Origin of the sequence: Prauserella shujinwangii, from assembly GCF_003001955.1 — a bacterium.
GTDB lineage: Bacteria > Actinomycetota > Actinomycetes > Mycobacteriales > Pseudonocardiaceae > Qaidamihabitans > Qaidamihabitans shujinwangii.
Map to the genome: position 1 here is coordinate 338,103 of NZ_PVNH01000004.1, position 55,865 is coordinate 393,967.

Here is a 55,865-nt window from a genome sequence, read left to right on the forward strand (position 1 = left end):
GCGTGCGCTCAACGCACGCAAGGTGGCCTTCACTGCGTGCTCCCACGCGTGCCCCCCGCGTGCCGCCAAGGCCACTTTGGAAGGGAGTCTGGGTGGGGGTGCTTTTGCACATGTGTGCAGGGTGGCGGGCTTGTGTGCGCTTCCACGACCGTGCTACCAAGATAGTCACTGAAGTGCACACATGATGCACATATGTGCAGACGGAAGGTGTCGTGGGATGAGCTACGTCGATCGGCTGCGGGCGCGGGAACGGGAACGGGGCCGCCCCATCCGCGTGGGCCTCGTCGGTGCGGGCCAGATGGGCACCGGCTTCGTCGTCCAGGCCGGCCGCATCCCGGGAATGGTGGTCGCGGCCGTCGCGGACGTCGTGCCGGAACGCGGCCTCGCCGCGCTCGGCGCGGCGGGCGGCACCGACGGTGTCACCGGGGAGGACCCCAGTGAGCTCGCCGCCGCCATCGAGGCGGGCAGGCCGGTCGTCACCACCTCGGCCGCGACCCTCGCCGCGCTGCCGGTCGACGTGCTCGTCGACGCCACCGGCGTGCCGGAGGTCGGCGCCCAGGTGGCGTTCGCCGGGCTGCTCGCGGGCAAGGACGTGGCCACGCTCAACGTCGAGTGCGACGTCACCGTGGGGCTGGTGCTCGCCAACCTCGCCCGCCGGACGGGCCGGGTCTACACGGTGTGCCGCGGCGACGAGCCCGCCGAGTGCAAGGCGCTCGTCGACCACGTGCGGGACATCGGCTTCGAGGTCGTGTGCGCGGGCAAGGGCAAGAACAACCCGCTCGACCCCGCGGCCACCCCCGCCACGGTCGCCGACGAGGCCGCCGCGAAGGGCATGAACCCGCACATGCTCGCCAGCTTCGTCGACGGCTCGAAGACGATGATCGAGATGGCCGCCCTCGCCAACGGAGCAGGCCTCGCCGTGCCCTCCCGGGGAATGACCGGGCCGCACTGCACGGTCGAGGCGCTGGCGGAGACGTTCCGGCCCGCCGTCGACGGCGGCGTGCTGCCGTCGACGGGCGTGGTCGACTACTGCACCGGCCCGGTCGCGCCGGGTGTGTTCGTCATCGGCCGCAGTGAGAACCCCGTCGTGGTCGAGGAGATGGCCTACCTCGGCATGGGCAAGGGTCCCTACTACGCCTTCTACCGGCCCTACCATCTCGCCAGCGTGGAGGCGCCGCTCTCCGTCGCGGAGGCGGTGCTCGACCGGACGCCCAGCCTGGCGCCGCTGGCGTGGAACGCGGAGGTGCTCGCCGTCGCCAAGCGGGACCTCCGCGCGGGCGAGCGGGTGGACGGCATCGGCGGCGAGACCGTGTACGGGATCACCGAGAGCGCCGAGTACGCGCGGGCGGGCGACCACGTCCCGCTCGGGCTCGCCCCCGGCGCGCGGGTGCTGCGCGACGTACCCGAGGGCACCGCGCTGACCCGCGCCGACGTCGCGCTCGACGAGACCACCACCATCGCCGCCCTGCGCAGGCTCCAGGACCGCCTGCTGTCCGTGCCGGAGGTGAGCGGCGCGTGGACCTGACCAAGGACGCCGCCACGGCGCGGCACGCGCTTCGGACGATGTGGACGATCCGCCGCTTCGAGGAGGCCGTGGACGACCTGTTCGCCCGCGGGCTCATGCACGGCACGATGCACCTGTCGATCGGCCAGGAGGCGGTACCGGTCGGCGCCTGCCTCGCCCTGCGCGACGGCGACTACATCACCTCCACCCACCGCGGCCACGGGCACTGCATCGCCAAGGGCGCCCGGCTGGACGCGATGATGGCCGAACTGCTCGCCAAGGAGACCGGCTACTGCCGGGGCCGGGGCGGGTCCATGCACATCGCCGACGTCGCCACCGGCAACCTCGGCGCCAACGGCATCGTCGCGGGCGGCGTGCCGATCGCCACCGGCGCGGCGCTCTCCGTGCGCCTGCGCGGCGGTGACGCGGTGGCGGTCAGCTTCTTCGGCGACGGCGCGGTCAACGAGGGCGCCTGGCACGAGGGCGTGAACCTCGCGGCCGTGTGGCGGCTGCCCGTGGTGTTCGTCTGCGAGAACAACCAGTACGGCATGTCGATGCCCGCCACGCGGGCGGCCAGGGTGGACCGGCTCGCCGAGCGGGCCGCCGCCTACGGCATGCCCGGCGTGACCGTGGACGGCAACGATCCGCAGGCCGTGCACGACGCCGTCGCCGACGCCGTGCACCGCGCGCGGGCGGGACAGGGCCCCGCGCTCGTCGAGGCGCTCACCTACCGCTGGAAGGGACACTCGAAGAGCGACAAGAACCTCTACCGCACGCGCGACGAGATCGACGCCTGGCGCGAGCGCGACCCCATCGCCCGCTTCGAGCGCGCGGTGGCGGGCACGCTGTCCGAGCCGGAGATCGCCGACTGCCGCGAGCAGGCCGTCGCGGCGGTCCGCGCCGCCGTGCGCAGCGCCCACGCCGCGCCGGACGCCGACGCCGGTTCCCTCACCGACGCCGTCTACGCGGAGGGGGCCGCATGACCACCGCACCGGCGGCCCCCGGCACCCGCACGCTGACCTACGCGGACGCCGTGCGCGAGGCGCTCGCGCAGGCCATGACCGCCGACGAGCGGGTGTTCCTGCTGGGGGAGGACATCGGCACCTACGGCGGGGCGTTCGGCGTCACCGGCGACCTGGTCCACCGGTTCGGCGAGGAGCGGGTCCGCGACACCCCGATCAGCGAGCTCGGCATCGTGGGCGCCGCGGTCGGTGCCGCGCTGACCGGGATGCGGCCGGTCGTGGAGATCCAGTTCTCGGACTTCACCGCGCAGGCGATGGACCAGATCGTCAACCAGGCCGCCAAGATCCACTTCATGCTCGGCGGCGCCGCCACCGTGCCGCTCGTGCTGCGCGCGCCCGGCGGGTCCGGCACCGGGGCGGCGGCCCAGCACTCGCAGAGCCTGGAGGCGTGGTTCGCCCACGTACCCGGGCTGAAGGTGGTGATGCCGAGCACGCCCGCGGACGCCAAGGGCCTGCTGCTGGCGGCGATCGACGACCCCAACCCGGTGATCGTGCTCGAGCACAAGCTGCTCTACAAGGACAGCGGCCCGGTGCCGGAGGACGCCGCCCGCGTGCCGCTGGGCACCGCCGAGGTGCGACGTCCCGGAGCGGACCTCACCGTCGTGGCCACGGGCGTGATGGTGCCCCGCGCGCTGGCGGCCGCCGAACGGCTCGCCGGGGAGGGGATCAGTGCCGGGGTGGTGGATCCCCGCACGCTCCGGCCGCTGGACACCGAGACCATCCTGGACAGCGTCGTCGAGACGGGGCGGCTGCTGCTCGTCCAGGAGGCGCCGAAGACCTGCGGGTACGTCGCGGAGATCGCCGCGGCCGTCGCCGGGTCGCGGGCGTTCGGCCACCTGCGGGCGCCGGTGGGCAGGCTGTGCGGGCTCGACGTGCCGATCCCGTACGCGCCGCAACTCGAGCGTGCCGCCGTTCCCCAGGTGGAGGACATCGTCCGCGAGGCGAGGGACCTGGTGCGCCGATGGTGAGCAACCGGGTTCCGCTGGTCATGCCGAAGATGTCCATGACCATGACCGAGGGCGTCTTCCTCGCGTGGCGCAAGGCCGAGGGTGACCCGGTCCGCCAGGGCGAGGTGGTGTGCGAGGTGACCACCGACAAGGTCGACATGGAGGTGGAGGCCACCGTCGACGGCGTCCTCGCCGAACTCGTGGCCGCGCCCGAGGACGTGATCGCCGTCGGGGAGCCGATCGCGTACGTCGACTCCGAATCCGCCGGCCTGCTCGACGGCCTGCTGGACGGCCCCGCTCCGCCTGCCCCGGCCCCGTCACCGGAGCGGGAGCCGGAACAGGCCAGGGCCGCACCGCCGGAGCCCGCGGCGGCCGTACCTGAGCCGGGCCGGGTCGCGGCGGTGCCCGCCGCCCGCCTGCTGGCCGCCGAACGCGGCATCGACCTCGCCACCGTGCGGCCCACCGGCCCGTGGCAGACGATCCGGGTGTCCGATGTGGAGGGGCAGCGGCGCGGGAACGGGCGCGGCGTCGTCGCGCGGCTGGCCGAGGCGAGCGTGCGGATCCCGCAGGTCGTGGTGTACCGCGACCTCGACCTGGAGACCGCCGCCGCGCGGCGGGCGGGCCGCCCGTGGACGGCCGAGTTCCTCCGGGCGTTCGCGGCCGCGCTGCGCGGGCACCCCGAACTGAACGTGGCGTGGACGGACGGCACGGTCCGCGGGCACGAGCGCGTCGGGGTCGCGCTCGCGGTGGACACCCCGCGCGGGCCGAGGACTCCCGTGCTCACCGACCCCGACCTGCGGAGCCCGGACGCGCTCGCCGCCCTCGTCGCCGACGTCGCGCGGCGGGCGCACGCGGGCAGGCTCTCCCTCGCCGAGCTGTCGGCGCCCGCGGCCGCGACCGTGTCCGACCTCGGTGCCCTCGGCGTCCGTGCCTTCCAGGCGCTGCTGACCCCGCCGCAGGCCGCCGCGCTGGCCGTGGGCGCCGTCGAACCGGTGGTGGTGCCCGTGCCCGGGGGCATCGGCACCCGGCTGCGCTGCACCGTCGGCCTGACCGTCGACCACCGCATCGCCGACGGTGCCGCCGCCGCGCGGCTGCTCGGCACAGTGCAGCGGGTTCTCGACGCGGGAACCGTATGATCGCGCGGGTGGTGGACAGGAGATCGCGGCGGCGGGGACGCGCCGCGCGGACGCCGTACGCCGCCGGGGTGGTCCTCGCCAGCGGGGCGGGCACGCGGGTGGGCGCCGCGATGAACAAGGTCTACCTTCCGCTCGCCGGGCGGCGGCTCGTCTCCTGGTCGCTCGACGCGTTCGCCAGGGTGCCCGAGATCGGCGCGCTGGTGCTGGTCGCCCGCCCGCAGGACGCCGACCTCGTCGGCTGGGTGCTCGACCGGGAGGTGGAGGCGGAGGTCGAGGTCGTGCTCGGCGGGGAGACCCGGCAGGAGTCCGAGCTGAAGGCCCTGCGCCACCTGTCCGGCCGCATCGACGACGGCACGGTCGACGCCGTCCTGCTGCACGACGCCGCGCGGCCGCTGGTCAGCCCGTCGCTGATCGCGGGTGTGCTGCACTCGGCCCGGGAACACGGCGGCGCGATCCCCGGCCTGCCCGCCGAGGACATCGTCGCCGTCGGCCCCGGCGACCCCGCGTGCGGGACGTGGGCGCGGGAACCGATGATCCGGGCGCAGACACCGCAGGGCTTCCGGGCGGGCCCGCTGCTCGCCGCGTACGAGCAGGCGGTGCGGGAGGCCTTCCTCGGCACCGACACGGCGTCCTGCATGGAGCGGTTCTCCACGCTGCCGGTGCACTGGGTGCGCGGTGAGCAGCAGAACTTCAAGGTCACCTACCCGCACGACCTCGTGGTCGCGGAGCAGGTGCTCGCGGCGGCGGGCTACCAGACGTGAGGGCGGACATGATGGGGACTGTCGAGCACGCGACGCTGACCTGTCACCGGTGCGGCCGGGAAACCCGGCACGAGCTGGCCTACGCGGGCAGGCTGCTCGTCGTGACCACGTGCACCCGGTGCGGCAACGGCATCGGCCGCGACGTGCGCCGCCGCTACCTGGCCGACCTGCGGCAGCGGGTGGCGAGCAAGCCGGGCCGGATGCTGCGCCGGTTCCGCAGGCATCCGGTGGGCTTCACCACCTCCCTGCCGCGGACCACGGTGCTCAAGCCGTGGGAGCTGGTGGAGGAGATGCGGCTGGTGTGGAGCGCCGCCGCGGGCACCCGCGGGCGCGAGACCGGCGGGTGCCGCGGCGACCGGCACTGACCCGGGAAGGGGATCGGCCCGTCAGAGCACGGGGCTCTGCGTGTGCCTCGGGTCGTCCTCGACGATGCCGAGCAGCTCGGTGTCGATCGCGGTCATCAGGTCGGCGTCGAGCGTGACGCCCGCGGCCTTGACGTTCTCGTGCACCTGCTCGGGCCGGGACGCGCCGATGATCGCGGAGGCGACGTTCGGGTTCTGCAGCACCCAGGCGACGGCCAGCTGCGCGAGCGAGAGCCCGGCCTGGTCGGCCAGCGGCTGGAGCCGCTGCACCCGCTCCAGCACCTCGTCCCGCAGGAAGCGCTTGATGAAGTTCGCGCCACCCTTCTCGTCGGTCGCGCGCGAGCCCTCGGGCAGCGGCTCACCCGGCCGGTACTTGCCGGTGAGCACGCCCTGCGCGATCGGCGACCACACGATCTGGCTCAGGCCCTCCCGCTCGCAGGCGGGCACGACCTGCGCCTCGATGATCCGCCACAGCATGTTGTACTGCGGCTGGTTGGACACGAACGGGACGTTCAGCTCGCGGGCGAGCGCCGCACCCCGGGTGATCTGCTCGGCGTTCCACTCGGAGACGCCGATGTAGAGCACCTTGCCCTGCCGCACGAGGTCGGCGAACGCGAGCATGGTCTCCTCCAGCGGCACCGTGTGGTCGAACCGGTGCGCCTGGTAGAGGTCGATGTAGTCGGTCTGCAGCCGCTTCAGCGACGCGTGTGCCGACTCCATGATGTGCTTGCGGCCGAGGCCCTTGTCGTTCGGCCCGCCGGGACCGGTGGGCCAGAACACCTTGGTGAAGATCTCCAGGCTCTCCCTGCGCTGCCCGGCGAGCCCGCGGCCGAGGACCGACTCGGCCGCGGTGTTCGCGTACACGTCGGCGGTGTCGAAGGTCGTGATGCCGGCGTCGAGCGCCGCCTTGATGCAGGCGTGCGCCTGCTCCTCCTCCACCTGGGAGCCGTGGGTGAGCCAGTTGCCGTACGAGATCTCACTGACGGAAAGGCCGCTGCGGCCGAGACGACGAAACTCCATTCCCGCACCCTAACGTCAGATGCTTCGCCATGCTAACGACCTGGAGTGCGCTCCAGGTGGCACAGGACACGTCAGTCGATGGCCTGGCCCGGCTTCACGCGCGGCTTCGGCACCCGCAGCCTGCGGATCTGGCTGGCGCGCACGAAGGCGTACCAGCCGATCGAGAAGCCCTTGACCTCCTCGTTCGGGAACTTCTCCCGCACCTGCCGGGTGATGCGCCTGCCGTTGAGGAAGCCCTCCACCACCATGCCGAGCAGCAGCACGGTGGTCATCAGCGTCGCGTACTGCTGCACGGCGGGCACCGGGACCAGCAGCGACACGAACACCAGCACCGCCAGCGGCATGAACAGGCCGAGGATGTGCCGCCGGGAGTCCACGAGGTCCCGCACGTAGGCCTTGACCGGCCCGCGGTCGCGGGGGAGGAGGTATCGGTCGTCCCCCGCCATCATGCGCTCGCGCCGTTCCTTGGCCGCCGCGCGCCGCTCCTCCTTGCTCACCGGGTTCTGCTTGCGCAGCTCACGGTTGCGCCGGATCGCCTCCCGGGTGCTCCGGGGCGGCGGCGCGACCGGGCCGCGGCGCTTGCCCTCGGCCTCCCGGCGCTTCGGCGTCGCCCTGCCCTTGGCCGGCGTGTAACCGCGGGACGTGCGGCTCTCCCCGTTCGAATCGACCTCGACGGGCTCGGCCGTGGTGTCGGCCTCTTCGGTGGTGTTGCGGCGCAGGAACCTCACCGCACCAGGGTATTGCAGCGCTCACCACTGATGTTCAGCCGGTCGCAAGATGTGTCACCATGGTTGTCAGCGCCTCGGCGTGGGAACAGAACGGGTGCGGCTGGTGTTGACACTGGTCAGCACCGGCACCCGTGCACGAAACCGTGAGGGAGAGTCATGACGACCGCTGAGCAGACCGGCAACACCCAGGCCGACGCCGGCGAGGCCACACACGGCGTCACGTTGACCGACGCCGCGGCTGCCAAGGCGAAGGCACTGCTCGATCAAGAGGGCCGCGACGACATGCACCTGCGTATCGCCGTGCAGCCCGGTGGCTGCGCGGGTCTGCGGTACCAGCTGTTCTTCGACGAGCGCACGCTGGACGGCGACCTGTTCCGTGAGTTCAACGGGCTCCGGGTGGCCGTGGACCGGATGAGCGCGCCGTACGTCCAGGGCGCCGAGATCGACTTCGTCGACACCATCGAGAAGCAGGGCTTCACCATCGACAACCCGAACGCGGGCGGCTCCTGCGCCTGCGGCGACTCGTTCCACTGACCCGAAACGAGCATCAGGGGCCGTGATCGCCACCGATCACGGCCCCTGAGTCGTCTCCGGGGGCCTTCTCGCGCGTGGCCCCTCAGACGTACTCGTCGAGGTCGGCCACCTGGGCGTGACACGCCTCGTCGACCCGCCACGGGTGGGCAGGCTCCCGCGCGGTCCGCGGCCCGGGTGGCTGCGGGCGGGGGATGCCCGCGCAGTCGGCGATCAGTTCGGCCATGGTCTCGGGTTCGGTCACGGTGCGCACGGTCTCGAAAGTAGGCTCGTCGGCGTAGGCGCGACACCCTTACCGTTCGGTAGTCTCGGCCGGTGCGCCGGGACCACCCGGCCGGGGCACGACCAGCCTTTCGGTTCGCGCGCAGTCGAACTCCGATCCCAGGGAGACCCGGTGGCAGCCAGCGGACGCATCGCGGTGTGCGGCAGTATCGCGACCGACCATCTCATGCACTTTCCCGGCCGGTTCGCCGAGCAGTTCGTGCCTGAGCAGCTGCACCGCGTCTCGCTGAGCTTCCTCGCCGACGACCTGGTGGTCCGGCGCGGCGGCATCGGCGCCAACATCGCGTTCGGCCTCGGTGTGCTGGGGGCGGCTCCGGTGCTGGTGGGCGCCGTCGGCGAGGACTTCGCCGACTACCGGGCGTGGCTGGAGCGGCACGGGGTGGACACCTCCGGGGTGCACACCTCGGAGATCGCGCACACCGCCCGGTTCGTGTGCACCACCGACGACGACCTCTGCCAGATCGCGACCTTCTACGCGGGCGCGATGGCGGAGGCCCGCAACATCGAGCTCGCGCCCGTCGCGGCGCGGGCAGGTGGCCTCGACCTGGTCCTGATCGGCCCGGACGACCCCGAAGGCATGCTCCGGCACGCCGAGGAGTGCAGGCAGCGCGGCTACCGGTTCGCCGTGGATCCGTCCCAGCAGCTGGCCAGGATGGACGGCGCCGGTGTCCGCGCGTTCGTGGCGGGGGCATCGTACCTGTTCAGCAACGACTACGAGTGGGAGCTGCTGCTGCGCAAGACGGGCTGGTCGGAGGCGGACGTGCTGGCCGAGGTCGGCACCCGGATCACCACGCTCGGTGACAAGGGCGTCGAGATCGTCTCCGCGGACGGCTCGTCGTTGCAGGTCGGCGCGGTCCCCGAGACGACGAAGGCCGACCCGACCGGGGTCGGCGACGGGTTCCGGGCCGGGTTCCTCGCCGGCCTGCACTACGGGCTCGGCGTGGAGCGCTCCGCCCAGCTCGGCTCGCTGATCGCGGTGCTGGTCCTGGAGACCGTCGGGACGCAGGAGTGGACGTTCGAGCGCGAGGCCGCGCTCGACCGCTTCTCCGGCGCGTTCGGCCAGGCGGCGGCGGACGAGGTGGCCGCGGTCCTGCCCCGCTGACCGAGGCAGTGCGGGCAGTGCGGGCAGTGAATGGCACATCGCCTGCGCTGAACGCAGGCGATGTGCCCTTCACTGCCGTCGTCGCTCGCCGGGTGGGTCAGAGCTTGACCGGGTACTGGGGTTCCGGGATCTCGGGCTTGATGCGCTGCTCCACGAAGATGCCGTGCCACAGCATGAACACCAGCAGCGCCCACAGGCGCCTGCTGTGGTCGACGTGGCCGGCGCGGTGCTCGTCGAGCAGGCCCAGCACGGCCTGCTTGTCCAGCAGTTCCTCGGTCCGCGAGTCGTGGATGATGCCGCGTGCCCAGTCGTACATCTCGTCGCGCAGCCACAGCCGGATCGGCACGGGGAAGCCGAGCTTGCGCCGGTTCAGCACGTGGGCGGGCACGATCCCGTCCAGCGCGCGGCGCAGCGCGAACTTCGTGGTCTCCCGCGTGATCTTCTGGTCGAGCGGGATGCCCGCCGCCACGCGGAACACCTCCGGGTCGAGGAACGGCACCCGCAGCTCCAGCGAGTTGGCCATCGTCATCTTGTCGGCCTTGACCAGGATGTCGCCGCGCAGCCAGGTGAACAGGTCGACGTGCTGCATCCGCGCCACCGGGTCCCACGCCGCCGACGTCTCGTACCACGGCCCGGTCACGTCCTGGTGGCCGACGCCCTCGGTGAACGTCCGGAGCACGCCGCGCAGCTGGTCGTCGCGGAAGATCCGGGCGTTGCCGTAGTAGCGCTCCTCCAGCGGCAGCGCGCCGCGGCGCAGCAGGTCCTTGCCGCGGGTGCCCTCCGGGATCCGCGCCGAGAGCCTGCCGAGCAACCTGCGCACCCCGCCGGGCACCTTCTCGAACGGCGCCAGGGACAGCGGCTCCCGGTAGATCGTGTACCCGCCGAACAGCTCGTCGGAGCCCTCGCCGGAGAGCACGACCTTCACGTGCTTGCGGGCCTCGCGGGCGATGAACCACAGCGGCACCAGCGCCGGGTCGGCGACGGGGTCGTCCAGGTACCAGACGATGAGCGGAAGTGTGTCCATCATCTCGTCGGCGGACACCGTGCGCACCACGTGCTTGACGCCGATCGCCGCCGCGGACTCCGCGGCCACGTCGACCTCCGAGTAGCCCTCCCGCTCGAAGCCGGTGGTGAACGTGATCAGGTTCGGGTTGTGCTCCTTGGCCAGCGCGGCGATCGCGGTGGAGTCGATGCCGCCGGACAGGAACGCGCCCACGGTGACGTCCGCGCGCATGTGCTTGGCCACCGAGTCGCGCATGACCTCCGCGATCTCCTCGTGCAGCGCCGCCACCTGCGCCGGGCCGGACACGGGCCGCGCGCGGAACTCGGGCGCGAAGTACCGCTCGGTCTTCACGTCCCCGCCCGGCGCGACGGTGAACGACGTGCCCGACTCGATCCGCCGGATGCCCGCGTGCAGCGACTCTGGTTCCGGCACGTACTGCAGCACCAGATAGTGCTGCAGGGCGGTGCGGTCCAGCCGCTCGGCCACGCCCAGGGTCTCCGCCAGCTCCAGCAGGCTCTTCTTCTCGCTGGCGAAGGCCACGCCGCCGGGACCGGCCGAGTAGTAGAGCGGCTTGATGCCGAACGGGTCACGCGCCCCGAACACGACCTTGCGCTCGGAGTCCCAGATCAGGAACGCGAACATGCCGCGCAGCCTGCCCACGGCGGCCGGCCCGAGGTGGTGGTAGGCGGCGACGATCGCCTCGGTGTCGCCCGCTGTGTCGAACGTCGCACCGTGCTCGCCGGCCAGCTCCTCGCGCAGCTCGAGGTAGTTGTAGATCTCACCGTTGAAGTTGATGGTGTAGCGCCGGGGGTTCTCCGGAGGACCCCAGGTCAGCGGCTGGTGCGAGTGCTCGACGTCGATGATCGCGAGCCGGTTGAAGCCGTAGACCACCTCGGCCTCGGCCCAGGTGTCCGTCTCGTCGGGGCCGCGGTGCCGCTGGCAGCGCAGCGCCCGGCCGACCGCGTCCCGCGCCTTCTCCGCGTCGTTCTCGCTGGCACAGACCAGTCCAAGCAGGCCGCACACGCGTCTTCACACACCTCAGGTTGCTCGTGGCCGACGTTCGAAGCCGCAAGTATGCCCGTCGCGCCGGGGGCCCCCGGGTGCTGGGTCGGACACCCCTTGGACAGCAGAGCAGGACAACTCGGTTAGGCTCCGGCTGTCGGAAAGATCGGGCGAGGAGGCATCGCGCTGTGGGCGTTGCAGAGCGCACCCGGGCAACGCGGCCGTTGCGGGCCGTCAAGGTTGCCGCGCTCGCCGGGCTGGTCGCCGTCCTGGCGACGGGGTGCTCGGGCGAGGAAGTACTGCGGTTCGGCTGGCCGGAGGGTGTCACACCGGAAGCGGATCGCATGCGGGTGCTGTGGACCTGGTCGGTCATCGCGGCCCTGGTCGTCGGCGTCATCGTCTGGGGCCTGATCTTCTGGGCCGTCGCCTTCCACCGGAAGAAGAAGCACGAGACCGAGCCGCTGCCCCGCCAGTTCCAGTACAACGTGCCGCTGGAGCTGTTCACGGTTGTCGTGCCGGTGATCATGGTGTGCGTCCTGTTCTTCTTCACCGCCACCACCGAGAGCGTCGTACTCGACGAGCAGGAGGACCCCGACGTCACGGTCGACGTGACGGCCTTCCAGTGGAACTGGGAGTTCCAGTACCCGGACACGCGGACCGCGGACGGGGGGCCGGTGAGCACGGTCGGCAGCTCGACCGAGATCCCGCTGCTGGTGCTGCCCACCGACCGGGTGATCCAGTACAACCTGCGCTCGACCGACGTCATCCACTCGTTCTGGGTGCCCGAGTTCAACTTCAAGCGGGACGTCTTCCCGTACCCGGAGAAGAACAACCAGGACAACACCTTCCAGAACACGATCGACCAGGAAGGCTCGTTCGTCGGCCGGTGCGCCGAGCTGTGCGGCACCTACCACGCCATGATGAACTTCGAGGTGCGGGCGCTGTCCCCGGACAGGTACGACCGGTACATCGAGCTGCGCACGCGGGTGAACCCGGAGACCGGGGTGCCCTACTCCGCGTCCGAGGCGCTGGCGATCATGCAGGACGAGGGCTGCGGCGAGCTGTGCAGCCCGCGCGCCGTCACCACGGAGCCGTTCGCCACCAGCCGTACGCTGCGCACCGCCTCCGGCTAGCGCGGCGCACCCCGAGCGAATCCCCAGTGAGTCAGTGACAGTAGTGAGGACGGGTCCATGAAGGTCGAAGCCCGGGTTTTCGACATCGTCACGGTCTTTGCCTTCCTCGTAGCGGCGGTCTACGGGGTGATGACCGGGTACATGACCGAGGACGGCGTGGAGCCGATCGGCACGGTCGCGCTGTTGCTCACCGGTGGCCTGGCGCTCATCGTCGGCAGCTACTTCCGGTTCATCGCGCGCCGTATCGAGCCCAGGCCCGAGGACACCGAGGACGCCGAGATCAGCGACGGCGCCGGTGAGCTGGGCTTCTTCAGCCCCGGCAGCTACTGGCCGGTCGGTCTCGCCGCGTCGGCCGCGATCGCGGGTGTCGCGCTCGCGTTCTTCCAGATCTGGCTGCTGATCATGGCCGTCGTCGCCCTGCTGATCACCATCGGCGGCCTGGTCTTCGAGTACCACACCGGGCCTTCCCACCACTGACCGGACCGGGACGCGGAACCGGGCGTTCACCGGCGCCGGGGCGTCATGGCGGCGAGCAGCACCGCCACCATGCCGGCACCTTCGGCGACCGTGGGCCGGTGCCCGTACGCGAGGACGTCGACCACCACCGCGACCACGGGGTAGAGGTAGGACACCAGCGCCACCGTGCCGGTCGGCAGCCTGCCGATGCTGCTGTACATCAGCACGTACATCAGTGCCGTGTGGACCGTGCCCAGCAGCGCCAGCCAGAGCAGCCCGCCCGCCGAGGCGGGCAGCGGCGTGACCGCCAGCGCCGGGGCCAGCAGCACCGCGCCCAGTGACAGCTGCCCCGCGGCCAGCACGTGCGGCGGGACGTGCGCGAGCCGTTTCGCGACCAGGGACGCACCCGCGTAGAGGACGGCGGCGCCGAGTGCGAGAGCGATCCCGCCCAGCCGCACCGGCTCCCCTCCGGTGCCGTGCGCGCCCAGCGAGATCAACGCCACTCCGCCGAACGCCACCACCGCCCGCGCCAGGTGGCTCCGGGTGACCTTCTCCCGCAGCAGCACGGCGGCGAGACCGACGAGCAGCAGCGGCTGGGTGTGGTACACGACCGTGCTCACGGAGAGGGACGACAGCGCGTACGACGCGAACAGCAGCACCCAGTTGCCGACCAGCAGGACTCCACCCAGTGCGGCCAGCCCGAGCTCCCGCCTGGTCAGCGCGGCCGGCCGGGCCCGGCCCAGCCGCCCGCGGGCGAGGCCCCACAGCACCAGCAGGAGGCCGCCCACCAGGCAGCGGGCGAACGCCACCGCGGACGCCGCGGCTCCGCTCTCCACGACGACCGCGCCGATCGTGCCGGACAGCGCCATCGCCGCCGTCCACCGGGCCAGTGCCGCGCGGTCGACCGGTGCGGGGGAGCCCTCCGGGTGGACCGTGACCGGCGCGGTGGGCGTGGAGGGCGGTGGAGGCGTGGGCGTCATGAGCACAGCGTCCGCCGCGCGGACGGTCCCGACGAGTGGCAGAAGTGACACGGACCGCAAAAGATGTGACAGCATCACCGGATGCGGGTGGAACGGGTCGCGGTGGTCGTGGCCGACGAGGTGTCACCGTTCGAACTCGGCGTGGCGTGCGAGGTCTTCGGGACCGACCGCTCCGCGGACGGCATGCCCGGCTGGGAGTTCGCGGTGTGCTCGCCCGGCGGCGCACCGGTGCGGAGCTGGTCGGGTTTCGCCGTCGGCGGTCTGTCCACGCTGGACGTGGCGGGGGCGGCGGACCTGCTCGTGGTGCCGACGTGCGCGCCCCGTGGCGCGCCGCCGCCGGAGCCGGTGCTCGACGTGCTGCGCGCCGCGGCCGGGCGTGGCGCCTGGGTGGCCGGCTTCTGCGCGGGGGTGTTCTCGCTGGGGTACGCGGGCCTGCTCGACGGCAGGCGCTGCACGGTGCACTGGGTCTACGAGCGTGAGTTCCGGCGGCGTTTCCCGGCCGCGGCGGTCGACTCGCAGGCGCTGTACGCGGAGGACCGGGGCGTGTTCACGAGCGCGGGCACCGTCGCCGCGGTGGACCTCTGCCTGCATCTGGTGCGCAGGTTGCGCGGGGTCGCGGCGGCCACCGCGCTGGCGCGCCGGATGGTCGCGGCGCCGCACCGCGCGGGCGGGCAGGCGCAGTTCGTCGAGGCGCCCGTGCCCGCCTCCGCCGCGCCGGACGACGCCGTGGTGGCCGAGGTGCTCGAGTGGATCGAGCGGAGGCTGGACCAGCCGGTGAGCGTCGCGGAGCTCGCCAGGCGTGCCGGGCTGGGCCAGCGGACGTTCCTCCGCCGGTTCGCCGTCGCGACGGGGACCACGCCGCACCGGTGGCTCACCGAGCGCAGGCTGGACCGGGCCCAGGGCCTGCTGGAGGACGGCGCGCTCTCCGTGGAGGACATCGCGCGGACGTGCGGCTACGCGTCGGCGGCCGCGCTGCGGCACCAGTTCACGCGGCTGCGGGGAACGTCACCCAGCGCCTACCGGAGAGCCTTCGCGGGTACCTGACGGGGTTCAGCGGAACGTCGTCCAGCGGTCCAGCAGGCTGGCGGCGGCGCCGCTGTCGACGGCCGTCGTGGCCAGCCGGAGGCCGCCCCGCAGATCGGCCACCAGGTCGCCGGAGAAACCCGTGAACGCGGCCAGCGCCCCCGCCGCGTTGAGCAGCACGGCGTCCCGCACCGGGCCGGGAGCGCCCGCGACGAGGGAGCGCACGACCTCGGCGTTGGCCGCCGCGTCCCCGCCCCGCAGGTCGTCGGCGGTGCCGGGGGCCACGCCGAGCGCCGCCGGGTCGATCGTCTCCCGGCGCACCTCGCCGCCGGAGACGACCCACGCGGTCGTGGTGGTCGTGGTGGTGATCTCGTCGAGACCGTCGTCCCCGCGGACCAGCAGCACGCTCGCCCCGCGCCGCGCGAACACCTCCGCGAGGACCCGCGTCTTGTCCTGGTAGGCGCAGCCGATCAGGGCCGCACCGGGCTGCGCCGGGTTGGTGAGCGGGCCGAGCAGGTTGAACGTCGTCGGCACGCCCAGTTCCCGCCGGGGCGGGCCGGTGTGCCGGTACGCGGGGTGGAACGCGGGCGCGAAGCAGAAGCCGATGCCGACCTCCTCGACGCAGCGCCGCACGTCCTCGGGGGTCGATTCGATGGTGACGCCGAGCGCCTCCAGCACGTCGGCCGCGCCCGACTTCGACGAGGCGGCCCGGTTGCCGTGCTTGACCACCGGCGCCCCGGCGGCCGCGACCACGAGCGCGGTCATCGTCGAGATGTTGACCGAGCCGGACCGGTCGCCGCCGGTGCCGACGATGTCCACCGCGCGCAGGTCGCCGAGGTCGACGCGGCGCGCGTGCGCCAGCATCGCCTCCGCCATGCCCGCGATCTCGGCGGCCGTCTCGCCCTTGGCCCGCAGCGCGACGGCGAAGCCCGCGATCTGCGCCGGGGTGGCGGCCCCGGACATCACCTGGTCCATCGCCCAGGCGGTGTCCGCCTCCGAGAGGTCCGTGCCCGCGATGAGCTGCTGCAGCAGGGTCGGCCAGGTGTGGGTGTCCGCCATGTTCACCCGCCGACGACGGGCACGCGCCGCCTGCGCAGCACGTCGGCGACGGTCTCGGCCGCGGTCAGCGGGTCGAGCGGGTGCACCAGCACCGCGTCGGCCTGCGACCACGTCGCCAGCCACCGGTCGTCCTTGCGCCGGACCGCCACCACGATCGGCGGGCACTCGGTGATCTCGTTCTTGAGCTGCCTGCACAGGCCCATGCCGCCGGTCGGCTGGGCCTCGCCGTCGAGGATCGCGAGGTCGACCGTGCCCGCGTCCATCTCGGTGATGACCTCCGCCACGGTGGCGGCTTCCACGTAGGAGACACGGCCGATGTCGGTGGCGGGCCTGCGGCCCACCGCGTTGACGATCGACTCCCGTACCTCGGGCCGGTGGCTGAAAACCAGGATGCTCATCGCCTGCTCGGTCATGGTGACGCGTCCTCCGGGCCCTCGGTGGTGGTGGCTGGGTGCATGCTATCCGGCAACCACCGCCCTCACCCAGGGGGTTGCAGCGCGTCCCAGCCCAGCGCGTCCCCGCCGAGACGCTGCGCCAGCCCCGCCATCCGGGCGCGTTCCCGCGCGCAGAGCAGGGCGTCCAGCCGGTCCGCCCGCAGCGCGTGCACGCGGATCCGGTCGCCCTCCCGGCCCGCCTCCCGCACGTCCCAGCCGTCGGGCGCCAGCAGCGCGGTCGCCTCCGGGACGCGGTCCGCGGGCAGCAGCAGGTGGTGCCGCAGCACGGCGGGCCTGCCGGGGCTCCACGCGGACGCGCGCGCCAGCGCCGCCGAGTCCGCCTCGCCGACGGCGAAGGACTCCGCGACCACGGTCAGGCCGGGGTCGTCGAGGTCCGGCGTGACCTCCCCGCGCGGTCCCCGGCCCCGCCGGAACCGGTGCCACCAGCGGTTCCCTTCGCGCCGTCGTCGCTGCTCACGCATGTGATCACGCCCTTCCACGACTCACCGTAGGACCCGACCTGCGCCGCCCCTCCGGGGGAAGACATAATGCGACTCGTGACAACGGCAGCTCCCACCATCAGCCAGCGCGTGCACTCGCTGAACCGGCCCAACATGGTCAGCGTGGGCACGATCGTGTGGCTGTCCAGCGAGCTCATGTTCTTCGCTGGGCTGTTCGCGATGTTCTTCACGGTCAAGGCGCAGAACGACACGGGTGTCTGGCCCCCGATCCTGGAGTCGACCGGGGAGCCCATCCACCTGGACATCCCGTACGCGCTGCCGTTCACGATCATCCTGGTGGCGTCGTCGTTCACCTGCCAGTTCGGCGTGTTCGCGGCCGAGCGCGGTGACGTGTACGGCCTGCGCCGCTGGTACCTGATCACCCTGCTGATGGGCACGGTCTTCGTCGCGGGCCAGGGCTACGAGTACCTGAACCTCATCGCGGAGGGTGTGACGATTCCCTCAGGGGCCTACGGGACGGTGTTCTACCTCACCACCGGGTTCCACGGACTGCACGTCATCGGCGGTCTCGTCGCCTTCGTCTACCTGCTCATCCGGACCCGGCTGAGCAAGTTCACCCCGGCGCAGGCGACCTCGGCGATCGTCGTCTCCTACTACTGGCACTTCGTCGACATCGTGTGGATCGGCCTGTTCGCGGTGATCTACATCCTGCCGTGACCGGGAGACCGGTACCGCCGTCCGCCATCGGCCGAACTGACAGCAAGGGTTGCCGCAGAAGATGACCACCAGCAAGAACTCCGACACCGCCTCCGCGCGGCGGGCCGGTCGCCGCTCGAAGTTCCGGCGGCGGGTCGCCGGCCTGCTCGCTCTCGGGCTGGCGCTGCTGAGCGCAGGCGCCCTGTACGCCGTGTTCGCGCCGGAACCGCAGACCGCGCAGGCCCAGGTGGATCCCGCCCTGCTGCGCAAGGGCGAGCAGATCTACAACAACACGTGCATCACCTGCCACGGGGAGAACCTGCAGGGCGTCGAGGGACGCGGGCCCAGCCTCATCGGCATCGGCGAGGCGGCCGTGTACTTCCAGACCTCGACCGGCCGCATGCCGATGGTGCGCCAAGAGGCGCAGGCCCACCGCAAGCCCGTGAAGCTCACGCCCGAGGAGATCGACGCGCTGGGCGCCTACGTGCAGGCCCACGGCGGCGGCCCGCAGCGGCCGCCGGAGAGCGGTGAGGAGCTGATCGGCTCCAACCCCGCGCGCGGGGCCACGTTGTTCCGGCTCAACTGCGCCTCCTGCCACAACTTCACCGGCCAGGGCGGCGCGCTGTCCTCGGGCAAGTTCGCGCCGCACCTCGCGCCCGCCAACGAGGAGCAGCTCTACACCGCGATGCTCACCGGGCCGCAGAACATGCCGAAGTTCTCCGACCGGCAGCTCACCCCGGACGAGAAGAAGGACATCATCGCCTACGTCAAGTCCGTCTCGGACGGCAGCAACTCCCCGGGCGGCAACCCGCTCGGCGGGCTGGGGCCTGCTTCCGAGGGCGTCATCGCGTGGGTCGTGGGGATCGGCGCGCTGATCGGCGTCACCCTGTGGATTGGATCGAGGGCATAGGCACATGAGTAGCGGCAACGAGCCAGGAGCAACCCCGCCGCCCAGCGACGCGGAGCTCGAGAGGATGGACCGGGACGCGCTGGTCCGCCTCGGCACCAGCCTCGACGGGGTGGAGATCGTCAACTACCCCGAGCCGTGGCCGGTCAAGGGGACGCGCGCGGAGAAGCGCGCCGAGCGGGCTGTCGCCCTGTCGTTCCTCATCTCGGCGCTCGCCGGGGTGGGATTCGTGGTCGCGCTGATCTGGTGGCCGTGGCGGTACCAGCCGCCGTCCAACCAGGACGCGCACTTCCTGTACAGCCTGTACACCCCGCTGCTCGGCATCACCCTGGGTGTCTCGATCCTCGCGCTGGCGACGGGTGTGCTGCTGTACACCAAGCGGTTCATCCCCGACGAGCTCGCCATCCAGCAGCGCGACGACAACATGGGTCAGGGCTCGGCCGAGCTCCACCGCAAGACGATCCTCGCCCAGCTCGCCGACGCGGGGAACCGCAGCACGTTCGCCCGCCGGTCGGCGATCAAGCGGAGCCTCGGGCTGAGCGCGGGCATGCTCGGCCTCGGCACGGTGGCGCTGCCGGTCGCCTCCCTCATCAAGGACCCCTGGGACCAGACGGACACCAAGGAATCGCTCTGGCACACCGGCTGGCAGCAGCAGTTCCCCGGTGAGATCGTCTACCTGCGCCGCAACACCGGTATCCCGGACGAGATCTCGCTGGTGCGCCCCGAGGACCTGGACGCGGGCGGCATGGAGACCGTGTTCCCGTTCCGGGAGTCCGAGCGTGGCAACCACGAGGCACTGCTGCACGCGCTGCGCCGGGCGGACAACCCGGTCCTGCTGATCCGCCTGCGCCCCGAGGACGCCGATCGGGTCGTCAAGCGCCAGGGCCAGGAGGACTTCAACTTCGGCGACTACTACGCCTTCTCCAAGATCTGCACGCACGTCGGCTGCCCGGCGTCGCTGTACGAGCAGCGCACCAACCGGCTGCTGTGCCCGTGCCACCAGTCGCAGTTCGATGTCCTGCAGTACGCCAAGCCGGTCTTCGGGCCCGCCACGCGAGCCCTCCCTCAGCTGCCCATCACGGTGCATACTGACGGGTACTTGATCGCCCGGCACGACTTCATCGAGGCCATCGGTCCAGGTTTCTGGGAGCGCCCGTCATGAGTTCACTCACCACACCGACCAAGGGGTCCAGCTTCCTGGAGAAGCAGGCCGGTCGCGCCGCCACGGACATGGACCAGCGCTACCGCGTGGCGAAGGGCCTGCGGCACCAGCTGAACAAGGTCTTCCCGACCCACTGGTCCTTCCTGCTCGGTGAGATCGCGCTCTACAGCTTCATCATCCTGATCCTGTCGGGCGTCTACCTCACGCTGTTCTTCGACCCCTCGATGGAGGAGGTCATCTACACCGGGCCGTACGAGAACCTCAACGGCGTGCCCATGTCGCGGGCCTTCGAGAGCACGCTGGAGATCTCGTTCGAGGTGCGCGGCGGGTTGTTCGTCCGGCAGGTGCACCACTGGGCGGCGCTGATCTTCGTCGCGGCGATGTTCGTGCACATGTTCCGGGTGTTCTTCACCGGGGCGTTCCGCCGTCCCCGTGAGGCCAACTGGGTCATCGGCGCGCTGCTGCTGATCCTGGGCATGTTCGAGGGCTTCTTCGGCTACTCGCTGCCGGACGACCTGCTCTCCGGCACCGGTATCCGCGCGACGCTGTCGGGCATCACGCTGTCGGTCCCGGTCATCGGCACGTGGGCGCACTGGGCGCTGTTCGGCGGTGAGTTCCCCGGCATGGTCATCGTGCCGCGGATGTACGTCCTGCACGTGCTTCTCATCCCGGGCATCATGCTCGCGCTCGTCGCCGTGCACCTCGCGCTGGTGTGGTACCAGAAGCACACCCAGTTCCCGGGCGTGCGGCGCAAGGAGACCAACGTCGTCGGCGTGCGCATCATGCCGGTGTTCGCCCTCAAGGGCGGTGCGTTCTTCGCGCTCGTCACCGGCGTGATCGCCCTGATGTCGGGGTTGTTCCAGATCAACGCGGTGTGGAACCTCGGCCCGTACGTCGCGTCGATGGTGTCCGCGGGATCCCAGCCCGACTGGTATCTGGCGTGGGCCGATGGCATCCTCCGTATCTGGCCTGCCTGGGAGCTCTACCTAGGTGACTACACCGTGCCTCCGGTGTTCTTCGCCGGGGCGATCGGTATGGGTGTGCTGTTCACGGTGCTCATCGCGTACCCGTTCATCGAACGGAAGCTGTCGAAGGACACCGCGCACCACAACCTGCTGCAGCGACCCCGGGACGCACCGGTGCGGACCGGCCTCGGTGTCATGGCCATCACGTTCTTCATGGTCATCGAGGCGTCCGGGTTCAACGACATCATCGCGTTCGCGTTCGACATCTCGCTGAACGCGACCACGTGGGCAGGCCGGATCGGGGTGCTGTTGCTGCCCCCGCTGGCGTACTACATCACCTACCGGATCTGCCTCGGCCTGCAGCGGTCCGACCGCGAGGTGCTGGAACACGGTGTGGAGACCGGCATCATCAAGCGCCTCCCGCACGGCGAGTTCATCGAGCTGCACCAGCCGCTCGGCCCGGTCGACGACCACGGCCACGCGGTGCCGCTGGAGTACCAGGGCGCGCCGGTGCCGAAGAAGATGAACAAGCTGGGTTCGGCGGGCAAGCCGGTGCCGGGCACGCTCATCACGCCGGACCCGGCCGAGGAGGTCGCGGCGCTGGAGCGGGCAGGCGGCGCCGAGCATGACTACCCCGGCGGCCAGCTCGAGGCCCCGCAGCCCGAGGAGGCGCAGCCGGAGCACGCGGAACGCTGATTCCGCGCTCGCAGCCCGGAGGCAGTGAAGGCCACCCTGAGTGCGTTGAACGCAGTCGGGGTGGCCTTCACTGCGCGGCGCGGGTGCGGCTCGCTCAGTCGCCTTCCACCCCGATGGCGAACGCGGACTCGGTGTCGGCGCTGGAGTAGGAGCGGAACGCGATGTGGGTGTCGGTGTCGAGCACGCCGGGCACCTTGCCGATCCGCGCCGGGATCAGGTCCGCCAGCTCCTCGTGCGCGGCGACGCGCACGATCGCGATGAGATCGACGTCGCCCGCGCAGGAGTACACCTCGGACACGCCCTCGATGTCCGCGATCGCCTGCGCGGTCTCGGGGATGGTGTCCGCGGCGGCATGAATCAGGACGATCGCGGTGATCACCGGCTGGCCTCCTCGAAGCTGGTTCCGTACGACGTCGTGATCGTAGCCCGCGGCGCCGCTCAGCCCACGGTCTCCAGCGCCTCCAGCGCTTCCGCCGTCGCCACCCGGTCCAGCCACGGCCGCCAGCCGCCCGCCCCGCGCGCGGGTTCGGCCCAGGGCCGCGCCGTGCGGACCAGCCGCACCCCGGGCCGCACCAGCCAGCGCAGCAGGATGCCCACCTCCTCCGGGTTCGCGCCATGCAGCGGCCCCGCATCCGGAAGTACGGTCTCCGCCGACGCCACCAGCGCGTCCACCACCGGCATCGGGGGCACCCCGCGCCGCGCCACGCCCGCCGACGCGAGCCTGCCGTGCCGGATCACGGCGAACTCCCAGCCGCCGCTCCCGTCCGGGGCCGCGGCCACCAGTTCGGGGATCGCGGCCAGCGCGGCCAGCCGGTGCCCCCGCTCGACCGCGCGCACCAGCACGGCCAGTTGGTCGCGCCGTCGTGCCGCCTGCTCGAAGTGCTCGGCCTCGGCGAGGTCGTCCAGCTGCCGCTGGGCCAGCCGCAGCGCGGAGTCACCCCGGCCCGCCTGGAGCTCGGTGACCGTCGCCACCGAGGGCGCGTACTCGGCGGTCGTCTGCCTGCCCGCGCACGGCGCGCCGCACCGGCCCAGCTCCGCGAGCGCGCACGGCCGCGCGTCCGCGCCCTCCGCCGGGATCCGCAGCGTGCACGTGCGCAGCCCGGCCGCGCCCGCGAGGGTGTCCGCCGCCAGCTTCGCCGCCGCCTGCGAGCGGAACGGGCCCAGTGCGCCGTCCCGGGGCGCCCGCACCACCGACAGCCGGGGGAACGGCTCGTCGGTGAGCACCACCCACCACGCCTTGCGCGGGTTCTTCGAGCGGCGGTTGTAGGCGGGGCGGTGGGCTGCCAGCAGCCGCAGCTCGCGGACCTCGGCCTCGAGCGCGTGCGCGCACTCGAGCCCGTCCACCCGCTCGGCCAGCGCCACCATCTCCCGCATGCGGCCGCGGTGCTCCGACCCGGTGAAGTACTGCCGCGCCCGCCGCCGCAGGTTCCGCGCCGTGCCGACGTAGAGGACCTCGTCGTTCGGGCCCCGGAACAGGTAGACACCGGGCCGCTCGGGCAGGTGCGCCGCCAGCCCGCGCTTGCGGCGCTGCTGCGGCGTCACGTCCGGCAGGTAGTCGAGCAGTTCCTCCAGCGAGTGCACGCCGAGCGGTCCGACCCGTTCGAGGAGGGCGTGCAGCACGTCGACGGTGGCGCGGGCGTCGTCGAGCGCCCGGTGCGTCGGCTCGGTGCGGGCGCCAAGGAGCCGGGCGAGCGCCGAGAGCCGGAAGCTGTGCGTGTCCTGCCGGGCGAGCACGCGGCGGGCCAGCCGCAGCGTGCACACCACCGGTGTCCTCGGCCACGCGTAGCCGTGCGCCCGGCACGCCGCGCGCAGGTACCCGGTGTCGAACCCGGCGTTGTGCGCGACCAGCACCGAGCCCGCCGCGAACTCCAGGAACGCGGGCAGCACCCGCTCGACGCGCGGCGCGTCCGACACCATCGCGCCGGTGATGCCGGTGAGCGCCACGATCTGCGGCGGGATGGGCCCGCCGGGGTCGACCAGGGTCGCGAACTCGCCGAGCACCTCACCGCCCCTGACCTTCACCGCCCCGATCTCGGTGATGCCCTCCCCACCCGGCGGCGCCCCGGTCGTCTCCAGGTCGACGACGACGAACGTGGTGTCCCGCAACGGAGTGCCGAGTTCGTCGAACGCGAGCTGCGACGGCGAATCCATGATCGGCACAGTAGGTTCCGCCACCGACAATCTTCGCCCGCGGTTCACCGCCGCGTCGCCCGGTCGGTGCCTGTGCCCGCGAGGATCAGCGCCGCACGGTAACCCGGAACACGGTCGGAGGGTCCCATGTTACGTCGGGTGATGACACTCGCACTCGCGCTCGCCGGCATTCTGGCGAGCCTGGTCCCGGCGGCGTCGGCGGAGCACGGCGCGCGGGTACTGGCCACGCTGTCGTTCAACATCCACCACGCGGAGGGCACCGACGGCGTGCTCGACCTCGACCGGATCGCCGGGGTGATCCGCGCGTCGCGGGCGGACGTGGTGGCCCTGCAGGAGGTCGACCGGCACTACTCCGGCCGCAGCGAGTGGGTGGACCAGGCGGGCGAGCTGGCCCGGCGGCTGGACCTGCACGTGGTGTTCGGCGCCAACATCGACCGCGACCCGCCCGCCGAGGGCAGGCCGCGAGTCCAGTACGGCACCGCGATCCTGTCCCGCCACCCGATCGTCGACTGGGACAACACCTACCTGTACCGCTCGCCGGGACAGGAGCAGCGCGGTCTGCTGCATGCCGAGCTCGACGTGCACGGCGTCCCCGTGCACGTCTACAACACCCACCTCGCCGCCAGCTCCGCGCTCGACCGCCGCCACCAGACCGCGGAGATCGTCGAGCTGATCGGTGACACGCGCCGGGCGGTGCTGCTGGGCGACATCAACGCGCTGCCGGACGCGCCCGAGGTCGCCACGCTCTCCTCGGCGCTCACCGACGTCTGGCCGGTGTCCGGCCGGGGAGACGGCGCCACCTACCCGGCCGAGGACCCGGACCGGCGGATCGACTACGTGTTCACCGGGCCCGCGGTGCGGCCGCTGGTGAGCCGGGTGCAGCTGACCGACCCGGCCGCGTCCGACCACCTGCCGTTGTTCAGCAGGGTCCTGGTCAGCGCTCGCGGGTGAGCTGGGCGTCCCGAGGGGGACACGGCGCGGCCGGGGAACCTAAGCTGGACGGATGCTTCCCTCCGCGCACCCGGACCGGCCCGGCGACGAGTCGCCGGGCCCGGGTTCCGGCGTGCCCGGAACCAGCGCCGACGGCACCGACGGCACCGACGGCCAGGGCGGCTCGGGGGAGGACCGCGCGACCGACTGGACCGGCCTGCCCGAGCCCGTGCGCGAGCGCATCGCCGAGCTGGCCGCCTCCGCGCTGGGCAAGCTGCCGCCCGACGACGTGCCGCGCCAGCTGCGCCCGGTGGCCCGGTTCGCCCCGGCGAAACGGGCCAGGCTGGGTGCGCCCGCGCTGCTGACCGGGCTGCGCGACTCGGCGCGCTTCCGTACCGCGGTGCTGGAATGGCTGCGGGAACACCGCCAGGACGCACTCGACCCGAACGCGCCCGACTCGGTCGCGGCCGCCGCGGCGGCCGTGCTGCTCGGTGAGTCCAGCGCCTCGACGAGGGTTCGCCTGGTCGCCAGGAACGCGGAGGAGACCACCCTGCGTGCCGAGCGCGACGCGGCCGTGGCCAGGGCACGCAGGCTGGAAAGTGAGGTCGCCCGGCTGAAGGCGGAGCTGGAGGGCGCTCAGGACGCCGCCGAGCGGGCCAGGGGCGAACGCGAGGCCGAGCTGGAGCGGTTGCGCGGCAAGCTGCGCCAGCAGGGCGTCGTACTGCGCCAGGCGAGGGACGACGCCGCCGAGGCACGGGCCGAGGCCGAGCGGGCCCAGACCGAGCGCGACACGGAGCTGTCCGCCATGGCGGACAAGCTGGAGCGGGAACGGCAGCGGGCCGCGGCGGAGCGGGCCCGCGCCGAACGGGCCGTCGCCGACGCCGAGATCGCCCGGCAGTCGGCGCGGGAGGCCAGGGACGCCGACGAGGTGCGGCTCGCGCTGCTGCTGGACACGCTCGGCGGCGCGGTCGCCGGGCTGCGCCGCGAGCTCTCGGTCGGCGAGGCGGGGCAGGGCCGCCGCCGTCCGGCCGACGTGGTGCGCGGGGCCAGCACCGGCGGCGGCGCGGGCCAGGTGCGCGACGCCGCCGGGCTGGACCGGCTGCTGGCACTGCCGAACGTGCACCTCGTCGTCGACGGCTACAACGTCACCAAGACCGGCTACCCCGAGCTGACCCTGGCCGACCAGCGTGAGCGGCTCGCGAGCCAGCTGTCCGCGCTCGCCGCCCGCACCGGCGCGGAGATCACCGCCGTGTTCGACGGGGCCGCCGTCACGTCGGTGCCGACGGCCGCGCCCCGCGGGGTACGGGTGCTGTTCTCCGATCCCGGAGTGCAGGCCGACGACGTCATCCGGGCGCTCGTCGACGCCGAACCGGGCGGGCGGCCGCTGATCGTGGCCACCTCGGACCGCGCGGTCGCCGAGTCCGTCCGGTCCGCGGGCGCGCACCCGGTGGCCTCGGCCGTGCTGCTCACCCGGTTGGGGCGCGTCTAGCCCGTCACGAACGCCGCACCACGTCGTTGTTACTCACGGGTCGGCGATGTGGAGGTGCGGATGCGGCTCGCCGGTGTGCTGGCGCCGTTGCTGGTGGCCGGGCTCGTCACGGCGCCGGCGGCGGGTGCGCGGCAGGACCCTCCCGCCGATCCGGGCGTTCCCCGGGTCGAGTCGGGTGTCGTCCCTGGCGCCGCCGTGCCGGACCCGCGGCCCGGCGAGGCGTTCGCGGATCCCGAGGTGGCCGCGCTCCAGCGCACGGCCGAGCAGGTGCAGCGGGAGCTGGGCGAGCTGGCCGGGCGGATCACGGCGGCCGAGCGGGACGTGCGCACCGCGACGGCCCGGCTGGACCGGGCCAGGGCGGAGCGGCGCAGGGCCGACGCCGAGGTCGCCGCGCAGCAGACCGAGATCGACGAGTTCTCCCGTTCGGTGTTCACGGCGATGCACCGGCCCGACGAGTTCCAGCTGCTGGTGACCGCGTCCAGCGCGCGGGAACTGCTCGACGGCACCTCGCTGATCAACCAGCTGCGGGCCCGGCAGGACCAGCGGCTCGGCGGCGCGCTGGAGCGGCAGCGCGAGGCGGTCGCGGCGGTGGAGGCCGCCGAACGCGCCGAACGGGCCGCCGCCGACCGGAAGGCCCGCCTCGACCGGCTGCGCGGCGACGCGACCAACCGCGCCGACGCCGTCTCGGCCGAGTTGCGCGACCCCATCCGGGCGGCCAACGACGCCGTCGTGGCGCAGCAGCGGGCGCAGCGCGACCGGAACGCGGAGACCGCCGCCAACTGGCGGGACTACCTCGGGCGGCTCGCCGACGCGGGCATCACCCCGCCCCCGGCGGCGGCCCTGCGCGACCCGGCGGGCTTCCCGCCCGGGCTGTGGCCGCTGCCCGGGGCGGACGGTCTCGACCAGGCGGGCGTGGCACAGACCGGCACGGGCGAGGACCGCCTGCTGGTGCTGCCCGAGGAGACGATCACGGCGGTGTCGGCGGCCGTGGACGCGCTCGGCAGGCCGTACGTGCCGGGGGAGGGCGGCACCGGTCCGGTGGCGTACTCGTGCGACGGCCTCGTGCACACCGTGTACGACCGGGCCGGGCTGACCGTGCCCCGCACCGCCGCGCGGCAGCTGGCCACGGGCAGGCCGGTGCGGCAGGCCGACGCGCGGCCTGGCGACCTCGTGTTCGCCGGCCCCGAGCGGTACGGCGTGCAGTCGGTGGGCATCGTGCTCGACGACGCGACGATGCTCGTGGCCGACGCCCGGCTGGCCGGCGTGGTGGTGGCCGACCTGCCCGCGGGCGACAGCGCGCTCGGCTTCGTGCGGCCCGCGCTGGGGCAGGGCCCCGCGCGGGAGGTGCCCCGGCGAGCCGCCGGTGAGCTGCGCTGGCGGTGCGGCGGGGTGGAGGTGCCGCCGCGGAAGGCGGCGTCCGGGCAGGCCGCGGGCGCCTGGGGCGGCTACCCGAACGGGCTCATCCCCACGGCGGCGCTGTGCCCGATCGGCATCGGCTCCCATTTCCTGCGCTGCGACGCCGCGCAGGCCTACGCCGCGCTCTCGCGGGCCTACGCGGCCGCGTTCGGCGCCCCGCTCTGCGTCACCGACTCCTACCGCACGTTCGGCGCGCAGGTGGACCTGTACCGCCGCAAGCCGGCGCTGGCCGCCGTGCCCGGCACCAGCAACCACGGCTGGGGCCTGGCGCTGGACCTGTGCGGCGGCGCGCAGTCGTTCGGCACGCCGCAGTACCGCTGGCTCGCGGCCAACGCGGGCGCGTTCGGCTGGGTCAACCCCGGCTGGGCGCAGCCCGGCCGGGGCCGGGAGGAGCCGTGGCACTGGGAGTTCGCCGGCACCACCTGATCCGCGAGTCCCCGTCCAGCGCCGCGAGTTCTGCGTTCCCGCACGTGAGGCCCGTGCGGAACCCCGAAATTGTCGGTGGCCGCGCCTAGCGTTCCCGCCAGAAGCCGACGACGTGGCAAGGAGCGATCCGTGGACTACCTCGACGACGACACGCTGATCATCGACTGCGACCGGTGCGCGGTGCGGGGCGATGCCTGCACGGACTGCGTGGTGAGCGTGCTGCTGGGCGCGCCGCCGTCGGTGGAGTGGGACCGTGCGGAGCGGCGCGCCGTCGACGCGCTCGCCGAGGCCGGGATGGTGCCGCGGCTGCGGCTCGTCCCCTCGCCCGCCGACGACACGCGGCCCGCACAGCGTCGACGCGCTGGGTGACCACCACGCAAACGGCGTGCGGTGAGCGGTCCATCCGATCAGGTGAACGGTAGGGCCAAATACAGCCCAGCGTTGTTATTTCCGTCACAGCTATCGATCACCGCTGGTCCAAAGGTGTCTCGGCGCACGATCGCCGAATTCCGGCGCCGCGCTGGTGGACGCGGCGGCACCTCTTTCGTAACCTGGCCGAGATCTCGCGTCAGGTGGCCGTTCCACCCGGTTCGGCGACGCGGGGTTGCCGCCGAGACAGCTTGTCGGGGAGCTGTGCCGGACCTGCTGCGCGATACCGGGCATCCGCGTCGGAGGAGTACCTGCGGTACTTCCTGGCCTGATGCGGTGCCGGCCGCGGCGGCGGGCACCGTGGCCGGAACGGGTGTCGTGTCGACCCGTTCCCGCGGAGCGCGTGGAGGGCCCCCGACCTCCCGCGCGCGGTGCTCCGGCAGGCGGCCGAGAGCAAAGGAGACACACGCGACGTGCAGTCGCATCCAGTGAAGCGCGTAGTGTCGGGAGCGTTGGCGGCGTCGGCCGTGTTCGTGGCGGTCACCGTCCCTCAGACACCCGCCACCGCTTCCCCCGTCCCCGCCCTCCAGCAACCCCCGAGCAACCCGTCGGACGCCCTGGCCAAGTACCGCGAGCTGGCCGGTCAGGCCGAGAAGCTGAACGAGGAGTACCTCAAGGCGAAGGAGGACCTGGCGGCCAAGCAGCGCCAGCTCGACACGGCGAACGCCGACCTCCGCCAGGCCGAGCAGGCCAAGAAGAAGGCCGAGGCCGCCGAGGAGCGCTTCCGCGTGGACGTCGACCGGTTCGCCGGCGCGTCGTTCACCAGCGGCGCGCAGCTCAACAAGATGTCCGCCCTCCTCACCGGCGGCTCCGCGCAGGACTTCCTGGAGCGGTCCGCGGCCCTCGACGTGCTCGCCACCGACAAGAACAGGGCGCTGAGCAGGCTTGCCGGTGCCGTCCAGCAGGCGGCCGCGGCCGAGCAGCGGGCCGCCGACGCCAAGCGCCGCGCCCAGGAGGCCAAGGACGCGGCGGCGCGGCTGAAGGCGGACATCGAGGCCCGCAAGAACACCCTCGACCAGCAGCTCGACGAGCTGCGCGAGCAGGCAGGCCTGCTCAGCGACTCCGACGTCGCCGCCCAGCAGGACGTCGGGCCCGAGGTCGGCGAGATCGACGCCCCCGGTGCCGCCGCCCAGATCGCCATCGACGCCGCGATGAGCAAGCGCGGCAGCCCCTACTCGTGGGGTGCCACCGGCCCGGACGCGTTCGACTGCTCGGGCCTCACCCAGTGGGCCTACGCCCAGGCCGGCATCAGCATCCCGCGCACGAGCTCGTCGCAGTCGACCTACGGCACGGCCGTGCCGCGCAGCCAGCTGCAGCCGGGCGACCTGGTGTTCTTCTACTCGCCCGTCTCGCACGTCGGCATCTACATCGGCAACGGCATGATGGTGCACGCGCCGACGTCGGGTGACGTGGTCAAGGTCGCGCCGCTGCAGGACCAGTACAGCGGCGCCCGCCGCGTCGCGTGATCCCGCCCGGGGTGGCCGCCACGGCCACCCCGGGGCCGTTCGCGGTCCGGGATAGTCTCGCGCCATGCGCCGCACCCTCCTGGTGACCAACGACTTCCCGCCGCGACCCGGCGGCATCCAGTCCTATCTGCACGAGCTGGCCACCCGGGTCCCGTCCGACGCCCTCGTCGTGTATGCCCCGGCGTGGGAGCGGGAGTCCGGTTCGCACCGGGAGTTCGACGCCGAGGCGCCGTTCGAGGTGGTGCGGCACCCGACGTCGCTCATGCTGCCCACGCCGTCGGTGCTGCGCCGCGCGCGGACGCTGCTGCGCACGCACGACTGCGAGGCCGTGTGGTTCGGTGCCGCGGCCCCGCTCGCACTGCTCGGCCCCGCCCTGCGCGCGGCGGGCGCGCGGCGTGTCGTCGCCAGCACCCACGGGCACGAGGTGGGCTGGTCGATGCTGCCCGCGGCGCGGCACGCGCTGCGCCGCATCGGCGACACCGCCGACGTCGTCACCTACGTCAGCGAGTACACCCGCCGCCGGTTCGCCTCGGCGTTCGGTCCGATGGCCGGCCTGGAACACCTGCCCTCCGGCGTGGACACCGCGCGGTTCCGGCCGGACGGCGGCGCGCGCGAGGAGATCCGCCGCAGGCACGGGCTCGGTGACCGGCCCACCGTCGTGTGCGTGTCCCGGCTCGTGCCGCGCAAGGGGCAGGACATGCTGGTGCGGGCGCTGCCCGCGCTGCGGAAGCGGATTCCCGGTGCCGCGCTGCTGCTGGTTGGTGGTGGCCCGTACCGGCGGTCGCTGGAGCAGCTGGCACGTGCGGCCGGGGTGGCGGAACACGTCGTGTTCACCGGCTCCGTGCCGTGGCCGGAGCTGCCCGCGCACTACGCCGCTGGGGACGTCTTCGCGATGCCCGCGCGCACCCGGGGCAAGGGACTCGACGTGGAAGGGCTCGGCATCGTCTACCTGGAGGCGTCGGCGACCGGACTGCCGGTGGTCGCGGGCCGGTCGGGCGGAGCGCCCGAGACCGTGCTGGACGAGGTGACCGGGCACGTCGTCGACGGCAGGCGGCTCGCGCAGCTCGTGGACACGCTCGCCGCGGTGCTGGCCGACCCCGCGCGCGCCCGCCGGATGGGGGAGGCGGGGCGGCGCTGGGTGACCGAGCACTGGCGCTGGGACATTCTCGCCCGCCGGCTGGCCGCGATGCTCGACGGCGCGCCGGTGCCCGCGCGCTGACCGCGTCAGCGACCACGGGTGGTGCGGGCATGGCCGAGCCAGTCCCGCACCGTGCGCGCCGCGGGCAGGAGCCGCCGGGTCGGTTCCGGGTCGAACTCGAGATCGGCCGTACGCAGCCAGCGCCACATGGTGGTGAGGTCGGTCCCGGCGACGCGTTCGAACAGGCGGACCGGCATCGGGAACCGGCGGGGCGCGCGGCCGGTGACCTCGTGCCACAGCGCGCGGCACTCGCCGATGGTGCGGACGTCGGCCAGCAGTGGCAGTTCCGCCCCGGCGAACCGGTCCGGGTCGGCGAACACCTTCGCGGCGACGGCGCCGATGTCGTCGGTGCCGATCCAGCCGAGGGGCCGGTCCTCGCCCATCAGCTTGGGCATCAGGTACCACGTGGACACCGGCGGGAAGAACCGCCGGTCCGTCATGAGCTCCAGGAAGGCCATCGGGCGCAGCACGGTGCACGGCAGGCCGAGCTGCTCGATGTGCTCGCACACGGCGAGCTTCGACTCCCAGGACCCGACGCCCGTCCCGGGCTCGCCGGTGCCCGCCGACGCGTACACCAGGTGCCGCACGCCTGCCTCCGCGGCGGCGTCCGCGACGTTCGTGCCCTGTGCGATCTCGCCCGCGATCCCGCAGAGCATCGGGTTCTGCACGCTGTACACGCCGTGCGCGGCGCGGAACGCGGGCCGCAGGGTGGCGGGATCGGCCAGGTCGGCGGCGACCACCTCGGCGCCGAGCGCGGCAAGCCGTCGGGCCGCATCGCCGCCCGGGTGCCGGGTGAGCGCCCGCACATGCCAGCCGTCCGCCAGCAGGTGCCGGGCCACCGCACCGCCCTGCCTGCCGGTGGCGCCGGTGACCGTGGCGATCCGCGCGGTGCCCACTGCGACTCCCCGGAGGCCGATGTGACGTGGTCGCCAGGAAGTCGGCGGTACGGGCGAGGGCGTTACGCCGGTTCACGCACGGCGGGGTGGTGCGGGTGATCCACCCGCACGACGACGTCGGCGGTCTCGGCGGGCCGCACCTCGTCGTCGTAACGCCGATAGGCGGGCAGCGCCCAGTGCTCGGTCTCGGGCAGCCGCCTGCGCAGCGCAGGCGGGGACAGCCACAGGTGCACGGTCAGGTCGAGACCGAGGCCCCTGCCGAGCAGGAGCTCTCCGTCGAGCAGGAGCACCGCGCCGCCGGGCAGGGTGGTGCGCGGGAGGCGGTGCGCGCGGTCGCGTTCGCGGTCCCACAGGGCGGGGAGCACGGCGCCGCTGCCGTCCGGCGCGAGCGGGTCCAGCACCTCGCGCCGCAACGCGGAGGCGTCGAGCCAGTCGTCGTAGCGGGCGTCCGGGTCGTGCCTGCCCCGTTCGAGCCGCAGGGAGGCAGGCCGCAGGAAGTCCCATGCCGAGACGCGCCGCACCTCGCGGCCGCGCACCCGGAGCGGGTCGACCAGGGCATCCGCGAGGCCGGCCGGATCGGTGGCGCCGGCCGCGCCGTCGATCGCGACCCGCTGCCACCGGGCGGGGTCGGCGTCCGCGATCCGGTCCGCGAGCTCGCCGACCAGTCGCTCGACCGTGATGGGCCGGTAGCGAGCGCTCAACGGGCGCTTCCGCCGTCGCATCGCATGAGCGCGAGGCTACCTGGCCGGGGCGGGCACGATTCGCGGCGCTCGTTCGTTGGCCCGGTGACAGCCGAGTCACTGGGGGTAGCGATGACCAGAGCGGATGTGCGGGAGCCTGTCGAGCTGCGGCCCGAGTTCTTCCAGGACGCGCACGCGATGTCCCGGTTGCTGCGCACCGAGGCGCCGGTGCGGCCGGTGCTCATGCCGCGTGGGCTGCGGGCGTGGCTGGTGACCGGGTACGCCGACGCGAAGGCGCTGCTGGCGGATCCGCGCCTGAGCAAGGACAGCGAGCGCGCGCAGCACGTCTTCGAACGCAGGCTGACGGCGACGGCGGTGCGGTCGACGCCGATGTCGCGGTCGCTGGCCGCGCACATGCTGAACACGGACCCGCCCGACCACACCCGGTTGCGCAAGCTCGTCAACAAGGCGTTCACGGCGCGCACGGTGGCGCGGCTGCGGCCGCGGATCGAGGAGATCACCGACCGGCTGCTCGACGACATGGCCGGAGCTGGGGAGGCCGACCTGCTGACGGCACTGGCGTTCCCGCTGCCGATCACGGTGATCTGCGAGCTGCTCGGCGTTCCGGACGACGCGCGCGACGACTTCCGCGCGTGGTCGAACACGATGCTCGACACCGCGACGCCCGAGCAGCTGCAGGAGGCGTCGGGAAAGATGGCGGCCTACCTGACCGAGCTGGTGGCGCGGAAGCGGGCCGAGCCGACCGACGACCTGCTGTCGGCGCTGGTGCACGCGACCGACGAGGGCGACGCGCTGTCGGAGCCGGAGCTGGTGTCGATGGCGTTCCTGCTGCTGGTGGCCGGGCACGAGACGACGGTGAACCTCATCGGCAACGGGGTGCTCGCGCTGCTGCGCCACCCCGACCAGCTCGCGGCGCTGCGGGCCGATCCGTCGCTGCTGCCGAACGCGGTGGAGGAGTTCCTGCGGTACGACAGCCCGATCCATCTGGCGACGCTGCGGTTCACCACCGAGCCCGTCCGCGTCGGCGACGTCGAGATCCCGGCCGACGAGTTCGTCCTGATCTCGTTGCTCGCCGCCAACCGGGACGACGATCGCTTTCCCGACCCGGACCGGCTGGACGTCACCCGGAAGGCGGGTGGGCACCTCGCGTTCGGGCACGGCATCCACTTCTGCGTGGGCGCGCCGCTGGCCCGGCTGGAGGCGGAGGTGGCGGTCGGCAGGCTGCTGGAGCGGTTCCCCGCTCTGCGGCTCGCCGCGGAGCCGGACACGCTGCGCTGGCGGGACAGCTCCCTGATCCACGGCCTGGAAACCCTTCCCGTCCTCACCGGACAGTGAATGGCACATCGCCTGCGTCCAACGCAGGCGATGTGCCATTCACTGCTCGCTCTGATCCGGAGCGCTTCACCCCCGCACCAAGGAGCCATTCTCGACATCTATGACAACATGGCGGTGGCTTGGCCCGGCGCCGGGGCAGGTCCCGCGTCATCCGGAGCGCGACACCACCAGGGGGATGGTCATGGCTGACACGGTCCGCATCGCACGGTTGCTGCGCGCTTGCATGGAGGTGCTTCGGGACGCCGGCAAGCCGACGCACGGACGAGAGGTCCTGCGGCAGGTTGCCGAGCGGGTATCGCCCACACCTTACGAGCAGGAGTACGTTGGCACCGGTGCCCAGCAACAGCCGCGTTGGGAAAACCACCTGCGCTGGTACACCGGAGACGCGGCGACCGTCGGCTGGTTGACCAAGCGGGATGGTCTGTGGGAGCTGACCGAGGCCGGAGAGACCGCCCTCGACGTCTACGGCGATGAGCAGCTGGCCGCCGAGCTCAAACGACGGTACGGCGATATTCGACGGCAACGAGCAGAGGCCGCCAGGAAGCTCGAAGGTACCGAACGGGTGATCGCCCGCATGTTGAGCGTGGTCGAACCCGGCTTCTGGACCTCCTACGAAGACCTGGCCGAACTTGCCGGCGTGTCCCCGGAGACGATCGGCCATTACCTGGCAGGCGCGAGCAGTCGTATCGCGGGCGAACACCGACTCGCGTTCGCCGACGGAAGGCTGCCGTCCGAAGAGTTTCTCAACTTCCGGCAGCGGGGTACCGATCCGGCCGCCAGACTGCGGTCCGAGGGTGTCGAGTTCGACGACACAGGCCGTCCGTCACAGACCCAGCGGATGACTGCGGTCGAGATCGAGGCCAGGTTGTCCGAAATGGACGACGACGAACCCGACGAGTCACCGACGACTCGCGCCTGGTTGGTCCGCGGGTCCGCAGTGGACGGCCGCGACCTGGTGCCCGTGTGGCAGGAGAGGGGGTCTGTCTCTCTTGCCGCGTCGAGTCTCCGTCCGGTCACACCTCCGGTTTCCCGGTCGGAGCTGAAGAGTGTCGTCGAAGAGGACTATCAGCACAAGTCCTACGCCGCACGCAACGCGAAGCTGGACGAGTTCGACGCCTTCTGCAACCGCATGCGGATAGGTGACTTCGTGCTGACCACCAGCCAGGGCAAAGCCTACGTCGGCCACATCACGGGAGAAGCCATCTATGCCGCCTCCTCGGACAACAGGTCCAATCTCCGACGTAAGGTCAGATGGCTGAACACTACCCAACCGGTACCGTTCAGCAACTTGCCCCGGCCGCTGCCCGCCAAACTGCACAGTCAGGCTGACGTGGTCGAGCTGACCGAGGACATGGCCGCGATCGAACGGCTCATCCACGGCCTGGGCGTGACGCTGGCCCCCTCGCAGACCGAGTCGCCGGGACCACGGTCGTTCCCTGCCGTGACCTCGGATATGGCGGAGGAGCTGCTGCTCGACCGGCACTGGCTGCAACGGCAGGTCGATCTCCTGCGGGAGCGCAAGCAGCTGATCTTCTACGGTCCACCCGGCACCGGGAAGACCTACCTGGCATGTGCGTTCGCCGACAAACTGGCTGACCCCAGCGCGATCAAGCTCGTGCAGTTCCACCCTTCGTACACCTACGAGGACTTCTTCGAGGGCTTTCGCCCGGTGCCCGGCGGATCCGGCAAGCTGGAGTTCGATCTACGACCGGGGCCACTGCGTGACCTCGTCGATGCGGCCCGAGCGAACCCGACCGAGCCGTACTTCCTCATTATCGACGAGATCAACCGGGCGAATCTCCCGAAGGTGTTCGGTGAGCTGTACTTCTCGCTGGAGTACAGGGATCGGCCGATCAGCCTGATGTACTCAACCGATTCGAACTTCACGTTGCCGGAGAACCTGTTCGTCATCGGCACGATGAACACCGCCGACCGATCGATCACGCAACTCGACGCGGCGATTCGTCGGCGGTTCGCGTTCGTCGAGCTGCACCCAGATCAGCCGCCCGTCGCTGACCTGCTTGCGCGATGGCTCGAACGGCTGGACAAGGAGGGAGGGCTCGAACACCATCGCGACGCACCGGCTGTGCTGTCCGCGTTGAACGACCGCATTCGTGATCGGGATCTCGCCATCGGTCCTTCCTATCTGATGCGGAAGGAGATCTACCTGCACGAGGACGGTCTGGAACGCGTGTGGGAGCACTCCATCTTGCCGTTGCTCGCGGAGTATCACCACGGCGCCTCGCGGTCGCGGCTGGACGAGTACAGGCTGAGCGAGTTGCGTCCTTCGGCTGGCTCTCTAGACGAGTAGCGGATGGACCCGATCGAGTTGGCCGAGACCGGCACTCACTACCGCCGGCTGACCGAGGAACAGGCCGAGCTGCTGCGCGATTCCGGAATCGTCAAGGTGTCCAGGGCGCCGCGCTCGGGCGAGTTGTGGCAGCTGTCTGCCAAGACGTCCGTGGGCGTCGCGAGGGTCGGCGACATGGAGGTGTGGATCAAGCCCAAGCTGCCGATCAGGCGACTGCTGTTTCTTCTCGGCTACGCCCACAACCTGCAGGGCTGGCGGGATGATCCGGTGCAGGTCAGTGAGGATACCGGCATCGTTTCCGCGTTCGGGCAGTTGCTCTGGCGGCAGGTGGAAACCGCCCTGCGCGGCGGGCTGTACCGCGGGTATCGCACTGACGAAGAGACCTCCCATGTGATGCGGGGCAGGGTGCTCATGTCTCAGCAGGTGCGTCGGCATCACGGCCGGGCGGTTCCGATGGAGATTACCTACGACGACTTCACTCCGGACACGGCGGAGAACCAGATTCTTCTTGCGGCTGTCGGTCGCTTGCTGGAGGAACCCAGGCTGGACGACGTTGCCCGGAACAGGCTGGAAGCGCAGTACGACCAGCTTGCCGCGGTAGCCTCACCGGTCCGGGGGCCGACGTTGCCCGCGTGGCAATCGAATCGCCGTAACCAGCACTACAAACCCGCCCTGGAGCTTGCCGAGCTGGTCTGGAACGCCACCTCCCCGGAGTATCCGCGCGGTACGATTCGAGTAACCGGCTTCCTGTTCCCTCTGGACAAGGTCTTCGAGGCCTTTCTCGCCAAGGTTCTCGACGAACACCTGTGTCGAACACACGGTGGCCACCTCAACGAGCAGAAGGAACTCCACCTCGACGAGGGCCGCACTGTGACGATCAGGCCCGATCTGGTCTGGAAAAGGGGAGGTAGGGCCGCGGCGGTCATCGACGCCAAGTACAAAGTGGAGGGCAAGGGCCGCGCCAGCGAACTCTACCAACTCCTTGCCTACTGCTCGGTGCTTGGCGCCAGGGGCGGGTACCTGGTGTATGCAGGCGGCGATGCCCAACCGGGCCGGTACGTCGTGCGCAACGCCGGCACCCGCCTTGTGTGCTACGCGCTGAACCTGGACCAGCAACCGGAACCCCTGCTCGCCCAGCTGCAACGGCTGGCCAACGACGTCGCGACCATCGACTGACACGGTGACAAGCCGGTCACCACTCGTGAGTGTTCGTGGTGTTCAACGCGAGTTTCTCACTCAGACGCGGTGCTCGGCTCCGTTCGCCGATTTCGTAGAGTGCGGCCCATGACGCCCGATGAGCTGCTCGCCCTGGACGCCGAACACGTGTGGCACCCGTACGGGCCCATGCCGGGCACGGTGCCGCCGCTGCTGGTCAGCGAGGCGTCGGGGGTGCGGCTCACGCTCGCGGACGGGCGCGAGCTGGTCGACGGCATGTCGTCGTGGTGGTCGGCGATCCACGGCTACCGGCACCCGGTGCTCGACGCGGCGCTGACCGAGCAGGCCGGGCGGATGAGCCACGTCATGTTCGGCGGGCTCACCCACGAGCCGGCGATCCGGCTCGCCACCACCCTGGCCGACATCACCCCCGAGGGGCTGCGGCACGTCTTCCTCTGCGACTCCGGGTCGGTCTCGGTCGAGGTCGCCATCAAGATGTGCCTGCAGTACTGGCGCTCACTGGGCAAGCCCGGCAAGCGCAAGCTGCTCACCTGGCGCGGCGGGTACCACGGCGACACGTTCCACCCGATGAGCGTGTGCGACCCGGAAGGGGGCATGCACGCCCTGTGGCGCGGGGTGCTGCCGGAGCAGGTGTTCGTGCCCGCACCGCCGTCCGGGTTCGACGCCGAACCCGACCAGTCCTATCTGGACACCCTGGAACGGGAGATCGCGCGGCACGCGGACGAGGTGGCCGCGGTGATCGTGGAGCCGGTGGTGCAGGGCGCGGGTGGCATGCGGTTCCATCACCCGGAGTACCTGCGCGCCCTGCGTGAGGCCACCGAACGGCACGGCGTCCTGCTGGTCTTCGACGAGATCGCCACCGGCTTCGGCCGCACCGGCAGGCTCTTCGCGGCCGAGCACGCCGGCGTCGCCCCGGACGTGCTCTGCGTCGGCAAGGCGCTCACCGGCGGCTATCTGACGATGGCGGCGGCGCTGTGCACCGGTGAGGTCGCACGTGGCATCTCCGCGGGGGAGGTGCCCGTCCTCGCGCACGGCCCGACGTTCATGGGCAACCCGCTCGCCTCGGCGGTCGCGAACGCGTCGATCGGGCTCCTGCTGGACACCGACTGGCGTTCCGACGTCCGCCGCATCGAGGCCGGGCTGCGAACGGGTCTGGCCCCCGCCGCCGACCTCCCCGTCGTGGTGGACGTGCGTGTCCTCGGCGCGATCGGCGTGGTGCAGCTCGACCACCAGGTGGACATGGCGGAGGCCACGCGCGTGGTGACCGGGCACGGGGTGTGGCTGCGCCCGTTCCGGGACATGATCTACACGATGCCGCCGTACGTCACCGGCGACTCCGACGTCGCGCTGATCGCGGACGCGATGCTCGCGGCGGCGCGAACGGCGTGATCGCGACGCTCACGCCCCAATTTCACCCGATCCAGTCCCGTCCCCTTGCCAACGGGCATCCACCTCCATTCGCGATCACCCACCGCCACGATGCTCACCGCCCCACATATGGATCAGGTGAGACGTGGCACACGTTCCGTGGGCCGCATCCTCCTCGTGATCGGCCCTTCGTGACCACCGGGACCTCCGCGGAACGCGAGAGCCTCTTCACGTAGCGGACTTTTCTCGTCACGTCCGGTTATCTGTGATCAACGGGTCGTCACGGCTGCCGGCCCGACATGCGGTGCCGTCAGGTTTCGCAGAGCAAAGACACCGTGTGCCGGAACGACAACCGGGAGGTTTGCGTATGAAGAGGACAGTGGGGGAGAGCGGGGCGGGCGAGACCCGGATCCGGCCCCGGCTCGCGCTGGCGAGCGTGCTGAGGTACGACCTGCCCGCCTCCCTGGTGGTGTTCCTCGTCGCGGTGCCGCTGTCACTGGGCATCGCCCTCGCGTCCGGCGCCCCGATCGTCGCCGGGCTCATCGCCGCCGTCATCGGCGGCATCGTCGCCGGTGCGTTCGGCGGTTCGGCGCTGCAGGTCAGCGGGCCCGCCGCCGGGCTCACCGTGGTGATGGCCGAGACGATCGACCGGTTCGGCTGGGCCGCCACCTGCGCGCTGACGGTGGCGGCGGGCGCGTTGCAGATCCTGTTCGGGCTCAGCCGCGTCGCCCGCGCCGCGCTCGCCATCTCACCGGCCATCGTGCACGGCATGCTCGCCGGGATCGGTGTCACGCTGGTCCTGGCACAGCTGCACATCGTGCTCGGCGGGTCGCCGCAGAGCTCGGCGATCGACAACATCGTCGCGCTGCCCGGGCAGATCGTCGGCCACCACGACACGGCGGCCTTCATCGGCGTGCTGACCATCGCGATCCTGCTGGGCTGGAGCAGGCTGCCCGCCGCGATCCGCAAGGTCCCCGGCCCGCTCGCGGCCATCACCGCGGTCACGGCGCTGGCCGCGGCCACCGGCATGTCGCTGGAGCGGGTCAGCCTGCCCGGCGACCTGCTCGCCATCAGCTTCGCTCCCGAGGTGCCCGACGCGGGCTGGTTCGACATCGGCCTCGCGGTGCTCACCATCGCGCTGATCGCGAGCGTCGAGTCGCTGCTGTGCGCGGTCGCCGTCGACCGCATGCACACCGGGCCGAGGGCCAACCTCAACCGGGAGCTGGTCGGGCAGGGCCTGGCCAACATGGCCTCCGGGGCCGCGGGCGGCCTGCCGGTCACCGGCGTGATCGTGCGCAGCTCCACCAACGTCGCGGCCGGCGCGCGCAGCAGGGCGTCGGGTGTGCTGCACGGCGTCTGGGTCCTGCTGTTCACCGTCGCGCTGGCGGGGCTGGTCGAGAGCATCCCGCTGGCCGCGCTGGCCGGGCTCCTCGTCTACGTCGGGGCCCGGCTGGTGGACGCGCAGCACATCCGCGAGGTGCTCAAGCACGGCGACCTCCCGCTGTACCTGGTCACGCTCGCCGGGGTGGTCTTCATCGACCTGCTGACCGGCGTGCTGATCGGCATCGCGCTGTCGCTGGTGCTCATGCTCCGCCGCACGATGTGGTCGGGGATCCACGCCGAGGGCCAGGGCGACCGGTGGCGCGTCGTGGTCGAGGGAGCGCTCACCTTCCTCTCCGTGCCGCGCCTGTCGGCGGTGCTCGGTTCGCTGCCGCAGGGCAGCCGGGTCACTTTGGAGCTCGTCGTCGACTACCTGGACCACGCGGCGTTCGAATGCCTCTCCGACTGGCAGCAGGCGCACGAACGGAGCGGCGGCACCGTCGTGGTCGACGAGGTCGGGCACCCGTGGTTCGAGCGCGGCAAGTCCGACTCGCCGATCGTCCGCAGGGACGCCGCCCGGCCGGTGCTGCCGCGCTGGCTGGCGCCGTGGTCCGAGTGGCAGGCCAAGGACGCGGGGGTCGCGGTCCCCGGCCAGCGCACCGGTCCGCCCGGTACGGCGCTGATGCGCCGCGGCACCTCGGAGTTCCAGTGGCGGACGGCGCCCCTCATGCAGGAGACGCTGAGCAAGCTCGCGATGGGCCAGGAGCCGCACACGCTGTTCCTCACGTGCGCCGACGCGCGGATCGTGCCGAACCTCATCACCACGAGCGGGCCCGGTGACCTGTTCACCGTGCGTAATGTCGGCAACTTCGTGCCGCGGGACTCGGCCGACCGGTCGGTGGCGGCCTGCCTCGAGTACGCGGTGCGCGTGCTCGGCGTCCGGGAGGTCGTGGTGTGCGGTCACTCCTCGTGCGGGGCGATGCAGGCCCTGCTCGGCGGAGCCCCGGACGGGCTGCCCGCCGTGGAGAGCTGGCTGGTGCACGGCGAGCCGACCCTCCGGCGGGCGGCGGCGGGCACGCTCACCCTCGACGGGGAGGAACCCGCGCTCGAGGCCGACCGGCTCGCGCTGCACAACGTGCTGCAGCAGCTCGACCACCTGCGGGCCGATCCGCTGGTGGCGGAGGCGGAACGCCGGGGCGAACTCCACCTCACCGGGATGTACTTCGACGTCGGCCGCGCCCAGGTGTACCTCTTCGACAGCGACACCGGCGACTTCGTCCCCGCCGGGGCGGAGCAGCCCGCGCTGGGGCAGACGTGAAGCCCGGGTGACAGCGGCTCCGGGCCCCGGTACTAGTGTCGCTGCCGTGACCGTGCTGGTGATCTCTGGAACGGGGACCGGCGTCGGCAAGACCGTGGTGACCGCGGCGATCGCCGCGCTCGCGCGCGACCGCGGTGAGGGCGTCGCCGTGCTCAAGCCCGCGCAGACGGGCGTGGCGCAGGACGAGGCGGGCGATCTCGCGGACGTCCGGCGCCTCGCCGGTGATGACGTGCCCACCCGGGAGCTGCGCCGCTATCCCGATCCGCTGTCGCCGGAGGCCGCCGCCCGGCACAGCGGGTTCCCGGAGGTCACCCCGGCCGAGGCCGCCCGGTCCGCCGCCGAACTGCACGAGCACCACCAGCTGGTGCTCGTCGAGGGCGCGGGCGGGCTGCTGGTGCGCTTCGACTCCGCCGGAGGAACGCTCGCCGACGTGGCCTGGTCGCTGGCCGCGCCGGTGGTGATCGTCGCGCAGGCCGGGCTGGGCACGCTCAACGCCACGGCGCTGACCGCCGAGGTGGCCACCCGGCGGGGGCTGAACGTACTGGGCGTGATCATCGGGTCGTGGCCAGCCGAGCCGGACCTCGCCGCGCGCTCCAACGTCACCGACCTGCCCGTCGCGGCCGGGGCGCCACTGCTCGGCGTGCTCCCCGAGGGGCTCGGCGGGGCCGGGCGAGCGGAGTTCCTCGAGGAGGCAAGGCGAGGCCTCTCGCCGTGGTTCGGCGGCGAGTTCGACCCCGACTGCTTCGCGGGCCGGGCATCAGCGCAGACGTGACGCACGTCGCTGTACCGTGCCCGCACCGTCAGTCACACTCACCGAGCACGCCAACGATCCGCACAAAGGAGATGCCGTGACGGCCGTAGCCGACGAGACGACCACCGAGGCGGACATCCTCGCGGTGGCGCGGGAGCAGGTACTCGAGCGCGGCGAGGGACTGTCCGAACGGCAGGTGCTCGACGTGCTCCGGCTGGCCGACGACCGGGTGCCGGAACTGCTCGCGCTGGCCCACGAGGTCCGCATGCGCTGGTGTGGTCCCGAGGTCGAGGTCGAGGGCATCGTCAGCCTGAAGACCGGCGGCTGCCCGGAGGACTGCCACTTCTGCTCCCAGTCCGGCCGGTTCCCGACCCCCGTGCGCTCGGCGTGGCTCGACATCCCCGGCCTCGTCAAGGCCGCCGCGGAGACCGCCGCCACCGGGGCGACCGAGTTCTGCATCGTCGCCGCCGTGCGCGGCCCGGACGCCCGCCTGCTCTCCCAGGTCCGGGACGGCATCAAGGCCATCCGCGAGTCCGGCAACGACATCCAGATCGCCTGCTCGCTCGGCATGCTCACGCAGGAACAAGTCGACGAGCTCGTCGAGATGGGCGTGCACCGGTACAACCACAACCTCGAGACCGCCCGCTCCCATTTCCCGAACGTCGTCACCACGCACACGTGGGAGGAGCGCTGGGAGACGCTGCGCATGGTCCGCGAGGCCGGGATGGAGGTGTGCTGCGGCGGCATCCTCGGCATGGGGGAGACCGACGAGCAGCGGGCCGAGTTCGCCGTGCAGCTCGCCGAGCTGGACCCGCACGAGGTCCCGATGAACTTCCTCATCCCGCAGCCCGGCACGCCGTACGAGTCCTACGACGTCATCGAGGGCAAGGACGCGCTGCGTCTCGTCGCCGCGTTCCGCCTGGCCATGCCGCGCACCATGCTCCGGTTCGCGGGCGGCCGGGAACTCACCCTCGGCGACCTCGGCGCCGAACAGGGGATGCTCGGCGGTATCAACGCGATCATCGTCGGCAACTACCTGACCAACCTGGGCAGGCCCGCCGAGCAGGACCTCGAGATGCTCTCCGGTCTCAAGATGCCGATCAAGGCGCTCAGCGAGACGATATGACCGACCGCTTCTGCGTCCACTGTGGACAGGCCTACGACGGCTCGGGGCACGCGGAGTGCCGGAACCCCCGCACCGCGCTGGAGCCGCCGCGGTACTGCCCGCAGTGCGCGCGCAGGATGGTCGTGCAGGTGACACCGAGCGGGTGGCAGGCGCGGTGCAGCAGGCACGGCGAGGCCACCTCGGCGGACGCGCCCGCCCCCGGCTGACGGCGTCCCAGGTGGCGGCCGTTTCCCCATGCTCTAGGCTCGCGCGGGGAGCGGCGAGTCGCGATGGAGGTCCGCAGTGCGGGAGTCGGCCGGAACGGCCCAGCGCGAGAACGGCACCGCGTGGGCGCGGGTCTTCGCCGTCGAGCCGCCACGGCCGAAAGTCGTGGTCAAGGCCGACCTGCTGCCCGCGCTGACCGTCCTGTCCATGGTCGGGCTGCTCGGCATCCCGATCGGCTGGATCTGGTCGATGCTCGCCCCGCCCCAGCGCATGCGGGTGGTCTCGGCCGACCGTGATCCCGTGCCGCTGCAGCTGGAGAGCTGGCACCGTTTCGACGACCTGGCGATCTTCCTGCTGCTCGGGTTCGGCGCCGGCCTGCTCGCCGGTATCGCGGTGTGGCTGCTCCGGGAGCGGCGCGGCCCGGTGATCCTGCTGGCCGCGATCACGGGCTCGGTGTTCGCGGCCTGGCTCGGTATGCGCATGGGCATCGCGTTCGCCGGTGGCCGCTACACGATCACCGACGCTCCCGCGATCGGCGACGTCGTCGTGAAGGGGCCCGTGCTCGAGTCCGGCTGGGCACTGCTGGCGCAGCCGCTGGGTACCGCGCTGGCCTACGGCACGCTCGCCGCCTGGAACGGGCGCGACGACCTCGGCCGCCGCCTGGGTTGAGCCCCGCGTTCGCTAGTTGAGGTGCGCGGGCTCCGCGGGCCCCGCCAACTCGCCCGGGGGTGGCGGCACCGCCCGCAACAGGGAAAGGAAGCCCGCCTCCCGGCGCAGCAGCTCGCACGTCAGGTGCAACCGGCGCAGCGGCCTGCGCTCCTCGAGCAACGCCTGCCGGTCCGGCAGGGGCAGCGCGCAGTCCGCGGCCAGCAGGTACGACAGCCGCGCCGGGTCGGTCCCGGCGGGCGGCAGGTGCCAGTCCTCACGCTCCCACGCCGCCATGCAGTAGCGCCGGTGCGCGGCCCTGGCCCCGGCGCACAGCAGGTCGGTGGCCTCCGTGCCCTCCTCGGGCAGCGGGATGTCGTCGAGCCACTCGACCGTCCCGAGCAGGTACGGCGCCGACCAGCTGTCCACCGACAGCAGCCGGAAGCGGCGCTGGCCGGTGGTGACGATGTCGAAGCGGCCGTCCGGCAGCCGCTGCGCCTCGCGCAGCAGCGCGGCGCAGCCGACCGGGTGCAGGTGCTCCAGCCGCTCGACCTCCCGCACGAACGTGGTCCGGATGGCGATCACGCCGAACAGCCGGTCCGGCACGGTGCCGGTCATCAGGTCGACCGTGAGCTGGCGGTAACGCGGCTCGAAGATGTGCAGGGGCAGGTAGGCGCCGGGTAGCAGCACCGTCTGCAGCGGGAACAACGGTAGTGTCGTCCGCTCGCTCTCCGGTGTCGTCTCGGGCACGCCCTCACGTTACGGTGTCCGCCGCCGCTTCGCCCGTTCGCGTGGAACCGGTGGTCGGAACACCGCGAAGGGGTCCGTCACCTGCATTCCGCGGTGCGTGAACCGGTACAGCGCGGCCGGTCTGCCGCCCGTCCGCCCCGACGGCGCCGTGCAGCCGGTCGGTTCCAGCAGTCCCCGGCGCGAGAGCACGCGCTGCAGGTTCGTCGCCGACACGCGGTAGCCCAGTGCCGCGGAGTACAGGTCGCGCAGCGCCGAGATCGTGAACTCGGCGGGGGCGAGGGCGAAACCCAGATTGGTGTAGCTCAGCTTCGCCCGTAGCCGCTCGCGGGCCCGCAGCACGATCGCCTGGTGGTCGAACGCCGTCCGGGGCAGGTCGTCCACCGGATGCCACGCGGTGTCCTCCGGCACCTCGGGATCGACGTCCGACGGCACCAGCCCGAGGAACGCGGTGGCGACCACCCTCGGCCCCGGCACCCGGTCCGGTGCGCTGAACACCGCGAGCTGCTCGACGTGGGAGAGCTGTTTGATGTCGACCTTCTCGGCGAGCTGGCGCCGGATGGAGGCCTCGACGTCCTCGTCCGGGCGGAGCCTGCCACCCGGCAGCGACCAGCGCCCGATGTGCGGGTCGAGCGCGCGCCGCCACAGCAGCACCTGCAGGCTCGCGGGCCCCGGTGTGGCGCAACGCACCTGCAGGACCGCCGCCAGCACCTCGTGTGCCAACGGGGCGCTGCTGTTAATATGAGAACGCACGGTTTTCGATTGTAAGGCGAAAACCCGCCGACATGCCAGGAGGCGCACATGACCTTGCAGGCGCAAGACCTCGTCCCGTTCGGTGGTGTCGACGCGGACGCGGCCTGGGCGGAGGAGGTGCGCCGGCTCGCGCGGGAACGCGACGCCGTGCTGCTCGCGCACAACTACCAGCTGCCGGAGATCCAGGAGGTCGCCGACCACACCGGCGACTCGCTGGCGCTCAGCCGGATCGCCGCGGCCAGCGACGCGAGCACGATCGTGTTCTGCGGTGTCCACTTCATGGCCGAGACCGCGAAGATCCTCGCCCCCGGCAAGACGGTGCTCATCCCGGACGCCAGGGCGGGCTGCTCGCTCGCCGACTCCATCACCGGCGAGCAGCTGCGCGCGTGGAAGGCCGAGCACCCCGGCGCGGTGGTGGTCTCCTACGTCAACACGACCGCCGAGGTGAAGGCGGAGACCGACATCTGCTGCACGTCCTCCAACGCGGTGGACGTGGTGGCGTCCATCCCCGCCGACCGGGAGGTGCTGTTCTGCCCGGACCAGTTCCTCGGCGCGCACGTCAGGCGCGAGACCGGCAGGGAGAACCTGCACGTCTGGGCCGGGGAGTGCCACGTGCACGCCGGGATCAACGGTCCCGAGCTCGCCGAGCGCGCCGCCGCGGACCCGGACGCGGACCTGTTCATCCACCCCGAGTGCGGCTGTGCCACGTCGGCGCTGTACCTCGCGGGTGAGGGAGCCGTGCCCGCGGACAAGGTGAAGATCCTCTCCACCGGCGACATGCTGAAGGCCGCCCGCTCCACCAGCGCGCGGTCGGTGCTCGTCGCCACCGAGGTCGGGATGCTGCACCAGCTGCGCAAGGCCGCTCCCGAGATCGACTTCCGCGCGGTGAACGACCGGGCGTCCTGCCGCTACATGAAGATGATCACGCCCGCCGCCCTGCTGCGTGCGCTGCGCGAGGGCAGGGACGAGGTCCACGTGGACGCCGACACGGCGGCCCGCGCGCGGGCCTCGGTGCAGCGGATGATCGAGATCGGACAGCCCGGCGGCGGCGAATGAGCCCGGTTTTGCCCTCCGGGGCGAAAACCACGCAGGCGCCGCAGTGGGAGGCGAGAGCCGACCTGGTCGTGCTGGGCACCGGGGTCGCCGGGCTGACGGCGGCCCTGCGCGCCCGCGAGCTGGGCCTGCGCGTGCTCGTGGTCACCAAGGCGGGCGTCGGCGACGGCAACACCCGCTGGGCGCAGGGCGGTGTCGCCGTGGTCCTCGACGGAGACCACGACGAGGGTGACTCGGTCGCCGCCCACGCCGAGGACACCGTCACCGCGGGCGCGGGGCTGTGTGATGTCGCCGCCGTGCGCGGGATCGTGGCCGGGGGCCCGGCCGCCGTCGCCCGGCTGCGCCGCCGCGGGGCCCGGTTCGACGTCTCCGGCCCGGGGACGGCGGGGCTGGCGCGGACCCGCGAGGGCGGGCACAGCGCCTTCCGGGTCATCCACGCCGGTGGCGACGCGACCGGCGCCGAGGTGGAGCGCGCGCTCGTGGCCGCCGCGACCGGGCACGGGCTGCCCGTGCTGGAGCGGCACATCGCCGTCGACGCCCTGCGGACCCCGCTGGGCGAAGTGGCGGGCGTGACCGTGCTGGCCCCGGACGGCGTGCCCGGCGTGCTGCGCGCACGGGCCGTGCTCGTGGCCACCGGCGGGCTCGGCCAGCTCTACCAGGCCACCTCCAACCCCGAGGTCGCCACGGGCGACGGGCTCGCGCTGGCACTGCGGGCCGGTGCGGTCGCGGCGGACGTGGAGTTCGTCCAGTTCCACCCCACGGTGCTCTACACGCCCGGCGCGCGAGGCCGCTGCCCGCTGGTCACCGAGGCGGTGCGCGGCGAGGGGGCGGTGCTCCTCGACGGCGCGGGCGCGCCCGTGATGCGCGGTGTCCACCCGCTCGGCGACCTCGCTCCCCGCGACGTCGTCTCGGCGGCGATCACCCGCAGGCTGGCGGAGGCGCCGGGCGGTGTCGACGACCACGTGTTCCTCGACGCCACCGGCATTCCCGGCTTCGCGCGGCGGTTCCCAACCGTGCACGCCGCCTGCGCCGCGGTGGGCGTCGACCCCGCCCGCGAGCCGATCCCGGTCACGCCCGCGGCGCACTTCGCGTGCGGTGGGATCGTCACCGGAACCGACGGCCGCACCACCGTGTCCGGGTTGTACGCGGCGGGTGAGGTCGCGCGCACCGGCCTGCACGGCGCCAACCGGCTCGCGTCCAACAGCCTGCTGGAGGGGCTGGTGCTGGGGGAGCGGGCCGCGGAGTCGGTCGCCGCCGACCTCGCCGCGGGCGCGTGCGCCGATCCGCGGCTCGGGCAGCCGCCCGAGTCGGACGTGGCGCCGGTCGCCGAACGGGACGCCCTGCAGCGGGTGATGAGCAGGTACGCGGCGATCGGCCGGGACGCCGAGGGGCTCGCGGTCGCGGGCTCGGTACTCGATTTGTCGACAACGGACAGTCCGCTCTGGACACAGGAGGCGGTGGAGGACGCGGCGCTCACGCTCGTGGCCGGGGCGCTCGTCGCGGCGGCGGCCCGGCGCACCGAGTCGCGGGGCTGCCACGTGCGCACCGACCATCCCGGGCGGGACGACGTCCGGTGGCGGCGCAGCCAGCTCGTGCGGCTGAGCCCCTCCGGCCAGCCGGTGCTCGCCGGACCGGTCCTGGAGGCCGCCTCGTGAGCGCCGCCCCGAGCTCCCCAATGTGGCATTGGTGGCGTTCAACGCACCGAATGCCGCAGTGGGTGCGCGGGACGCACCGGATGCCGCATTGGGTGCGTTCAGCGCACCGAATGCCACAGTGGGGAAAGGGGATCGCCTCGTGAGCGGGGGGCTCGACGAAGCCGACGTGCGGCGCGTGGTCACCACCGCACTGGAGGAGGACCTGCGCTACGGGCCGGACGCCACCACGGAGGCCACCGTGCCCCGGGACGCCGTGGCGACCGCCGAGCTGACCCCGAGGGTCCGGGGCGTCGTCGCGGGCGTGCCCGTGGCGCGCGCGGTGTTCGACGCCGTGCTCGGAGACGACTACGCCGTCCTGGCCGAGCGGGCCGACGGCAGCACGCTCGGCCCTGGCGAACCCGTGCTCGTCGTGCGCGGCAGTGTGCGCGGGCTGCTCACGGCCGAGCGCACGGCGCTGAACCTGCTGTGCCACCTGTCGGGAGTCGCGACCGCGACCGCGGCCTGGGTCGCCGAGGTCGCCGGCACCGGTTGTGCCATCCGGGACTCCCGCAAGACTCTGCCCGGCCTGCGCCTGCTGCAGAAGTACGCGGTCCGGCAGGGCGGCGGGGCCAACCACCGGCTGGGGCTCGGCGACGCGGTGCTCATCAAGGACAACCACGTGGTGGCCGCCGGTTCGGTGACCGAGGCCCTGCGCCTGGCCCGCGAACGCGCCGCCGGACTGCCCTGCGAGGTCGAGGTGGACGACCTCGACCAGCTGGCCGAGGCCCTCGCCGCCGGCGCCGACGAGGTGCTGCTCGACAACTTCCCGCCCGAGGACTGCGCGAGGGCGGTCCGGCTGCGCGACGCCGCCTCGCCGAAGACCAGGCTCGAGGCCTCCGGCGGGCTCCGCCTGGCCAACGCGCGGGCCTACGCCGAGTCGGGCGTCGACTATCTCGCCGTCGGGGCCCTGACCCATTCGGCGCCGGCCTTGGACATCGGGCTCGACCTGCGGTAGAGGCGGCGGCATTTTTGCCGTCCGCTCTCACCCGTTCCGGTGAGTACCCTGGCCGCGGTGAGCATCTGGGGCAGCAGGGTCGCCGTGGAGCTGGCCAACCGCGCGCTCGACGAGAGCGCGGGGCGCTCCGCCGAGCCCGGTTCGGTGGCCAACGTCCTGCGTTACCTGCGCGAGGCGCGGTTGTGCGGCGAGCAGGCCGACGAGCTGCGCTTCGACGACGTGGCCGCGTTCGGCCGCTGGCTCGACGGCCAGCCGGAGCACCAGGCGCGGATCGGTCTGGTCGAGGTGTTCTCCGGCACCGTGGGCGACCTCGCCGGCGTGCGTGGCGGCGACATCGTGATCGTGGATCCCCCGCCGGGCGGTGGGTCCCCGGTCATCGGCGTCGCGGGGTACGACGGCAGGCTGTACAACCGGGGCGTTGTGGACGTGACGGTCCGCCAGGCCACGGTGCGGGTCTACCGCTACCTCAACCGCGCCGAGACCGGTCAGAGCGCCAGCGGCAGCGTCCGCCGCAGATAGGGCCGGTGCCGCCCGTGCAGCGGCACCAGCGGCACGCCGAAGCCCGCCGCGACCCGCTCGGCGGACTCGCCCGGCCGCAGCCCGAACCGCACGACGAGGTCCTCCCTCGGCGTACCCGACGGCGCGCCGCGCAGGGTGAGCGACACGGCCGTGAACACGGCGCCGGGGGCGGTCGCCGTGAACACCGGCACCGGGCCGGGCGACCGCGCGGGCCGGAAGCAGGCCTGCGCGAGCCCGCCGTCGCTCCAGCTCCGCCACGTCTCCACCCCGCGGATCCCGTCGCCCGCGCCGAGCGCGCGCAGGAGATCGTCCGAGAGCTCCTCGGCGGTGAGCACGGTGCCCCTGGCTCCCGCGGCGGCGAGCAGGTCGGTCAGCAGCGACGCCGCGGCGAGGGTGGCCCGCTGGGCGCCCCGCTCGCCACCACCCCTCAGCCGGGCCGCGAACGGGGCCTCGGCGGCGCGGTACCGCACCACCACCCAGCACACCGGCCCGCCGGAGCCGCTCCACCTGACCAGCTGGGCGCTGACCAGCGGAACCTCCGTCTGCCGGTAGACGGCACGCAGCACCCGCACCGCGGCCGCGACGGCGGCGTGGTGCCCGTCGCTGAGCCGGACGACGGCCGCCCAGGTGTCGCCCACGGCCGCCAGCCCGAGCCCGTGGCCGTGCGAGCTGACCCGGACGGCGTGCAACGGCTCGCGGTCGTCGTGCTGCCGCAGGCGGTAGCCCAGCCACGTCACGGCCCAGAGCGCGAGCCGCCCGCCCCGCACGCGGACCGACGCGACCGCCGCCACCAGCGCCACCAGCGGCGCCAGGACGTCCATCTCCACGGCGTCTCCCGGCGTCGTCCGCCAGCGCGGACGGGTCTGCGGTTGCTGTCCGGATCACCGTAGCGAGCCGGGGGCCTCCGCTCTGCCGGAGAAATTCCCCACAGTTTCCCCTTCGGATAACCTGCTCGGACGCGTGAGCGCGAAAAGAGGGGAGCCGATGAGCGGCGAGATCACGGTCGGGGTGATCGAGGACCACCCGCTGTACCGGGCCGCCGTGGCGAACGTGCTCGCGGAGGCCGACGGCATCGAGCTCGGCGCGGTCGCCGGCTCGGTCGGCAGGTTCCTGGCGCTCGGGCAGCCACCGGGCGGTGTGGTGGTCCTCGACCTGAAGCTGCCCGACCTGGCCGACGCGGCCGCGGTGCTCCGCGTGACGGCCATGGGGCACCGCGTGCTGGTCGTGTCGGCGCACGCGGGCCGCGCGGAGGTGCTCGGCGCCATCTCGGCCGGCGCGCGCGGCTACCTGTCGAAGGACGCCGAGGCCGAGGACATCCTGCATGCCGTGCGCGAGATCGCGGCGGGCCGCTCCTACGTCTCGCCGACGCTGGCCTCCTTCGTGCTCGACGACGAGCGCGCCCGCCACGCGGGACCCCGGCTGGAGCTGTCCGATCGCGAGCGGGAGGTGCTCGCCCTGGTGGCGGCGGGGGAGCGGGACCAGGACATCGCGGAGGCCATGTCGATCAGCGTGCGGACCGTGCGCTCCTACCTGGACCGCATCCGGGACAAGACGGGCCGCCGCCGCAGGCCCGAGCTGACCCGGCTGGCCATCGAACAGGGGATCGCGCTGCCCGGCGACTCGTGAGTGGGAAACGTTGTTAGAACAACGGAAAACACTCACGAGCTGGTCAGGCGGCGGTTGGCCAGCACCCCCGTCGCGGTGCGGGACTTCCCGGCGAGTTCCGGGTCGATGTCGGCGACCAGCAGGTCCGGTGCCGCCGCGAGCTGTGCCCGCACCGCGCCGAACGGATCGGCCACGGTGGAGTAGCCGATGCCGGTGGGCGCCTTCGGGTGCGCGTCGACGCCGCTGGCGGCCGGGTCGGCCTGTCCGCAGGCGAGGACCCAGCAGCCGGAGTCGAGCGCCCGCGCCCGCACCAGCACCTCCCACTGGTCCCGCTTGCCCGGGCCGGCGCCCCACGAGGCGGGCAGCAGCACGGCGCTCGCCCCCTGGCCCGCCAGCCGCTGGAACAGCTCGGGGAACCGCACGTCGTAGCAGGTCGCCAGCCCGAGCCGGACCCCGTCGACGTCGACGGTCACCAGCTCCGTGCCGCCCGCCACCGTGTCGGACTCGCGGAAGCCGAACGCGTCGTAAAGGTGCATCTTGTCGTAGCCCCGGTGCTCACCGAGGCCGGTGACCAGCAGCGTGTTGCGGACGCGGTCGCCGTCCGGGGTGAACATTCCGGCCACCGCCAGCACGTCGTGCTCCCGCGCGAGCTCGGCCACCGCGGTCGCCCACGGCCCGTCGACCGGCTGCGCGAGCGGCGCCAGCCGCACCCCGAAGCGCGCCATCGCCGCCTCCGGGAACACGACCACCCGCGCTCCCTCGCCCGCGGCCCTGGCCACCCACTCACGGACCAGCCGCAGGTTCTCGTCCGGATCGGTACTCGACGTGACCTGGCACAGTGCCACACGCAGCACGGCTACCTCCTTCGCACGGCCGTCCCTCGCCTGTGCGCAGTATGCCGCCGCCCGGCACCGTCGGTCCGCCCCGGACGGCGACCTCGTACCCTTGAGCCCATGCTGAACCGCACCGACCTGCGAGGTCGCGTCCCGTCGCCCGTGGAGCTGCGCGCCACGCTGCCGCGCGCCGAGACCGACGTGGACGCGGTGCTGCATCAGGTGCGCCCGGTGGTCGAGGACGTGCGCGACCGCGGGGTCGAGGCCGTGCTCGAGTACACGGAGCGGTTCGACCGCGTGCGCCCCGGGGCCGTGCGCGTGCCCGCCGCCGTGCTGGACCGCGCGCTGGGTGAGCTGGACACGGCGGTCAGGGAGGCGCTGGAGGAATCGATCGCCCGCGCCCGCCGGGTGCACGCCGACCAGCGCCGCACCGACGTCACGACCCAGGTCGTGCCCGGCGGCACGGTCACCGAGCGCTGGGTGCCGGTGTCCCGCGTCGGCCTGTACGCGCCGGGCGGGCTGGCGGTGTACCCGTCGAGCGTCGTGATGAACGTCGTGCCCGCGCAGGCCGCCGGGGTGGGCTCGCTGGTCGTGTGCTCGCCGCCGCAGGCCGAGTTCGGCGGGCTGCCGCACCCGACGATCCTCGCCGCGGCCGCGCTGCTCGAGGTGGACGAGGTGTGGGCCGCGGGCGGCGCGCAGGCGGTCGCGCTGCTGGCCTACGGCGGCACCGACACCGACGGCAGCCCGCTGGAGCCGGTCGACATGGTGACCGGGCCGGGCAACGTCTACCTCACCGCGGCCAAGCGGATGCTGCGCGGCCTCATCGGCATCGACTCCGAGGCCGGGCCCACCGAGATCGCCGTCCTCGCCGACGACACCGCCGACCCGGCGCACGTCGCGGCCGACCTCGTCAGCCAGGCGGAGCACGACCCGCTCGCCGCGAGCGTGCTCGTCACCACCTCGGAGGCGCTCGCCGACGCCGTCGACGCCGAGCTCGCGCGCCGCGTGGCCGCCACCAAGCACACCGAGCGGATCGAGCAGGCGCTGCGTGGCAAGCAGTCCGGCACCGTCTTGGTGTCCACAGTGGAGGACGGGCTCACCGTGGTCGACGCCTACGCCGCCGAGCACCTGGAGATCCAGACGGCGGACGCGCGCGCGGTCGCGGCCCGCGTGCGCAACGCGGGCGCCGTCTTCGTCGGCCCGTACGCGCCCGTGTCACTCGGCGACTACTGCGCCGGGTCCAACCACGTGCTGCCCACCGGGGGTTACGCGCGGCACTCGTCGGGCCTGTCCGTGCAGAGCTTCCTGCGCGGCATCCACGTCGTCGACTACAGCGCCGAGGCACTGCGCGACGTGGCGGGCAAGGTGGTGGCGCTGGCCGACGCCGAGGACCTGCCCGCACACGGCGAGGCCGTCACGGCCCGGTTCCCCGGGGAGCGGTGATGGGACAGGACGAGGTGACGCTGGCGGACCTGCCGCTGCGCGAGGACCTGCGCGGGCGCAGCCCCTACGGCGCCCCGCAGCTCGACGTCCCGGTCCGGCTCAACACCAACGAGAACCCGTACCCGCCGCCGGATGCGCTGGTCCAGGACGTGACCGACGCCGTCCGGGAGGCGGCCACGGCACTGCACCGCTACCCCGACCGGGACGCGCTCGCGCTGCGCGCCGACCTCGCCGCGTACCTCTCGCGGTCGGCGCGGGTGCCGCTGACCGAGCGGAACGTGTGGGCGGCCAACGGCTCCAACGAGATCCTGCAGCAGCTGCTGCAGGCCTTCGGCGGGCCGGGCCGCACGGCGCTCGGTTTCGAGCCGTCGTACTCGATGCACCCGATCATCGCGGCGGGAACCCGCACCGAGTGGCTGCCCGCGCCGCGCCGGGACGACTTCAGCCTCGACACGGGCCGCGCGGCGGGGCTGGTCGCCGAGCGGCAGCCGGACGTCGTGTTCGTCACCAGCCCGAACAACCCCACGGGCGGGTCGATCCCGCTGGACGAGCTGGCGGCGGTGCTGCGGGCCGCGCCCGGGATCGTGGTGGTGGACGAGGCCTACGCGGAGTTCTCCGCCCAGCCGAGCGCGGTGCGCCTGCTGGCCGAGTTCCCCGCGAAGCTGGTGGTGTCGCGCACGATGAGCAAGGCGTTCGCGTTCGCGGGCGGCAGGCTCGGCTACCTCGCCGCGGCGCCCGCCGTCGTCGACGCCCTGCAGCTGGTGCGCCTGCCGTACCACCTCTCGGTGCTGACGCAGGCCGCCGCCCGTGCCGCGCTGCGCCACGCGGTGGAGACGCTGGCCTCGGTGGCGAAGCTCGCCGCCGAGCGCGACCGCGTGGCGGAGTCCCTGCAGGGGCTCGGCTTCGCGCCCGTGCCGAGCGACGCCAACTTCATCCTGTTCGGACGGTTCGGCGACGCGGCGGCGGCCTGGCGGTCCTATCTGGACCACGGCGTGCTGATCCGCGACGTCGGCATCGAGGGACACCTCCGTGTCAGCATCGGCACGCCGGAGGAGAACGACGCCTTCCTGGAGGCGAGCAAGGAGGTGGCGCGGTGAGCCGCGTCGGCAAGGTGGAGCGCACCACCAAGGAGTCGTCGATCCGCGTCGAGGTCGACCTCGACGGCACCGGCCGGGTCGAGGTGAGCACGGGTGTTCCGTTCTACGACCACATGCTGCACTCGTTCGGCGTGCACGGGTCGCTGGACCTGCGGATCGAGGCCGAGGGCGACGTCCACATCGACGCCCACCACACGGTGGAGGACACCGCGATCGTGCTCGGCCAGGCGATCCGGGACGCGCTCGGCGACAAGAAGGGCATCCGCCGCTTCGGCGACGCGTGGATCCCGATGGACGAGACACTCGCGCACGCCGCGATCGACGTCTCCGGCAGGCCCTACTGCGTGCACGTTGGCGAGCCCGCCGAGTTCACCACGTTCACCATCGGCGGCAACTACCCGTTCGTGCTGAACCGGCACGTGTTCGACTCGCTGTCCTTCCACGCGCAGATCGCGCTGCACGTGCGGGTGCTGCACGGCCGCGACCCGCACCACATCGCGGAGGCCCAGTACAAGGCCGTCGCGCGGGCGCTGCGGGCCGCCACCGAGGCCGACCCCAGGGCAGGCGGGATCCCCTCCACGAAGGGTGTGCTCTAGGTGTCCGGTGAGTGGGTCGCCGTCCTGCTGTTCGCGGTCGCCGGGTTCCTGGCCGGCGGTGTCTACAGCACCTGGAAGACGGCGCGAGGGCTCGCGGTGGCCCTGGGGGTCGCCGCGGCGCTCGCGGTCGGCGGTGGCGTCGCCTGGCTGGTGAGCTGATCAGACCGGTTCCGGAACTGTCATGAGTGGCTCGTGACGTCCGGGCGCGCGACTCAGACGGGTTCGAGCGTCCGGTCCGGCCGGCGCCCGCCGAGCCGCTCGCCCTCGACGTCGAGGTTCGGCAGCACCCGGCCCAGCCACGCGGGCAGCCACCAGGCGCTCCTGCCGAGCAGCGACATCACCGCGGGCACGATCGTCATCCGCACCACGAACGCGTCCACCGCGACGCCGAACGCGAGGGCGAACCCGATCGACTGGATGAGCGTGTCCTGGGCGAGCACGAACCCGGCGAACACGCTGATCATGATCAGAGCGGCCGCGACGACGACCCGGGAGCCGTGCCGGAAACCGGTGATCATCGCCGTGTCCGGGTCCGCGCCGTG

At 72.7% G+C, this 55,865-nt stretch carries 56 protein-coding genes (1 of these 56 only partly in view); 39 read left to right on the forward strand and 17 right to left on the reverse strand.

What is annotated here, in order from left to right:
- Positions 1-217 precede the first annotated feature (217 nt).
- Genes B0I33_RS11400 through B0I33_RS11425 form a run of 6 tightly spaced genes read left to right on the forward strand, consistent with a single transcriptional unit; the run spans position 218 to position 5,735 of the window.
- On the forward strand, positions 218-1,525 hold the full coding sequence (locus B0I33_RS11400; RefSeq protein ID WP_106178586.1) for an NAD(P)H-dependent oxidoreductase: 1,308 nt from the start codon (positions 218-220) through the stop codon (positions 1,523-1,525).
- Entirely contained in the window at positions 1,516-2,487 is a 972-nt protein-coding gene (locus B0I33_RS11405; protein WP_106178587.1) for a thiamine pyrophosphate-dependent dehydrogenase E1 component subunit alpha, read from the forward strand. The genes B0I33_RS11400 and B0I33_RS11405 overlap by 10 nt, the downstream gene beginning before the upstream one ends.
- A complete protein-coding gene (locus tag B0I33_RS11410) occupies positions 2,484-3,494 on the forward strand; it encodes an alpha-ketoacid dehydrogenase subunit beta (protein ID WP_106178588.1) in 1,011 nt (336 codons plus the stop codon). Before B0I33_RS11405 ends, B0I33_RS11410 begins: the two co-directional genes overlap by 4 nt.
- A complete protein-coding gene (locus B0I33_RS11415) occupies positions 3,488-4,609 on the forward strand; it encodes a 2-oxo acid dehydrogenase subunit E2 (RefSeq protein WP_106178589.1) in 1,122 nt (373 codons plus the stop codon). The genes B0I33_RS11410 and B0I33_RS11415 overlap by 7 nt, the downstream gene beginning before the upstream one ends.
- Positions 4,606-5,370, forward strand: a complete 765-nt coding sequence (locus B0I33_RS11420; RefSeq protein WP_106178590.1) for an IspD/TarI family cytidylyltransferase — start codon at positions 4,606-4,608, stop codon at positions 5,368-5,370. Before B0I33_RS11415 ends, B0I33_RS11420 begins: the two co-directional genes overlap by 4 nt.
- An 8-nt stretch (positions 5,371-5,378) precedes the next feature.
- Positions 5,379-5,735 (forward strand): hypothetical protein, encoded by a 357-nt coding sequence (locus tag B0I33_RS11425; protein ID WP_245900609.1) that lies wholly within the window; start codon positions 5,379-5,381, stop codon positions 5,733-5,735.
- 21 nt (positions 5,736-5,756) lie between these two features.
- Here B0I33_RS11425 and B0I33_RS11430 read toward each other — a convergent pair whose 3' ends face one another.
- Positions 5,757-6,752 carry an aldo/keto reductase family protein gene (locus B0I33_RS11430; RefSeq protein WP_106178591.1) on the reverse strand — a complete coding sequence of 332 codons (996 nt, stop codon included), beginning with the start codon at positions 6,750-6,752 and terminating at the stop codon, positions 5,757-5,759.
- A 71-nt stretch (positions 6,753-6,823) separates the two neighbouring features.
- Positions 6,824-7,480, reverse strand: a complete 657-nt coding sequence (locus B0I33_RS11435; RefSeq protein WP_106178592.1) for a DUF3043 domain-containing protein — start codon at positions 7,478-7,480, stop codon at positions 6,824-6,826.
- A 156-nt stretch (positions 7,481-7,636) separates the two neighbouring features.
- Between B0I33_RS11435 and B0I33_RS11440 the strand changes: the two genes are divergently transcribed.
- The gene (locus B0I33_RS11440; protein WP_106178593.1) at positions 7,637-8,014 is read left to right on the forward strand and encodes a HesB/IscA family protein; all 378 of its coding nucleotides are present in this window, start codon (positions 7,637-7,639) and stop codon (positions 8,012-8,014) included.
- An 82-nt stretch (positions 8,015-8,096) separates the two neighbouring features.
- Here the strand turns inward: B0I33_RS11440 and B0I33_RS29910 are convergent, their stop codons facing one another.
- On the reverse strand, positions 8,097-8,264 hold the full coding sequence (locus tag B0I33_RS29910) for a hypothetical protein (RefSeq protein WP_181193251.1): 168 nt from the start codon (positions 8,262-8,264) through the stop codon (positions 8,097-8,099).
- Between the two features lie 141 nt (positions 8,265-8,405).
- On the opposite strand from B0I33_RS29910, the gene B0I33_RS11445 reads away from it, so the two are divergent.
- The gene (locus tag B0I33_RS11445; RefSeq protein WP_106178594.1) at positions 8,406-9,395 is read left to right on the forward strand and encodes a carbohydrate kinase family protein; all 990 of its coding nucleotides are present in this window, start codon (positions 8,406-8,408) and stop codon (positions 9,393-9,395) included.
- A gap of 97 nt (positions 9,396-9,492) precedes the next feature.
- Here the strand turns inward: B0I33_RS11445 and asnB are convergent, their stop codons facing one another.
- On the reverse strand, positions 9,493-11,421 hold the full coding sequence (asnB, locus tag B0I33_RS11450; protein ID WP_106178595.1) for an asparagine synthase (glutamine-hydrolyzing): 1,929 nt from the start codon (positions 11,419-11,421) through the stop codon (positions 9,493-9,495).
- A 167-nt stretch (positions 11,422-11,588) separates the two neighbouring features.
- Here asnB and ctaC point away from each other — a divergent pair, with 167 nt between their 5' ends.
- Entirely contained in the window at positions 11,589-12,533 is a 945-nt protein-coding gene (gene ctaC, locus B0I33_RS11455) for an aa3-type cytochrome oxidase subunit II (protein WP_106178596.1), read from the forward strand.
- 57 nt (positions 12,534-12,590) lie between these two features.
- A complete protein-coding gene (locus B0I33_RS11460; protein ID WP_106178597.1) occupies positions 12,591-13,010 on the forward strand; it encodes a cytochrome c oxidase subunit 4 in 420 nt (139 codons plus the stop codon).
- Between the two features lie 26 nt (positions 13,011-13,036).
- Here the strand turns inward: B0I33_RS11460 and B0I33_RS11465 are convergent, their stop codons facing one another.
- Positions 13,037-13,858 carry a DMT family transporter gene (locus B0I33_RS11465; protein WP_106178900.1) on the reverse strand — a complete coding sequence of 274 codons (822 nt, stop codon included), beginning with the start codon at positions 13,856-13,858 and terminating at the stop codon, positions 13,037-13,039.
- A 192-nt stretch (positions 13,859-14,050) separates the two neighbouring features.
- Between B0I33_RS11465 and B0I33_RS11470 the strand changes: the two genes are divergently transcribed.
- A complete protein-coding gene (locus B0I33_RS11470) occupies positions 14,051-15,013 on the forward strand; it encodes a GlxA family transcriptional regulator (protein ID WP_106178598.1) in 963 nt (320 codons plus the stop codon).
- A 6-nt stretch (positions 15,014-15,019) separates the two neighbouring features.
- Here the strand turns inward: B0I33_RS11470 and trpD are convergent, their stop codons facing one another.
- The 3 genes from trpD to B0I33_RS30800 all read right to left on the reverse strand — a co-directional run bounded on the left by trpD (position 15,020) and on the right by B0I33_RS30800 (position 16,967).
- Positions 15,020-16,051 (reverse strand): anthranilate phosphoribosyltransferase, encoded by a 1,032-nt coding sequence (gene trpD / locus B0I33_RS11475; protein WP_106178902.1) that lies wholly within the window; start codon positions 16,049-16,051, stop codon positions 15,020-15,022.
- A gap of 2 nt (positions 16,052-16,053) precedes the next feature.
- Positions 16,054-16,464 (reverse strand): hypothetical protein, encoded by a 411-nt coding sequence (locus tag B0I33_RS11480; protein ID WP_106178599.1) that lies wholly within the window; start codon positions 16,462-16,464, stop codon positions 16,054-16,056.
- A 65-nt stretch (positions 16,465-16,529) separates the two neighbouring features.
- Positions 16,530-16,967, reverse strand: coding sequence for a hypothetical protein (locus B0I33_RS30800; RefSeq protein WP_342750056.1), 438 nt, complete (start codon positions 16,965-16,967; stop codon positions 16,530-16,532).
- Positions 16,968-17,033: 66 nt separating this feature from the next.
- On the opposite strand from B0I33_RS30800, the gene ctaE reads away from it, so the two are divergent.
- The 4 genes from ctaE (at position 17,034) to qcrB (ending at position 21,372) form a co-directional block, all read left to right on the forward strand.
- Positions 17,034-17,663, forward strand: a complete 630-nt coding sequence (ctaE, locus tag B0I33_RS11490; RefSeq protein ID WP_106178600.1) for an aa3-type cytochrome oxidase subunit III — start codon at positions 17,034-17,036, stop codon at positions 17,661-17,663.
- 61 nt (positions 17,664-17,724) lie between these two features.
- On the forward strand, positions 17,725-18,552 hold the full coding sequence (gene qcrC / locus B0I33_RS11495; protein WP_106178601.1) for a cytochrome bc1 complex diheme cytochrome c subunit: 828 nt from the start codon (positions 17,725-17,727) through the stop codon (positions 18,550-18,552).
- Between the two features lie 4 nt (positions 18,553-18,556).
- Positions 18,557-19,711 (forward strand): cytochrome bc1 complex Rieske iron-sulfur subunit, encoded by a 1,155-nt coding sequence (qcrA, locus tag B0I33_RS11500; protein ID WP_106178602.1) that lies wholly within the window; start codon positions 18,557-18,559, stop codon positions 19,709-19,711.
- The gene (gene qcrB, locus B0I33_RS11505) at positions 19,708-21,372 is read left to right on the forward strand and encodes a cytochrome bc1 complex cytochrome b subunit (RefSeq protein WP_106178603.1); all 1,665 of its coding nucleotides are present in this window, start codon (positions 19,708-19,710) and stop codon (positions 21,370-21,372) included. Before qcrA ends, qcrB begins: the two co-directional genes overlap by 4 nt.
- A 94-nt stretch (positions 21,373-21,466) precedes the next feature.
- On the opposite strand, the gene B0I33_RS11510 is transcribed toward qcrB, so the two are convergent.
- Positions 21,467-21,751: an Lrp/AsnC family transcriptional regulator gene (locus B0I33_RS11510; RefSeq protein WP_106178604.1), complete on the reverse strand. Its 285-nt coding sequence runs from the start codon at positions 21,749-21,751 to the stop codon at positions 21,467-21,469.
- A 59-nt stretch (positions 21,752-21,810) separates the two neighbouring features.
- Positions 21,811-23,523 (reverse strand): DEDD exonuclease domain-containing protein, encoded by a 1,713-nt coding sequence (locus tag B0I33_RS11515; protein ID WP_106178906.1) that lies wholly within the window; start codon positions 23,521-23,523, stop codon positions 21,811-21,813.
- Between the two features lie 141 nt (positions 23,524-23,664).
- Between B0I33_RS11515 and B0I33_RS11520 the strand changes: the two genes are divergently transcribed.
- The 6 genes from B0I33_RS11520 (at position 23,665) to B0I33_RS11545 (ending at position 30,898) form a co-directional block, all read left to right on the forward strand.
- Positions 23,665-24,474 carry an endonuclease/exonuclease/phosphatase family protein gene (locus B0I33_RS11520; protein ID WP_245900611.1) on the forward strand — a complete coding sequence of 270 codons (810 nt, stop codon included), beginning with the start codon at positions 23,665-23,667 and terminating at the stop codon, positions 24,472-24,474.
- Positions 24,475-24,526: 52 nt separating this feature from the next.
- Positions 24,527-25,942, forward strand: coding sequence for an NYN domain-containing protein (locus B0I33_RS11525; protein WP_106178606.1), 1,416 nt, complete (start codon positions 24,527-24,529; stop codon positions 25,940-25,942).
- Between the two features lie 60 nt (positions 25,943-26,002).
- Positions 26,003-27,784 (forward strand): D-alanyl-D-alanine carboxypeptidase family protein, encoded by a 1,782-nt coding sequence (locus B0I33_RS11530; RefSeq protein ID WP_106178607.1) that lies wholly within the window; start codon positions 26,003-26,005, stop codon positions 27,782-27,784.
- 129 nt (positions 27,785-27,913) lie between these two features.
- The gene (locus B0I33_RS11535) at positions 27,914-28,153 is read left to right on the forward strand and encodes a hypothetical protein (RefSeq protein ID WP_106178608.1); all 240 of its coding nucleotides are present in this window, start codon (positions 27,914-27,916) and stop codon (positions 28,151-28,153) included.
- A gap of 473 nt (positions 28,154-28,626) precedes the next feature.
- On the forward strand, positions 28,627-29,679 hold the full coding sequence (locus B0I33_RS11540) for an NlpC/P60 family protein (RefSeq protein ID WP_106178609.1): 1,053 nt from the start codon (positions 28,627-28,629) through the stop codon (positions 29,677-29,679).
- Positions 29,680-29,743: 64 nt separating this feature from the next.
- Positions 29,744-30,898 (forward strand): glycosyltransferase family 4 protein, encoded by a 1,155-nt coding sequence (locus B0I33_RS11545; RefSeq protein WP_106178610.1) that lies wholly within the window; start codon positions 29,744-29,746, stop codon positions 30,896-30,898.
- 5 nt (positions 30,899-30,903) lie between these two features.
- Here B0I33_RS11545 and B0I33_RS11550 read toward each other — a convergent pair whose 3' ends face one another.
- A complete protein-coding gene (locus B0I33_RS11550) occupies positions 30,904-31,773 on the reverse strand; it encodes an NmrA/HSCARG family protein (protein WP_181193252.1) in 870 nt (289 codons plus the stop codon).
- Positions 31,774-31,835: 62 nt separating this feature from the next.
- Positions 31,836-32,495 (reverse strand): nucleoside/nucleotide kinase family protein, encoded by a 660-nt coding sequence (locus B0I33_RS11555; RefSeq protein ID WP_106178612.1) that lies wholly within the window; start codon positions 32,493-32,495, stop codon positions 31,836-31,838.
- A gap of 90 nt (positions 32,496-32,585) precedes the next feature.
- Here B0I33_RS11555 and B0I33_RS11560 point away from each other — a divergent pair, with 90 nt between their 5' ends.
- From B0I33_RS11560 to B0I33_RS11600, 9 genes are all read left to right on the forward strand, one after another.
- Positions 32,586-33,809: a cytochrome P450 family protein gene (locus B0I33_RS11560; protein WP_106178613.1), complete on the forward strand. Its 1,224-nt coding sequence runs from the start codon at positions 32,586-32,588 to the stop codon at positions 33,807-33,809.
- A gap of 181 nt (positions 33,810-33,990) precedes the next feature.
- On the forward strand, positions 33,991-36,120 hold the full coding sequence (locus B0I33_RS11565) for an AAA family ATPase (RefSeq protein WP_181193253.1): 2,130 nt from the start codon (positions 33,991-33,993) through the stop codon (positions 36,118-36,120).
- Positions 36,121-36,123: 3 nt separating this feature from the next.
- The gene (locus B0I33_RS11570) at positions 36,124-37,296 is read left to right on the forward strand and encodes an McrC family protein (protein ID WP_106178615.1); all 1,173 of its coding nucleotides are present in this window, start codon (positions 36,124-36,126) and stop codon (positions 37,294-37,296) included.
- 108 nt (positions 37,297-37,404) lie between these two features.
- Entirely contained in the window at positions 37,405-38,685 is a 1,281-nt protein-coding gene (locus B0I33_RS11575) for an adenosylmethionine--8-amino-7-oxononanoate transaminase (RefSeq protein WP_106178616.1), read from the forward strand.
- Positions 38,686-39,031: 346 nt separating this feature from the next.
- Positions 39,032-41,302, forward strand: a complete 2,271-nt coding sequence (locus tag B0I33_RS11580) for a SulP family inorganic anion transporter (protein ID WP_106178617.1) — start codon at positions 39,032-39,034, stop codon at positions 41,300-41,302.
- A gap of 46 nt (positions 41,303-41,348) precedes the next feature.
- Entirely contained in the window at positions 41,349-42,074 is a 726-nt protein-coding gene (gene bioD, locus B0I33_RS11585) for a dethiobiotin synthase (RefSeq protein ID WP_106178618.1), read from the forward strand.
- A 76-nt stretch (positions 42,075-42,150) separates the two neighbouring features.
- Positions 42,151-43,179 carry a biotin synthase BioB gene (gene bioB / locus B0I33_RS11590; RefSeq protein ID WP_106178619.1) on the forward strand — a complete coding sequence of 343 codons (1,029 nt, stop codon included), beginning with the start codon at positions 42,151-42,153 and terminating at the stop codon, positions 43,177-43,179.
- Positions 43,176-43,385 carry a biotin synthase auxiliary protein BsaP gene (gene bsaP / locus B0I33_RS11595; RefSeq protein ID WP_106178620.1) on the forward strand — a complete coding sequence of 70 codons (210 nt, stop codon included), beginning with the start codon at positions 43,176-43,178 and terminating at the stop codon, positions 43,383-43,385. Before bioB ends, bsaP begins: the two co-directional genes overlap by 4 nt.
- Before the next feature lie 76 nt (positions 43,386-43,461).
- Entirely contained in the window at positions 43,462-44,052 is a 591-nt protein-coding gene (locus B0I33_RS11600; protein ID WP_245900613.1) for a DUF2567 domain-containing protein, read from the forward strand.
- A 12-nt stretch (positions 44,053-44,064) separates the two neighbouring features.
- Here the strand turns inward: B0I33_RS11600 and B0I33_RS11605 are convergent, their stop codons facing one another.
- Both B0I33_RS11605 and B0I33_RS11610 read right to left on the reverse strand, forming a co-directional pair.
- On the reverse strand, positions 44,065-44,778 hold the full coding sequence (locus tag B0I33_RS11605; protein WP_106178621.1) for an LON peptidase substrate-binding domain-containing protein: 714 nt from the start codon (positions 44,776-44,778) through the stop codon (positions 44,065-44,067).
- A gap of 9 nt (positions 44,779-44,787) precedes the next feature.
- Positions 44,788-45,471, reverse strand: a complete 684-nt coding sequence (locus B0I33_RS11610; RefSeq protein ID WP_106178909.1) for an NUDIX hydrolase — start codon at positions 45,469-45,471, stop codon at positions 44,788-44,790.
- A gap of 105 nt (positions 45,472-45,576) precedes the next feature.
- Here B0I33_RS11610 and nadA point away from each other — a divergent pair, with 105 nt between their 5' ends.
- The 4 genes from nadA (at position 45,577) to B0I33_RS11630 (ending at position 49,749) form a co-directional block, all read left to right on the forward strand.
- The gene (nadA, locus tag B0I33_RS11615; protein WP_106178622.1) at positions 45,577-46,584 is read left to right on the forward strand and encodes a quinolinate synthase NadA; all 1,008 of its coding nucleotides are present in this window, start codon (positions 45,577-45,579) and stop codon (positions 46,582-46,584) included.
- A complete protein-coding gene (locus B0I33_RS11620) occupies positions 46,581-48,236 on the forward strand; it encodes an L-aspartate oxidase (protein ID WP_106178623.1) in 1,656 nt (551 codons plus the stop codon). The genes nadA and B0I33_RS11620 overlap by 4 nt, the downstream gene beginning before the upstream one ends.
- 139 nt (positions 48,237-48,375) lie before the next feature.
- A complete protein-coding gene (gene nadC, locus B0I33_RS11625; RefSeq protein ID WP_106178624.1) occupies positions 48,376-49,230 on the forward strand; it encodes a carboxylating nicotinate-nucleotide diphosphorylase in 855 nt (284 codons plus the stop codon).
- 57 nt (positions 49,231-49,287) lie between these two features.
- Entirely contained in the window at positions 49,288-49,749 is a 462-nt protein-coding gene (locus B0I33_RS11630; protein WP_106178625.1) for a hypothetical protein, read from the forward strand.
- Here the strand turns inward: B0I33_RS11630 and B0I33_RS11635 are convergent.
- Positions 49,716-50,570, reverse strand: a complete 855-nt coding sequence (locus tag B0I33_RS11635) for a type VII secretion protein EccE (protein WP_245900633.1) — start codon at positions 50,568-50,570, stop codon at positions 49,716-49,718. The two genes, B0I33_RS11630 and B0I33_RS11635, sit on opposite strands and share 34 nt — an antisense overlap.
- A 163-nt stretch (positions 50,571-50,733) precedes the next feature.
- Here B0I33_RS11635 and B0I33_RS11640 point away from each other — a divergent pair, with 163 nt between their 5' ends.
- A complete protein-coding gene (locus tag B0I33_RS11640; protein WP_106178627.1) occupies positions 50,734-51,375 on the forward strand; it encodes a LuxR C-terminal-related transcriptional regulator in 642 nt (213 codons plus the stop codon).
- A 32-nt stretch (positions 51,376-51,407) separates the two neighbouring features.
- On the opposite strand, the gene B0I33_RS11645 is transcribed toward B0I33_RS11640, so the two are convergent.
- Complete coding sequence (locus tag B0I33_RS11645) at positions 51,408-52,208, reverse strand: carbon-nitrogen hydrolase family protein (RefSeq protein ID WP_106178628.1); 801 nt, start codon at positions 52,206-52,208, stop codon at positions 51,408-51,410.
- A gap of 99 nt (positions 52,209-52,307) precedes the next feature.
- Between B0I33_RS11645 and hisD the strand changes: the two genes are divergently transcribed.
- From hisD to B0I33_RS29915, 4 genes are read left to right on the forward strand one after another with little or no spacing between them, the layout of a single operon-like run.
- Positions 52,308-53,630, forward strand: a complete 1,323-nt coding sequence (hisD, locus tag B0I33_RS11650) for a histidinol dehydrogenase (RefSeq protein WP_106178629.1) — start codon at positions 52,308-52,310, stop codon at positions 53,628-53,630.
- Positions 53,630-54,727, forward strand: a complete 1,098-nt coding sequence (locus tag B0I33_RS11655) for a histidinol-phosphate transaminase (RefSeq protein WP_106178630.1) — start codon at positions 53,630-53,632, stop codon at positions 54,725-54,727. The genes hisD and B0I33_RS11655 overlap by 1 nt, the downstream gene beginning before the upstream one ends.
- Positions 54,724-55,323 carry an imidazoleglycerol-phosphate dehydratase HisB gene (hisB, locus tag B0I33_RS11660; protein WP_106178631.1) on the forward strand — a complete coding sequence of 200 codons (600 nt, stop codon included), beginning with the start codon at positions 54,724-54,726 and terminating at the stop codon, positions 55,321-55,323. The genes B0I33_RS11655 and hisB overlap by 4 nt, the downstream gene beginning before the upstream one ends.
- Positions 55,324-55,482 carry a hypothetical protein gene (locus B0I33_RS29915; RefSeq protein ID WP_181193255.1) on the forward strand — a complete coding sequence of 53 codons (159 nt, stop codon included), beginning with the start codon at positions 55,324-55,326 and terminating at the stop codon, positions 55,480-55,482.
- Positions 55,483-55,535: 53 nt separating this feature from the next.
- On the opposite strand, the gene B0I33_RS11665 is transcribed toward B0I33_RS29915, so the two are convergent.
- On the reverse strand, positions 55,536-55,865 hold the 3' portion of the coding sequence (locus tag B0I33_RS11665; RefSeq protein WP_106178632.1) for an MMPL family transporter. 1,824 nt of this gene lie beyond the right edge of the window; 330 of the gene's 2,154 nt are visible here — the last part of the coding sequence; its start codon lies beyond the right edge, outside the window — the gene reads right to left on this strand; it ends in the stop codon at positions 55,536-55,538.

Excerpts from the sequence above, each read along its gene's own strand:
- B0I33_RS11400 (WP_106178586.1), top strand. The coding sequence starts at position 218 with ATGAGCTACGTCGATCGGCTGCGGGCGCGGGAACGGGAACGGGGCCGC.
- B0I33_RS11410 (WP_106178588.1), top strand. The coding sequence starts at position 2,484 with ATGACCACCGCACCGGCGGCCCCCGGCACCCGCACGCTGACCTACGCG.
- B0I33_RS11415 (WP_106178589.1), top strand. The coding sequence starts at position 3,488 with ATGGTGAGCAACCGGGTTCCGCTGGTCATGCCGAAGATGTCCATGACC.
- B0I33_RS11420 (WP_106178590.1), top strand. The coding sequence starts at position 4,606 with ATGATCGCGCGGGTGGTGGACAGGAGATCGCGGCGGCGGGGACGCGCC.
- B0I33_RS11425 (WP_245900609.1), top strand. The coding sequence starts at position 5,379 with ATGATGGGGACTGTCGAGCACGCGACGCTGACCTGTCACCGGTGCGGC.
- B0I33_RS11430 (WP_106178591.1), bottom strand. The coding sequence starts at position 6,752 with ATGGAGTTTCGTCGTCTCGGCCGCAGCGGCCTTTCCGTCAGTGAGATC.
- B0I33_RS11440 (WP_106178593.1), top strand. The coding sequence starts at position 7,637 with ATGACGACCGCTGAGCAGACCGGCAACACCCAGGCCGACGCCGGCGAG.
- B0I33_RS11460 (WP_106178597.1), top strand. The coding sequence starts at position 12,591 with ATGAAGGTCGAAGCCCGGGTTTTCGACATCGTCACGGTCTTTGCCTTC.
- B0I33_RS11465 (WP_106178900.1), bottom strand. The coding sequence starts at position 13,858 with ATGGCGCTGTCCGGCACGATCGGCGCGGTCGTCGTGGAGAGCGGAGCC.
- B0I33_RS11470 (WP_106178598.1), top strand. The coding sequence starts at position 14,051 with ATGCGGGTGGAACGGGTCGCGGTGGTCGTGGCCGACGAGGTGTCACCG.
- trpD (WP_106178902.1), bottom strand. The coding sequence starts at position 16,051 with ATGGCGGACACCCACACCTGGCCGACCCTGCTGCAGCAGCTCATCGCG.
- B0I33_RS11480 (WP_106178599.1), bottom strand. The coding sequence starts at position 16,464 with ATGACCGAGCAGGCGATGAGCATCCTGGTTTTCAGCCACCGGCCCGAG.
- B0I33_RS30800 (WP_342750056.1), bottom strand. The coding sequence starts at position 16,967 with ATGCGTGAGCAGCGACGACGGCGCGAAGGGAACCGCTGGTGGCACCGG.
- ctaE (WP_106178600.1), top strand. The coding sequence starts at position 17,034 with ATGCGACTCGTGACAACGGCAGCTCCCACCATCAGCCAGCGCGTGCAC.
- qcrC (WP_106178601.1), top strand. The coding sequence starts at position 17,725 with ATGACCACCAGCAAGAACTCCGACACCGCCTCCGCGCGGCGGGCCGGT.
- qcrA (WP_106178602.1), top strand. The coding sequence starts at position 18,557 with ATGAGTAGCGGCAACGAGCCAGGAGCAACCCCGCCGCCCAGCGACGCG.
- qcrB (WP_106178603.1), top strand. The coding sequence starts at position 19,708 with ATGAGTTCACTCACCACACCGACCAAGGGGTCCAGCTTCCTGGAGAAG.
- B0I33_RS11515 (WP_106178906.1), bottom strand. The coding sequence starts at position 23,523 with ATGGATTCGCCGTCGCAGCTCGCGTTCGACGAACTCGGCACTCCGTTG.
- B0I33_RS11520 (WP_245900611.1), top strand. The coding sequence starts at position 23,665 with ATGACACTCGCACTCGCGCTCGCCGGCATTCTGGCGAGCCTGGTCCCG.
- B0I33_RS11525 (WP_106178606.1), top strand. The coding sequence starts at position 24,527 with ATGCTTCCCTCCGCGCACCCGGACCGGCCCGGCGACGAGTCGCCGGGC.
- B0I33_RS11530 (WP_106178607.1), top strand. The coding sequence starts at position 26,003 with ATGCGGCTCGCCGGTGTGCTGGCGCCGTTGCTGGTGGCCGGGCTCGTC.
- B0I33_RS11545 (WP_106178610.1), top strand. The coding sequence starts at position 29,744 with ATGCGCCGCACCCTCCTGGTGACCAACGACTTCCCGCCGCGACCCGGC.
- B0I33_RS11555 (WP_106178612.1), bottom strand. The coding sequence starts at position 32,495 with ATGCGACGGCGGAAGCGCCCGTTGAGCGCTCGCTACCGGCCCATCACG.
- B0I33_RS11560 (WP_106178613.1), top strand. The coding sequence starts at position 32,586 with ATGACCAGAGCGGATGTGCGGGAGCCTGTCGAGCTGCGGCCCGAGTTC.
- B0I33_RS11565 (WP_181193253.1), top strand. The coding sequence starts at position 33,991 with ATGGCTGACACGGTCCGCATCGCACGGTTGCTGCGCGCTTGCATGGAG.
- B0I33_RS11570 (WP_106178615.1), top strand. The coding sequence starts at position 36,124 with ATGGACCCGATCGAGTTGGCCGAGACCGGCACTCACTACCGCCGGCTG.
- B0I33_RS11575 (WP_106178616.1), top strand. The coding sequence starts at position 37,405 with ATGACGCCCGATGAGCTGCTCGCCCTGGACGCCGAACACGTGTGGCAC.
- B0I33_RS11580 (WP_106178617.1), top strand. The coding sequence starts at position 39,032 with ATGAAGAGGACAGTGGGGGAGAGCGGGGCGGGCGAGACCCGGATCCGG.
- bsaP (WP_106178620.1), top strand. The coding sequence starts at position 43,176 with ATGACCGACCGCTTCTGCGTCCACTGTGGACAGGCCTACGACGGCTCG.
- nadA (WP_106178622.1), top strand. The coding sequence starts at position 45,577 with ATGACCTTGCAGGCGCAAGACCTCGTCCCGTTCGGTGGTGTCGACGCG.
- B0I33_RS11620 (WP_106178623.1), top strand. The coding sequence starts at position 46,581 with ATGAGCCCGGTTTTGCCCTCCGGGGCGAAAACCACGCAGGCGCCGCAG.
- B0I33_RS11635 (WP_245900633.1), bottom strand. The coding sequence starts at position 50,570 with ATGGACGTCCTGGCGCCGCTGGTGGCGCTGGTGGCGGCGGTCGCGTCG.
- B0I33_RS11640 (WP_106178627.1), top strand. The coding sequence starts at position 50,734 with ATGAGCGGCGAGATCACGGTCGGGGTGATCGAGGACCACCCGCTGTAC.
- hisD (WP_106178629.1), top strand. The coding sequence starts at position 52,308 with ATGCTGAACCGCACCGACCTGCGAGGTCGCGTCCCGTCGCCCGTGGAG.
- B0I33_RS11655 (WP_106178630.1), top strand. The coding sequence starts at position 53,630 with ATGGGACAGGACGAGGTGACGCTGGCGGACCTGCCGCTGCGCGAGGAC.